Below are 57,276 nucleotides of genomic sequence, written 5' to 3' on the forward strand. Positions count from 1 at the left end.
TGCTTCAAGACCGCTCAGGCGGGCCTGTACAGCTTCGATGGATTCGCGTTCGATACGGGCATAATGCTCGAATTCATTAAGAACTTTGGCGCCAAGGTCTTCCTCGAAACGCTTCTGGTTCGGGCTTTCCACAAAATCCTGCGCGTCGTCGTCGCCCAGATTGGACTGGAAGATACCAGCGGCACTGACCGGCAGGAAGTCTTCATAGATGATCGGATCGAACTGGACTGCGCCGCCTTCGATCAGAGTTTCAATATCGGTATCAGGCTTGAATGCTGCAAGACGTGCGGCATCCTTGACCGAATAGGCGAAATAGCCAAGCGCTTCTTCACGCACGCCAGCCCATGTGTCAGGGAAAGCAGCAAAGGTGTCGCTCAGTGCCTGCACATATTCAGCCGAGTTTGAACCATCTGGCGCTGGGCGCGCAACTGCGCGGGTGTCGTTGAGCAGCTTGTCGTAAAGCGCGCGACCCTTTGGCGTTAATGCTACGCCACGCTGTTCGATTTCACCGAAACGGGCAGTGTGGGAGCCTGGTGTCCAGGTGCCGTCTGCGCTGACAAACGAAACTTCTTCTTCCAGTGCCTTGAACGAGGTCTGGCGCAGAAGGATCGGGCATTTGCGGGTTGGCGGACCTTCGACAACTGCCTTCGGGTTGATGCCGCGATCTGGCATCTGAACCTGCACGGCGTCAATGTCGAGCGTGCGTGGTGTCAGGTGGTTGATGTGCGGACCCTTGAAGGAAACAACGTCGGCGATCAGGCGATGCGCATCGTGGAGGCGATGGTAAAGCTCGGCGCTGACATTGGCATGATCGTGCCAGCGGAACGTTTCGAGCACTTCTGCAACGAAAACTTTTGCATCAGCGTCATCAAGGCCACCATTGGCTTCTGCCTTTTCGACAAGCGCAATCGCACCCGGCGTGAAGATTTGGCGCTTCGCAAGCACTTCTTCCGATTCTGCGCGCAGCTTTTCGTCTGAAATCAGATCAAGACGCAGCAACGAGGTGAAAACACGGAACGGATTGTGCTTGAGTGCTGCATCGTCGATCGGGCGGAAGGCAGTGGAATGCACTGGCACGCCAGCAGCGCTCAAATCGTAGTAGCCAACCGGGAACATGCCCATGACCGAGAAGGCGCGACGCATCATCGACAGCTCAGCGGCAGTGCCCAAACGAATTGCACCGTGACGTTCTTCGGAAATGCGTTCGAGCGAATCTGTTTCCGTCAGACGCTCATGCAGATGTGTGTCGTCTGCCAGAACCTTTGCGTTCACATCGGAGACGAGTTCCATCAATGTGCCATAAGCAGGCACTTCTTCCTTATACATGGCCGACATGGCTGCCGAAAAGGCGGAGCGAATGGCGTCCGGTGAAACGAATTTCTGCGCGTTCATTGCAAGAGCTTCCGTAGAAGTTGGATCGTCTGCTTGGGAGGTATGTTAGAAAATAAAAAACATACCGCGATTATGATGAAAATGTATCATATCAGCCGTTTTGCCGTTATGATCGCGACGAACGCAACTATGTTAATGCGAGATTGGAATGAAGCTTAGCAGGAGACTGATCCCCGACATTGCCACGCTGCAAGCGTTTGAATGTGCGGCCCGACATGGCAGTTTCACGCAGGCCGCCAACGAATTGAACCTCACGCAGAGTGCTGTCAGCCGTCAGATCAAGGATCTGGAAAGCCAGCTCGGTGTATTGCTGTTTGAGCGCATCCGCCAGCGTATTCTTTTGTCTGATGCAGGGCGCAAGTTCCTGCCGGAAGTGCGGCGTCTGCTCAATCAGACCGAGGACACGATGCTGCGCGCCATGGCGTCGGCGCAGTCGACCTCTTCATTCAGTGTAGCAACGCTGCCGACTTTTGGCACGCGCTGGCTGATGCCGCGTATTCCGGATTTCGTTGAAAAACATCCCGGCATTGCAATCAATGTAGCTTCGCGTTCCGGCGTTTTCGACTTTGAAGAACAGCCCTTCGATCTTGCCATTCATTATGGCCAGCCGGTCTGGGCACATGCGACCTGCACCTTCCTGTGTTCAGAGGTGATTGTGCCTGTTGCAAGTCCGAGCCTTCTTAAAGCGCGCCATCCGGCAACCCCGGAAGAGCTGGAAAACGAGCCGCTGCTGCATCTCGCGACACGGCCTAAAATGTGGGCGCAATGGTTTGAAAGCTGTGGCGTTGAAGGCAAGTCCGCTTATCGTGGTCACCGTTTCGACCAGTTTTCGATGGTGATCGGGGCGGCACTTGCGGGCCTTGGCTTCGCACTGTTGCCGCTTTATCTGATTGAACAGGAATTGCGTAACGGCGAACTGGTCATGCTTTTCGAGCAGCCGATGCGAACCGAGAATGACTATTATCTGGTGGTTCCGGAAGGCAAGCTTGAGAACCCGCTGACACAGGTCTTCTGTCAGTGGATCGCAGGACAGGTGGGGAACGTCGTTCTTTAGTATAGTATGGCGAACCCGAAATTCGTATCACTTTGAAGCAGTTCTCGGAGCGAATTTCGGGTTCTAAGCCATACGAGTTAAATTTTGAATCTAGTGTGGTTTACGGATTTGAAGTTCCTAAACGTGAATGCAACACAAATGATAGGAACTTCAAATCCACCACACTAGGTCATTCCCAACCGGCATGAAATGTTGCAGAAATATTGCTGTCCTTGCGACTTCCACAGCGTGAAATAGCGTGAGCGGTAAAAGCCGCCTGTTTTTCATTATACGAAATGGTAGCTTTCAATGTTGAACGATCCTCGCTCGCATGGTCTTTGGGAGAAGACCGCTCCAGCCGCACCGAAGACCACATCGCTGAAAGGCGATCTGTCTGCCGATGTGGTGATTGTGGGCGGCGGATTTACCGGCCTTTCGACGGCTTTGCATCTGGCTGAAAAAGGTACCAGTGCCATTGTGCTGGAAGGCATTGAAATCGGCTATGGCGGTTCGGGCCGCAATGTGGGCCTCGTCAATGCGGGCATGTGGGTCATGCCGGATGATCTGCCGGGCGTGCTTGGGAACCAATATGGCGACCGTCTGCTTGATGTGCTTGGCAATGCGCCGAAGCTGGTGTTTGAAATCATCGAGAAACACAAGATTGCCTGCGAAGTTGAAAAACAGGGCACGCTGCATTGCGCTGTTGGCAAGAAGGGTCTCAAGGAACTTGAAGACCGCTATGAACAGTGGGCGCGACGCGGTGCCAATGTGAAGCTGCTCAACGCGCAGGAAACCGAAGCTAAGGTCGGCACCAAGGCCTATTCCGGGTCTCTGCTTGATCTGCGCGCCGGTACAATTCAGCCGCTTGCCTATGTGCGTGGACTTGCACATGCAGCCGTTGCTGCGGGCGCTCAGATTTTTACGGGAAGCCCTGTGACCGGTGCCAGCGAACAAAACGGCAAATGGGTGGTCAAGACTGCTTCCGGCACGGTTACGGCTGACTGGATCGTGGTTGCAACCAACGCCTATACTAATGTGCCATGGCCGGAAGTGCGCGCCGAGCTTGTGCACCTTCCATATTTCAACATGGCCACTAAGCCTCTCTCGGACAATATTAAGCGTTCCATTTTGCCGGAGCGTCAGGGCGCATGGGACACCAAGGAAGTTTTGTCGTCTTTCCGCTTTGACCAGCAGGGCCGTCTTGTGTTTGGCAGCGTCGGTGCGCTGCGCAATACGGGTGCGAGTGTGCACAAGGCTTGGGCGAAGAAGTCGCTCAAGCGTCTATTCCCGCAGATTGGTGAAGTGGAATTTGAATCGGAATGGTATGGCAAGATTGGTATGACCAATGACAGCCTGCCGAAGTTCCATCGCCTCGCACGCAATGTTGTGGGCTTCTCCGGTTATAATGGTCGTGGCATTGCGCCGGGAACCGTTTTTGGCAAGCATCTTGCGAAGCTGGTTTCAGGCGAGATCGGGGAGGCTGATCTGCCGCTGCCGGTTAGCGATCCGAAGGAGCAGAGTTTCCGCGGCCTGCGCGAAGCTTATTATGAAGCAGGCGCTCAGGTAGCACACGCGGCTGAGATAATTATCTGAAGCAAAGCATGTCTCCCAAAAGTGGGAACCGCCTTCACAGGGAAATCAGTCCACTGGACTGATTTCTGATCCTGCTGCGATGGGATAAAGACATGCGTTAATGCCTAAAGCTGTCATATAATTGAAGTCTAAGTCCTTTATGGCATCCGCATCGCTTCCGGAGTGGAAGAGATGCGGAAGGTAAAATGATCATTGGATCAATGCCCTTCTGCGGATCAAAATCTGCCGGAGGGCATTTTGCTTTCTGAAATCAGTTCCGATTTTCTGGCAGATGTTTTAGAGATTTGTTTGACAGGTGAGTCATGAACAGGAATGATCGCGCTTCTCGATATGACAGTATCTGCGCCATTTCAGCTCGTATGCAGCGTAATCACGCTGGAGCAGCGGCACATGCTGCTGAAAACCACACAGAAATTCGAGGAAAGAACGCCATGACCAAGATGCTGAAGCGCGCTACGGCAATTCCTGCTCTTCTTGCTCTGTCTATTGTTGTTGCGCAGGCTGATACATTGACGCTTTATACGTCACAGCCAGAAGCTGATGCGACCAAGACGGTCGAAGCTTTCCGCAAAGCCAATCCGGACACGGATGTGCAGATTTTCCGTTCGGGAACGAGCGAACTCCTCACCAAGCTTGCTGCCGAATTTTCGGCTGGCGCGCCTCAGCCTGACGTTCTGCTGATCGCCGATGCCGTGACGATGGAAGGTCTCAAGAAGGACAAGCGCCTTCTTCCTTACACCGACGCCAAGGTCGATGGCTTTTCTGCTGATAGCTACGACGCTGACAAGACTTATTTCGGCTCCAAGCTGATCACCACCGGCATTGCGTACAATACTGGCGCTGCGCAAAAGCCTGAACATTGGGCCGATCTCGCAAAGGCCGACTATAAGGGCCAGGTTGTTATGCCAAGCCCGCTTTATTCGGGTGCTGCGGCCTATCTCCTGAGCGGTTTCACGCTCGATAAGGATCTTGGCTGGGATTATTTCAACAACCTCAAGACCAATGAACTTGCAAGCGTCAAGGGCAATGGCGCGGTTCTGAAATCGGTTGCCAGCGGTGAAAAGCCATATGGCATTCTCGTGGACTTCATGGCGCTCAATGCCAAGGCCAAGGGCTCGCCGATTGAGTTCGTCTTCCCGTCGGAAGGTGTTCCAGCCGTAACTGAGCCAGTTGCGATCATGGCAACTGCCAAGAACGTCGATGGTGCCAAGAAGTTTGTTGATTTCATTCTGTCGGATGATGGTCAGAAGCTGGCGCTTGAGCAGGGCTATTTGCCTGCTAAGGAAAGCGTTGGCCGTCCTGCATGGTTGCCGGAAGGCACCAAGATCAACATCATGACGATTGATACCCAGAAGGTTCTCAATCAGACCGATGCCGACAAGAAGCAGTTCTCCGAGCTGTTTGGCGGATAATTAGCTAATATGCGCATGTTTCGAGATCTTCAGGGCCGTGATGCGGCCCTGATTGTTGGTGTAACGCTGATTGTTGCGGTGCTGTCGCTTTTGCCGTTGGCGCGTCTGGTCGTCGAACTTGTTGCACCACAGGGACAATTTTCGACATCGGTACTCACTGAAACGCTCAGCAGCCGCTCGACATGGATTGCCACTTGGCATTCGCTGCAGATCGGGATTGGCGGCACGCTGCTGGCGTTGGTGTTTGGCATTGTTGCGGCGTTGCTCGTCGGCCTCACAGACATGCGCGGGCGCAATGTCTTTGTGCTATTTTATGTGACCCCGCTGCTGATCGCCCCGCAGGTAACAGCTCTGGCGTGGCTCCAGCTTTTCGGGCCTTCCAGCCAGTTCCTCAAGATCATTGGCATGGCGCCACCGCTTGGCAGCCGCAATCCGCTGTATTCGGTCTGGGGCATTATCTTTTTGCTGGGCGTGCAATATGGACCGCTGGTCTTTCTGATTGTGCGCGCTGGTCTGCGCAAGCTTCCACGCGAGCTGGTGGAAGCGGGTCTGAGTGCCGGTGCGAGCAAATGGACTGTTTTGCGCACCATCATTCTGCCGCTGATGACACCATCGATCATTGGTGCTACGGCGCTGGCGTTTGTGTCGTGTGTTGGCAATTTCGGCATCCCGGCGTTTCTGGGGATTCCGTCGAATTACCTCGTTTTGCCAACACTGATTTATCAGCGCCTTGCGGGTGGTGGGCCAGCGGTGCTCTCCAGCGTCGCGGTGCTTTCTGTGCTGATCGGTCTGATCGCCATGGCAGGGATCGCAGCACAGGATTATGCCTCGCGCCGTCGTGATTTCCGCATTGTTTCAACGTCGCTTCCAGCTGCACCTTTTGCGCTTGGCGTATGGCGTATTTGGGCGGAACTGGCTGCGTGGCTGTTGATCGTGATCGTGCTGTTTCTGCCGCTGATTGGTTTGACGCTTTCAGCACTGGTTCCGGCCTATGGCGTGCCGCTTACATTTGCGACAGCAACGCTTGAAAATTTCCGCTTTGTCATGCTCGAACACAGCGGTTCAGCCCGGGCTTTTGGCAATAGCCTGATGCTGTCCTTTGCGGCGGCGGTGTTCGCGGTGCTGGTCGCGGTTCCGCTTGCTTATATGTTGGCATGGCGCAAACGGCGCTGGACGCCGATCCTTAATTTTGCAGCCGAGATGCCCTATGCGTTACCGGGTGTCGTGCTGGCTATTGCTTGCCTGCTGATGTTCTTAAAGCCGCTGCCGGTGGTGGGTGTCAGCCTTTACAACACGCTCTGGATCATCCTGTTTGCCTATCTTGCGCGCTTCTTCGTGCTGGCGCTGCGGCCAACGGTTGCTGGCCTTCACCAGATTGACCGTGCGCTGGAAGAAGCCGCGCGAATTGCAGGCGCCGGTCTTTTCTATCGCCTCAGGACCATTATATTTCCTCTTGTCGCACCAGCGACGCTTGCAGGCGGTGTGCTCATTTTCATGACCGCTTTCTGTGAGCTGACGGTTTCAGCGCTTCTCTGGGCGTCGGGATCGGAAACGCTGGGCGTGGTGATGTTTTCTTTTGAACAGGCGGGCGATTCCGCCTATGCGGCTGCCATATCCATTTTGGCCGTTGCGGTGACATTCATGCTGATGCTTGCAACAAATCTGTTTGCGCGGCGTCTTCCAAACGGGGTGCTGCCATGGCGCGACTGAAAATCGCTTCTGTTTCCAAGGCCTTCAACGAGTTTCAGGCCCTGTCTGAAGTGTCGCTCGATGTGAAGGACGGCGAGTTCGTTGCCATTCTCGGACCATCGGGCTGCGGTAAGACCACGCTTCTGCGGATGATTGCTGGTTTTGAAGAGGTTGACGGCGGCGAAATCCATATTGGAGACAGCCGCGTTTCCCATGTTGACGGTAACGTGCCACCGGAAAAGCGGCAGGTTGGCATCGTCTTCCAGAATTATGCGCTTTGGCCGCACATGACGGTCGCTGAGAATGTCGGCTATAGTCTGCGAGTGGCAAAGGTTGCCAAAGCCGAGCGCGAGGACCGCGTTCGCCAAGCGCTGGCGTTGGTCGATCTGGACGGGTTTGGTGATCGCCGCCCGGCCAATCTTTCGGGTGGTCAGCGGCAGCGTGTGGCTTTGGCGCGGTGTCTCGTGGCAGCACCTTCGCTGGTGCTGTTTGACGAACCACTTGCCAATCTCGATGTACATTTGCGTGCTTCGATGGAAGACGAGTTTGCGGCTTTCCACAAGCGCACCGGTACGACGATTATTTACATCACGCATGACCAGGCTGAAGCCATGGCGCTTGCTGACCGGATTGCGGTGCTTGATCATGGCAAGCTTCAGCAGTTCGATACACCACGTAAGCTTTACGAAGAACCGGCCAGCGAAATGGTCGCGTCCTTCATCGCGCATGGCATGGTTCTGCCTGCGGAGGTCGTGTCCTTTGCGCAAGCGGGACATTGCGAGGCGCTGGTGCTGGGAAGCCGTGCTGAGGTGCGTTGTTCCGGCATTGAAATGCCGCGTGCCAATGCGCAGCTCTGCGTTCGCGCAGAAGATCTGGCATTGACCGAAACCGGCGGCATCCCTGTGCGGGTCAAACGTTCAGTCTATCGCGGTGGCGGTTCGCGCATCGAGGCGCATCCGCTCACCAAGCCAGATATTCACCTGCATTTTGAAGTACGCGATCCGGTGAGACTGGAAGAAGGCGATGAGGTTCGCATCGCTATTCGCGGTGGCTGGATTATTCCCACCGATGAAATGCCGGTGAGAAAAGTCTCAACCGGCTTTCCAATCGGCAACAAGATCTGAATGTGAAAAGGGCGGCTTTTGTAGCCGCCCTTTTTCTTATTTTTTCTTCATCGCTTCCAGAAGGGCTGCACCGAAACCGCCGGTTGACGGCTGTTCCTGTTTGCGCGGGGTGAAGTTTTGCTTCTGTGCAGGTTTCGTGTCGCGCTGCGCATTGTTGCGTGGGGCAGGGGCTTGGCCACCGTCTTTGCGCCCGGTGGCTTCGCCACCATCTTTACGCATTGTGAGGCCAATGCGTTTGCGTGGCACATCCACTTCCGTCACGCGCACCTTCACCACATCGCCAGCCTTGACCACTTCATGCGGGTCTTTGACAAACTTATCAGCGAGCTGCGAAACATGGACAAGTCCGTCCTGATGCACACCGATATCGACAAAGGCACCAAAGGCCGCAACGTTTGTGACGGTGCCTTCCAGCATCATGCCGGGTTTCAGGTCCTTAATGTCATCGATGCCATCGGCAAAGGTCGCGGTTTTGAATTCAGGACGGGGATCGCGGCCCGGCTTATCAAGCTCGGCGATAATGTCACGCACGGTTGGCAGACCAAAACGCTCATCGACAAAGACGCGCGGATCGAGGCTTTTAAGTGCTGCGCTATCACCCATGAGGCTGCGCACATCGCGGCCGCAGGCGGAAACGATCTTTTTGGCAACGCCATAGGCTTCCGGGTGAACGGAGGACGCATCAAGCGGCTCGGTGCCGTTGGCGATACGCAGGAAGCCTGCGCATTGTTCAAAAGCGCGGTTGCCGAGGCGGGCGACTTTCAGAAGTTCCTTGCGGTTCTTGAAGGCGCCGGCGTCATCGCGATGCGCAACAATTGCTTCGGCGAGCGACTTTCCCAGACCCGATACACGCGCCAGCAGTGAGGCAGATGCCGTGTTGAGATCAACGCCGACAGCGTTCACCGCATCTTCGACCACTGCATCGAGCGAACGCGCCAGACGGGACTGATCGACATCATGTTGATATTGGCCAACACCGATGGATTTTGGCTCGATCTTGACGAGCTCCGCCAGTGGGTCTTGCAGGCGGCGGGCGATGGAAACGGCACCACGCAGCGATACGTCGAGCTGCGGAAATTCGTTCGCTGCTGCCTCTGACGCCGAATAGACTGATGCACCTGCTTCCGACACGATGACTTTGAGCGGTTTTGGCGCTGGCAGGTCGTTGAGCATATCCACGACAAGACGTTCGGTTTCGCGACTGCCTGTGCCGTTGCCAATCGCAATCAGCTCGATCTTGTGTTTGCGGATCAGGCTTGCAAGCTCGGCTTGTGCGCCGCGCACATCGTTCTTTGGCGGAAACGGATAGACCGTGGTTGTGTCGAGCAGTTTGCCAGTGCCATCGACGATTGCGACTTTGACGCCGGTGCGGATACCCGGATCAAGGCCCATGGTGGCACGCGAACCGGCAGGGGCTGCGAGCAGCAGGTCTTTGAGGTTGCGGGCGAAAACGTTGATGGCTTCTTCCTCGGCGCGTTCACGCAGGTCGCGCATGAGGTCGAGTGACAAGGAGAGCGAGAGCTTGACGCGCCATGCCCAGCCTGCAACTTCCATCAGCCAGCGGTCGCCGGGCAGGGTTGCGCCGATATTATAGGCGGCTGCAATTTTGCGTTCGACCGGCTTTACGGGCGAGGTGTCGTCGGCGTCGATTTCAATGTCGAGCGACAGAAAATCCTCGTTGCGACCGCGCAGCATCGCCAGAGCGCGGTGGCCTGCAACATTTGCCCAGCGTTCAAAATGATCGAAATAATCGGAGAACTTAGCGCCTGCGTCCTGTTTTCCATCCACAACGCGGGAGCGCAGAACAGCGCGTTCTTTGAGATAATTACGCAGATTGCCGATCAGTTCAGCATTCTCGGTGAAGCCTTCAGCGATGATGTCGCGCGCGCCTTCAAGGGCTGCTTTGACATCGGCAACGTCGCCCGTAACATACTGCGCGGCAATATCCGCTGGAACCAGCCTGCGGTCACTCAGAACAGCTTCGGCAAGCGGGCCAAGACCACGTTCGCGGGCGATTTCCGCTTTGGTGCGACGCTTCGGCTTATAGGGAAGATACAGGTCTTCTAGCTCGGCCTTGGTCTGGACGCCTGCGATTTTCAGCTCCAGTTCCGGCGTCAGCTTTTCCTGCCCGCGGATCGATTCCAGAATGGAAGTGCGCCGTGCTTCAAGCTCACGCAGATAAGAAAGTCGCTCATCCAGCGTGCGCAATTGCGTGTCGTCAAGTCCGCCGGTGACTTCCTTGCGGTAACGGGCGACGAACGGCACAGTCGAGCCTTCATCGAGAAGACCAATGGCTGCTATGGCCTGTTCGGGCTTTGCGTTGATCTCCGCTGCAATGATTGCGGCAATGCGCTTAATATCGTTGGCCATATTCATTCCAATCTCAAATCTTTACGCGAACATAGTCGGATAGGTTTTTGACGCAATCACGACCGCCATAATGGTCCACAGGAAAGCATGTATATTCTTTGTTCACGCGCCTGTGAACGCGTAGGGTCTTTTAAAATCGGAATTGAGCGATACATATATCGTGAAATGACGATATGAATGAAGATCAGCGAGGTGACCATGATGTCGGACATTCAATCTGTAGCAACGGCTATGCCGTTGGACGAGATACTCAAGGCACTTGGCCATCCAGTTCGTCTCGACATTTTAAGCTGGCTTAAGCAGCCCGAGAAGCACTTCTCCGCTCAGCACATGTCTTTGGAGATGGGCGTGTGCGCCGGTCAGTTTGAACGGTGTGGCCTGTCGCAATCCACCGTTTCTGCTCATTTGTCCGTGCTGACGAAAGCGGGGCTGATTACGCCCCACCGCGTTGGCCAATGGACCTTCTACAAACGCGATGAGGAGGCGATTGCCGCCTTGCTCAAATCACTGTCCGATCTTTAATCCCATTTGCCCAATCGTTCCCACTTGAAGGAAATGTATCTATGGCCACATTGTTCGATCCCGTTACCGTCGGCGATCTCAAACTTGCCAACCGTATCGTTATGGCACCGCTGACGCGCAATCGCTCGCCCCGCGCTGTGCCAAACGACCTCAACGTCACCTATTATGAACAGCGCGCAAGTGCTGGTCTCATCATCACCGAGGCAACGCCGATCAGCCATCAGGGGCAGGGCTATGCGGATGTGCCGGGCCTTTATTCGGACGAGCAGCTTGCAGGCTGGAAGCGCGTCACGGACGCTGTTCACAGCGCAGGCGGCAAGATCGTCGTGCAGATGTGGCATGTGGGTCGTATTTCGCACGACAGCCTGCAGCCAAATGGCGGCAAGCCGGTAGCGCCTTCGGCCATCACGGCCAAGTCGAAGACCTATCTCGTGCATCCTGACGGCACTGGCGAATTTGCACCAACCTCAGAGCCACGCGCGCTTGAAAAGAGCGAGCTTCCAGAAATCGTTGCGACCTATGCCAAGGCTGCAAAGGATGCGGTTGAAGTGGCTGGTTTTGACGGTGTCGAAATCCACGCTGCAAACGGCTATCTGATCGACCAGTTCCTGCGTTCGGACAGCAATCACCGTACCGACGAATATGGCGGCTCCATCGAAAACCGCGCACGCTTCCTGTTTGAAGTGGTCGACGCAATCACCAAGTCGGTTGCGCCGGGCAAGGTTGGCATTCGTCTTTCGCCAGTAACGCCTGCCAATGACGCATCGGATTCCGATCCACAGCCGCTGTTTGACTATGTGCTCGAAAAGCTTGCCTCTTACGGTCTTGCCTATATTCACATCATCGAAGGTGCGACCGGCGGTCCACGCGATTTCCAGCAGGGTCCGCAACCATTCGATTATGCGCGCCTTAAGCAGGTTTATCGCGATGCCGGTGGTGAAGCTGCCTGGATGGTCAATAATGGCTATGATCGCGAACTGGCTGAACAGGAAATCGAAAGCGGTCGCGCTGATGTGGTTGCCTTTGGCAAGCCGTTCATCTCGAACCCTGATCTTGTGCGCCGCTTAAAGGACAATGCTCCGCTCAATGAGCTGGATCAGCAGAATATGTATGGCGGTGGTGCTAAGGGATATACGGATTATCCAGTCCTCGCCTAATAGAAGTGAAAAAAGCCGCCATGCCGGTCTGCAAATGGCAATTTGTCTGCGTTCCGATGCTCATGTACTAAAAGTACACTCCGCTTCGGTACTCGAAGATCACTATTTTCGCCACGGTCTGCCGCTTTTTAACTCAGACATTTATTCATAAAATAAAAAGCCCGGCGAATTGCCGGGCTTTTTATTTTCAAAGTCTCGCGCGCGTCGAGCGCGGTGTCGCCAACAAAAGATTGGTTTCGCTGGCCTTGATCCCCGGCACCAGCCGGATACGACGCAAAACGGCATCGAAATCCGCCAACGTTGCAGCGCCCAATTCCACAACCAGATCAAAACGACCATTGGTGGTGTGGATGGCGGAAATTTCCGAGAAGCCACCAAGTGATTTCACCACGCGGTCGGCCACATGGCCTTCGATTTCGATCATCATGATACCGCGAACGGGAAGATCAACAGCGTCGGAGCGCAGGATCACCGTATAGCCGATAATGTCACCAGACTGCTCCAGCTTTTCCATTCGCGCGCGAACCGTGGCGCGTGAAACGCCCAGATCAATAGCGACATCGGAAATGCTGCGGCGGCCATTATGACGTAAAAGCGTGATGAGCTTTTCATCCAGATCGTCCATGTTTTCTCCATTTTGAAAAGCCAATCCGACATTCTGATAAACCAAACCGTTAAAATTGCCAATCCGGTTGCTTCACATCGCCAAGCTTAAATGGTGAATTTCAGATAGAAAAAAGAAGGATTCCTACTTTATGCATTGCAAGATATTGGGATTGCCTGTTCAGGAAGGCACTGGACGGTTGGGCTGCAACATGGGCCCCGACGGTTATCGCGCTGCCGGTATTGCGAAAGCCATTGAAGAACTCGGCCACGAATACACGGATCTCGGCAATCTGGTCCCAGCAGAACAGCGCGCGTTCGATCATCCGAACAAGGCGCTCAAAGCGCTCCCACATGCAGTTGCATGGATAGAAGCGATCAGCGAAGCTGCTTATCGCGAAAGCGAAGAAGGTTTTCCGATTTTCCTCGGCGGCGATCATTTGCTTGCAGCAGGAACTGTTCCGGGTATCGCGCGCCGTGCTGCCGAAAAAGGCCGTACGCAATTTGTGCTTTGGCTTGATGCGCATACGGATTTCCATACGCTGGAAACCACCACGAGCGGAAACCTGCATGGCACGCCGGTTGCGTATTATACTGGCCAGAAAGGATTTGAAGGTTACTTCCCTGATCTTGCCGCCGCCGTTGATCCCAAGAATGTTTGCATGATGGGTATTCGTAGTGTTGATCCTGCAGAACGCGAAGCCATTCAGAAGACCAAGGTTTCGGTTTTCGATATGCGTTTGATCGACGAGCATGGCGTTGCGGCACTTCTTCGCCGTTTCCTTGATCGCGTGAAAAGCGAAAACGGTCTGCTGCATGTCAGCCTTGATGTTGATTTCCTTGATCCGGCGATTGCACCTGCTGTTGGCACGACTGTGCCGGGTGGCGCGACGTTCCGCGAAGCGCATCTCATTATGGAAATGCTGCATGATAGTGGGTTGGTGACAAGTCTGGATCTGGTTGAACTCAACCCGTTCCTCGATGAGCGCGGACGCACAGCAACCGTCATGGTTGACCTGATGGCGAGCCTTCTGGGTCGCAGTGTCATGGACCGCCCAACCATCAATTATTGATTTCAGAAACCGCATTCGTGGCTGGCGAGCCAATAGAGTTTGCCGCCGAATGGTAAGGAGCTAGAATGACCCAACCGAACCTCAATATCGTGCCTTTCGTCAGTGTTGATCACATGATGAAGCTGGTTTTGTCTGTCGGCGTAGAGACCTTTCTCAAGGAACTTGCTGATTATGTTGAAGAAGATTTCCGTCGTTGGGAAAGCTTTGACAAGACGCCACGCGTTGCATCACACTCCGATGAAGGCGTGATTGAACTGATGCCGACAAGCGACGGCACACTTTACGGCTTCAAATATGTGAACGGTCACCCGAAGAACACGCGTGATGGTTTGCAGACCGTGACGGCTTTTGGCGTTTTGTCAGATGTCGGCAATGGCTATCCGATGCTGTTGACTGAAATGACCATCCTGACAGCGCTTCGCACGGCAGCAACTTCGGCCGTTGCAGCCAAGCATCTTGCACCAAAGAATGCACGCACCATGGCGATCATTGGTAATGGCGCGCAGAGCGAGTTTCAGGCCTTAGCGTTCAAGGCAATTCTCGGTATCGATAAGCTGCGTCTTTTCGATATTGACCGCAGCGCTTCCGAAAAATGCGCGCGTAATCTTGCAGGTTCAGGCATTGAAATTGTGATCTGCAAAGACGTTGAGGAAGTGGTTGAGGGTGCAGATATCATCACGACCGTTACCGCTGATAAGCTCAACGCAACAATCCTGACCGACAACATGGTTGGCGCGGGCGTGCATATCAACGCAGTTGGTGGTGACTGCCCCGGCAAGACCGAGCTCCATGGTGATATTCTGCGTCGCTCGGATATTTTTGTCGAATATCCACCGCAGACGCGCATTGAAGGCGAAATCCAGCAATTGCCAGAGGATTATCCGGTCAAGGAACTCTGGGAAGTGATTACTGGCGAAATTGAAGGCCGCACCGATGCGCGCCAGATCACGCTGTTCGATTCAGTTGGCTTTGCGACGGAAGATTTTTCGGCGCTGCGTTATGTTCGCGACAAGCTGAAAGACACGGGTTTCTACGTACAGCTTGATCTTTTGGCGGATCCAGATGAGCCACGTGATCTGTTCGGTATGTTGCTTCGCCATGAGAAGCAGCTTTTGGCAGAAAAGACCAAGCCTGCCGCATAAAATTAAAACGCCCGCCGCTCAAACAAAGCGGCGGGCATTTTTTATAATGGCTTGCGTGAATGGCGAGGCGTTGCAAACGTTCCGCCATGTGTGGCTATCGCCATCTCGAAACTATCAGCGATCCGCCGCGCACGGTCGATGAAAATGACGGCTCCCTCAGGCGGGAAGACTTCACGCGCTGTTTGCTCAAACAGCGCCAGCCAGCGGTCAAAATGATCGCCTTGCAAACCCAACCGCAAATGTGGCGGCATGGGGCGTCCTTCATAAGTGCCAGTCTTAAGAATGACAGATGACCAGAACTCCGCGATTTGTGCGAGATGATGATCCCAGTCAGCGACGGCTTTTGCGAAGATTGGGCCGAGCAATTCATCCTCGCGCGCACGACCATAAAATGTGTCGACCAGCTGTTTAATGGAAGCTTTATCGATGGATGGGTGAGGCTGGTTAATCAAAGAGGTCATAGCAATTAATCATCTGTAGTCGCAAAGTATCACCTGTGACGTTTGTTATTCAACGCATGGCGTGCAACGAGATAAATAAGAACAATGAACGCCACGACAGCGAAGATGCTGGACGTGTAGAGCATTACGATTGCGTCGCCGATGCGTTCGTTTGCCATCAACCAGCTTGCCAGTGACAGGCCACACGCGACGCCGAAAATCCATGTGATGAGTAGGATCAATGATTTCATTTTTGCCCCGCTATGTTGATTTGTCTGCGAAGACGAGCTTGGCATATCTGAGCGGCAATTTATAGCGACATAAGATTCTGAACGATGTTTAGGACGTAGACTGCGGCCTGCGCTAAAGCAGCAATAGCAGCAGCAGTTGCTGCGGCTTTATTATACTGCGTTGCCTTTACCCAGCCCTTGTGATGCGAATCGAGGTTTGACGCGACTTGGTTGACCCACTCGCCAGACAATGAGCCATCATCTTTGCGCAGTTTTTTCGACGGTTTAATCGCAGGAACATCAACGCCTGCGGACCGCATCCAGAGGATGCCTGCAGCTACGCCGGTCACAACCGAAACCAGATGAAGCACCAGAAAAGCGAGATCTAGAAATATCATACCACCAACTCTTAATGCGTGTCGCAACTTATTCGTATTCAATCGATACGCATTATCTATGTGTTTTTACGCATGTCTTTATCCCAAAACCGGTTCCCACTTTTGGGCGACATGCTCTAGTTTTCGCTGAGGGTTATAATAGTTCTATTGTTTTGTTGAGAGGAAATTTTGCCCGAAGCGGCAAGAGTTCGTTGGGAGGGGTGTTGGTAGCGAAGGACGGATTCGAACCGCCGACACAAGGATTATGATTCCTCTGCTCTAACCTACTGAGCTACTCCGCCATACCATTTGCAAAACACATTCTACACCGTTTCCAGCGTCTCAAGCGAATGTTTTCACAAGGAATGGCGGCGGTATATGTGGGTAATGGGACCCTGTCAAGCACTCTTAGCATAGCTTTCGTCTTGTTTTCCACGTTTTGCGTAGATAAGTAACTATCGGAAAGCAAAGGCATAGTTATATGGCACCTCGTATTGCGGTTTTGGGTTGTGGCTATTGGGGCGGCAATCATATTCGTACCTTGAAGGGGCTCGGTGTCCTTCATGGTGTTTCTGATGCGAACCCACAGAATGCGGAACGATTCGCTTCTGAATTTGGTGTTCCGAATATTCCGGTTGATGAACTCTTTACCCATCCCGATATTGACGGCATCGTCATGGCGTTGCCTGCGCAGTTTCATGCGCGATATGCGATAGAAGCGGTCAAGAACGGCAAAGACGTTCTGGTTGAAAAGCCAATTGCGCTTGAAGTCGCCGATGCCGAGGCAGAAGTCGCTGCTGCGCGCGAAAACAATCGCGTGTTCATGGTTGGGCATATTCTGCGTTTCCATCCAGCTTTTGAGAAGCTGCTGGACATGGTGAAAGACGGCGACATCGGCGATGTCCGCTATGTACATTCGCACCGTGTCGGTTTCGGTAAGTTCCATGACAAATTTGATGCGCTGTGGGATCTTGCTCCGCACGATCTGTCGATGATTCTCGCGATCACTGGCGAAGAGCCTTCAGCTGTTCGTGGTGAAGGTACTGCGGTTATCGACAAGATCAGCGACTTTGCGCATGTGCATCTCGAATTCCCAAGCGGTATTCGCGGGCACCTATTTGCATCGCGTTTGAACTCCTACCGTGAGCGTCGTTTGAGCGTGACCGGAACCAAGGGCATGTTGGTCTTTGACGATGCTGAGCCTTGGGATCGCAAGCTTGCATTCTACAAGCATGAAGTATGGCGCGAGAATGATCAGTGGGCTTTCAAATCGGTCGAGCCAGAATATGTGGCTGTCGAAGAAGGCATGCCTCTGACACGCGAATTGCAGCATTTCCTGCATTGCATCGAAACGCGCGAAACGCCGCGTACCGATGGGCAGGAAGCAATTAATGTCTTGCGTATTCTGACCGAAGGTTCGGTCAATCATTCCAGATAACCAGCTTTTGACAGAAATTTCTGTCAACTGGTGTTACGAAATTCGCAAAACTTTGAACGCTCCCCCCATGGCAGGGAGGGGCGTGAAGGAATAAGAGAATTGTCGCGGATTCGCTTCTGATGGGGCGGACCAGATAAATTGGAGCCAACATGCAGTTCATTGATCTTGGAGCGCAACGCGCGCGTATCGAAGACCGTCTCAATGCCGCCGTTACCAAGGTTGTTGCGGAAGGTCGTTATATTCTCGGTCCTGAAGTTGCGGAGTTCGAAAAAAAGCTCGGTGAATATCTGGGCGTTGAGCATGTGATTGCCTGTGCCAACGGTACTGATGCTTTGCAGATGCCTTTGATGGCGCGCGGCATTGGTCCGGGCCATGCGGTATTCGTGCCGTCGTTCACCTTTGCTGCGACAGCTGAAGTTGTTGCGCTTGTTGGTGCAGAGCCAGTGTTCGTTGATGTCGATGCCGACAGCTACAACATGAATGTTGAGCAGCTTGAAGCGGCGATTGCGGCTATCCGCAAGGAAGGTCGCCTTGAGCCAAAGGCGATTATCCCTGTCGACCTGTTCGGGCTTGCTGCTGACTACAACCGCATCACTGCGATTGCGGAGCGCGAAGGTCTGTTCATCATTGAAGATGCGGCGCAGTCGGTTGGTGGCAAGCGTGACAATGTCATGTGTGGCGCTTTCGGCCATGTTGGTGCGACAAGTTTCTATCCGGCCAAGCCGCTTGGCTGCTATGGCGATGGCGGTGCAATGTTCACCAATGATGCTGAACTTGCTGACACGCTACGCTCTGTGCTTTTCCACGGCAAGGGCGAAACGCAGTATGACAATGTTCGCATTGGTCTTAACTCGCGTCTCGATACTATTCAGGCGGCTATTCTTCTGGAGAAGCTGGCGATCCTTGAAGACGAAATGGAAGCGCGTGACCGTATTGCCAAGCGCTACAATGAATTGCTCAAGGATGTGGTCAAGGTTCCGGGTTTGCCTGCTGGCAATCGTTCGGCCTGGGCGCAGTATTCGATCGAAAGCGAAAACCGCGATGGTCTGAAGGCACATCTTCAGGCGGCTGGTGTTCCATCGGTTATCTACTACGTGAAGCCTTTGCATCAGCAGACGGCTTACAAGCATTATCCGATTGCGCCGGGTGGTTTGCCTGTTTCGGAAGCGTTGCCTGCACGCATTCTGAGCCTGCCAATGCATCCGTATCTTTCGGAAGAAGATCAGGACAAGATTATCGGCGCGATCCGTGGTTTCCACGGCAAATAAGCCTGATAATCATTGATTGAGAAAAGCCCGGCGAAAGCCGGGTTTTTTATTGTTGCCGTTTCGCGATACGTGAGGCGACGAAACGGGCGATTGCCGGACCAGCGAGCAGCACGATGAAAAAGCGGCTCGTTTGCATCGCGATGATGAATGGCAGATCGACATGGCTTGATGCTGCGATAATCGCCACCGTGTCGGCGCCGCCGGGACTTGTGGCGAGATAAGCGGTGAGGGGATCAAGACCGAGCACATGGCCGAGCGCCATGCCAAATAATCCGCAGACGGCAATCAGAATGAGCGTTGATCCAAGCACTGCCGGAAAGGCGCGGGCCGCATGTGCAATGATGCCACGCGTAAAGCCAAGACCAATGCGCCAGCCGATGAAAATATAGCTGCCTGCCAGCAACCATGGCGGCAGATCGATGGTCATCAGACCAATATCTTGCAGCAATGCGCCCAAAGCGAGCGGCACAAGCATGGCGCCTGTTGGAATGCGTGATAATTGGCCGAGATAAGCACCGCAGACGATCAAAGCGAGTGTTGGGCCAAGTGTGTGCCAGTTTATCGCTGGAAACCATTCTATGGCCGCTGGAGCAGCTATTTGAATGTCTGTGGTAAACATCACGACGAGCGAGGCAGCGGTCGCAACGAGAACAACACGCAGATATTGCATGAAGGCGATCAGTCGAGCGTCTGCACCGAAAGATTCGGCCATCAGGACGATTGCCGTGGCCGCTCCCGGTGAGACGCCCCAGACGGCAGTTGTTCCCGGTAAAACGCGAAACCTTGCGAGAAGATAGCCGACCGTCGTGCTGGCGAGTAGCGTGAAGCCGGTCGACAGCAGGATGATCGGCAGATGCTGCCCCATATTGCTGAAAAATTCCTGCGTCATGGCACGCGCGATAAGCAAGCCAACGATTGCCTGTGCGAGCAGTGAGAAATGGGTGTGAACCTTAATCGCGCTTTCGCGTGATGCCAGAACAATCGCGCCGAGCATCGCTCCCAAGAGGAATGCGGCTGGTAGCCCAAGTCGCTCGCCGATATAGATGAAAATCGCAGACGCGACCAACAGCAAGCCCCATTGGACTGGCTTTGGTTTGTGGCTGATCGTGAATCTATCGCGGGCCTTTTCTTGCCCGGGGAGGACGGGTTTCTGCATCGCGCGCAATTCCTACTACTAGCTGTAGCAGGAATGCAAACGTGAATTAGCATATGCCGCGAGATAAGCGCATCACGCGGCATGATCGGGTCAGAGGATCGTGCCGAACTCCATGCTGATTGGCTCAATCAGTGCCAGAAATGCGTCACAGTCTGAGTTGCCTTGCCAGCTTGCGCAGATTTCGGTGGCGGTTGTTTCGTTCTCGGCAAAGGCAAGATCAACGAAAGTGCCGTCTGCAAGTTTAACCAGATGCTGTCTTTGCCAGCCCGGCTGATGCGAGAGGTGCTTACTTATCATCGCGGCATAGGCTTCGCGCATGGCTTGTTCGCTTGCGCCAGATTTCAAGCGAAAGCGGCCAATCTCGATGCCCTTGCCTGATGTGGCAGGAAGTTGTGGCTTTGCCGGTGCTGTGTAATGGCCTATCGATACCATTTGTTTCAGGGTTGCCTTGAAAGTTGCAAATTCGGGCGCTGTGCCAACGCGCTTTGCTGCGTCGAGTGCATGATCTAGTGAGGCCCATGCAACAAGATCGGCACGATCCTCAGCATCATTGGCTCCGGTGAATGGAACCCATGAGAGAAAACCGGGCAGTGCGCTGATGAGTTTAACTGCGCTGTCGCGTTCTTTGTCGGCACTTAGGGCATCGTTGATTTTGTAAACGACGATTTCGTAGTAAGGGATAGACATGAGGTACTCCTTTTCATCTGGAGTGTCGCAAATACATCTTCCCCCTGACAGTTTTTGTCAGGGATGTGGTATAGACCTTTCCTATGAAAACTCTGCGACTTTTTTCTTTGCTTGATAGGCTTCGTTCCGCGTCCGGGCCTGTTTCGGCGGAGGTGCTTGCGGAGATCATGGAGGTTTCGCCTCGCACGATTTATCGCGATATGGTGACTTTGCAGGCTATGGGTGCGCCGATCAGAGGCGAGTCGGGCTTAGGGTATCAGCTCGAAAAAGGGTATTTTCTGCCGCCGCTGCATTTCGATGCCGATGAGCTTGAAGCGATTATGCTTGGTGTCAGGCTGGTGGTGGCAAGGGGTGATGAAGAATTATCCGCCGCAGCGCAGCGTGTATCGGGGAAGCTCAGCGCTACGATGCAGTCGGGTGCAGGGGATCGATATAAAAATCTTCCGCTCAGAGCTGTGTCAAAAATGACTGAGGAACACAGCAAGGCCAATCTGCATCTATCATTTCTGAGGCGGGCAGTGCGAGATCGCGTCATCGTAAAAATCGAATATCTGGATCTCCGAGACAAAGTCACCGAACGCAGCGTTAGGCCGCTTGGGCTGACAATGTTTGATGCCGTGTGGCTACTGACCGGCTGGTGTGAAAATCGCAATGATTTCCGCAACTTCCGACTTGATCGCATCACCAACATTGTGAGCGATGGACAAGTATTCCGTCATCAGAAAGGCCAGCGTTTCGAGGACTATCTGCTGACGCTTTAAAAATAGAAAAGGCCCGGCGTCCTCTCGGATACCGTGCCTTTTTCAATAAAAATCGACTGTTTTAGCCGATCATCGCGCGACGCTGGTTGAGCGGGCGCTCAACGATTTCGCGCGGTGCTTTGACGCCGTCGCGCTCTTCCAGCGCTTCTGCTTTCGCAAGATCCGCTTCGGCGACAACGAGTTCAGCTTCGGCGGCTTCTTTCTGCTGCATCAGATCGCGAATCGAACCAAACAGATTGTCGCGACGCTGGCGTGCAGCTTTCGCAAAGGTCGGATAAGCGAAATGATTGATGTCAGTGATGCCTGCCTTCTTCTCTTCCGATAGAATCTGGGCGTCGAGTTCTCCGGCCATCCGTTCGAACTCACCCATCATCAGGTCCAGTTGACCCAGCTGACGGCGCTTTTCCTTCACCTGGAACAATTTCAGCCTGACGAGGCTTTCACGTGGCTTCATACGCAATACTCCTTGAACACCAACCAGCTTTCTACACGTTGGGGCGTTCCCCCCGACTTTATTAACAGGCATATAAGGGAGCCGTTTTCCCGCAATATGCCGCCTAAACCATTGCAAAGCTTTGCTTTTCAGGGCTTTCGCTAAGCGGACAGTGTTAAGAGTGGTTAATTTTAGCGAAACGAAAAGTTAATATTCCGCCCTTTTGGTAACCATTTCTTTACCTGCAACGTTAATCATACGCGTTAGGAATTAAGGCTCGGTAAATACGGTGTGCTTTTTGAGTAACAGGTGAAAGCTAGAGTCAATTGAATCACTTAAGAGATTTTCTTAATGTGGTTTATGAGTATCGAGTGGACGAGAAAATTGCTTATGATTCAGGTGGATGCGCTTTTTTTCTAATAGTTAAAGAAATAGGCTTGCCAACCAGAATCATATTTTGTTAACCATTTGCAGGCACCTTCATACTAAGGCAACGACATTTCCGTCAGCTGCCGTGAGGGAAAACTGGTCAGCGGCGGAAAGGGGATAAGTATGCGCGTCCTTTTGATTGAAGACGACAGTGCTATCGCACAAAGCATTGAACTGATGCTTAAGTCCGAGAGCTTCAATGTTTACACCACCGATCTGGGTGAAGAAGGCATCGATCTCGGCAAGCTTTATGATTATGACATCATTCTGCTCGACCTGAACTTGCCGGACATGTCCGGTTATGAAGTTCTGCGTACTCTGCGCCTTTCGAAGGTTAAGACGCCAATCCTCATCCTCTCCGGCATGGCTGGCATTGAGGACAAGGTTCGTGGTCTCGGCTTCGGTGCAGACGATTACATGACGAAGCCGTTCCATAAGGACGAGCTGATTGCCCGTATTCATGCGATTGTTCGTCGTTCCAAGGGCCATGCCCAGTCGGTCATCACCACTGGCGATCTGATTGTTAACCTCGACGCAAAGACCGTCGAAGTTGGTGGTCAGCGCGTTCATCTGACCGGCAAAGAATATCAGATGCTCGAGCTGCTCTCGCTCCGTAAGGGCACGACGCTCACTAAGGAAATGTTCCTCAACCACCTTTATGGCGGTATGGACGAGCCTGAGCTGAAGATCATCGACGTATTTATCTGCAAGCTGCGTAAGAAGCTGGATGCCGTTTCCGGTAGCCAGAGCTTCATCGAAACCGTCTGGGGCCGTGGCTATGTGCTGCGCGAGCCAGATGGCACAGAGCTGCGCGAAATCGCATAAGCGCTTTATCAAGGCTGAAATGAATAAGGCCCCGCTTTAGCGGGGCCTTTTCTTTTAGCTGCATTAAACAAAAAAGCGCAGGTTTGACCCTGCGCTTTTCATAAACAGTTGCCATTTATTCGGCAGAGAAAACGATATCTTCTGCTGTGGCGTGAATAGATATCGTCATGCCTGCTTCTTCAGCGAGCAACAGCGTATAATATGGCTGAACCGAATGCGCATCGATTGGCTCTTCCGGTTCTCCACCCGAATGAAGTTCAAGGAACTTTGGCGGAACGCGCAGCATACGGCCCTTTACCGTAATGACGAAACGCGGGTCGGTATCACCGTTTTCAAGACGCACTGCCAGCGAGCCACCACGCGGAATAGCTGCGTTTCCGATCAGCAGCATGTTGAGCAGCAGCTTGACCTTGTTTTTTGGCAGCAGGACGCGTGCGCCTTCCCATGTCAGTTCCGGCTTTTCATTCGCGAAATATTGTGTGGCGACATGCTGCGCATCGCCGGTGTCGATTTGTACGCCTGCGGAACCGGCAGCACCAAATGCGATGCGGGCGAACTGAAGTCGGGCAGAGGCATTGCGCGCGCTCGACTTAATGAGCGCCATCGCGTCTTCATCCGCGCCGCCTTCTTCCAGCAGTTCAAGACCATTGTTGATCGCGCCTACCGGCGAAATGATGTCATGACAGATACGGCTGCACAAAAGCGCACCAAGATCGAGTGCGGACAGGGTAACAGGCAATGGCATGGTGGTTTCTCCAGGCGCGGACCGTCTCTGATGATCGACTTTTAGTCCGATGTCAGGCGGCAATCAGTTGATGAGCATAAATCCCGACGAATCATCATCGGGAACCTTAAGAATCTGGATACACGCCACATTGGGTTGCCGCAAGAAAGCTGTTTTTTCTGCCATTCTAAAGCCAATTTCAGCGCATAAAGATTTAGACAAGAATTTAGCGGTTAGAATAAGCGCGATTCGGCGAAAGCGTTCATAAGAGACGTATGCCAAGGCTTTTAACAGGGCGTCAGACAGAGAAGCTGGTAGGCAAAAGGAATTTATAAATGGCCATACCGTCCCTGTCGCAGATCAGGTTCCGCAACGCGGCGTATAGTTTAGCGTTTATTGCGGCTTTCATGATCTCCATCATCGCGGTGCCGCACAATGCGCTGGCACAGAGCAGCAACACATATTCGTCTCAGGAAATTGTTGATTCCGGACACAGATTTTTTGGTTCTACATCGGGCGGCATTGCCAGCGCCGTTGAAAAAGCCTTCCAGAGCTTTGGCCTGCCCAATGGCTACATTCTAGGTGAAGAAGGCTCCGGCGCTTTCATTGGCGGCCTGACCTATGGAGAAGGCACGCTTTACACAAAGAATGCGGGCGATCACCGCACATTCTGGCAGGGCCCGTCGCTCGGCTGGGATTTCGGCGGACAAGGCTCGCGCGTTATGATGCTCGTCTATAACCTCGACGACATCCAGAGCCTGTACGGTCGTTATGCCGGTGTCGCTGGTTCAGCTTATGTTATCGCAGGCGTTGGTTTCAACGTACTCAAGCGTCAGAACATCATGCTGGTGCCGATCCGCACAGGCGTTGGTGCGCGGTTGGGTGTCAATATTGGTTATCTGAAATTGTCGGGTGCGCCGACATGGAATCCCTTCTGATTCTTATCATGAACAGCCGCCAGTTATCCATATGGCTGGCGGCTCCTGTCTTTTAAACGCGTATCCCGAAAACCGTTTCACAATTTCGAGATGCGCCCTGATGTGAAAAGCCGTGATCCAGTCAGCGCTTATTTTCATACTTGGCGTTCTTGTGGCGGTTTTCGTCGTGGTTCTGCTTGGACCCTCCGTCTGGCGTCGCGCATTCTTTTTGGCACGACGGCAAATTCATGCTGAACTCCCAGTCACTCTTGCAGAAATTCGCGCGGACCGTGATGGCTTACGTGCAGAACATGCGGTTATCGCCAGCAAGCTGGAGCAGCAGCTTAAGCTGGAACGCGAAAAATCAGCCCAACAACTTATTCAGGTCGGTCAGCAACACGATGAACTCAAGCGTTTTGCGGCGCTTGAATCTGACATGGTTGAGCTTCGCGAAACGCTTATCGCGCGCGAAAAGCAAATAGCAGAGATCACCATTGAACGTGATAATGCGGCTGAAGAAGCAGAAATTGTTGAAGCCGAAGTGCAGCGACTGCAAAAACACCTTTCATCTCTTGAAGAACTAACCGATACGCTGCGTATAGAGGTTAGCGCCAAAGAGGCCGATTATGGTCGTTTGGCAAATGAGATGAGCGAAATGCGTCGGGAACGAAAAGATGCATCTGCACGCTATAACGAGGTTTCGACGCAATTGACTGCCGCACAGACTGAACTGAAAAGCGAAAAACGCCGCAATACAGAATTGCAGCAGAAGCTCGATAAACTGATTGCTGATTTTTCTGATGCGCAGGAGCGGCTTGAACGTCATGCGCGTAATGGAGCATCAGCGACAGCCGCACCGGCAGATATTCTGAAAGAGAATGCCGCATTGCGCGAAGAAATGGCCGTTCTGGCAGCAAAAATGGTCGCCGCTACAGCCGACAAAGAAGGTGCTGCTTCGCCAATCAACAATCTGCTTGAAGCTGAAAAAGCAGAGAACAGCACCTCTCGCCCCAAAAGCCTTGCAAGCCGCATCCGCGACCTGCGCTAAGTGTTAGAGCGCGTTTGTTCCAAGAATCGTTTCACACTTTTCGGGGTGCGCTCTAGCCTTCCGCAACAACATCGGCCCAATCCGTATGGCGCTTCACTTGCGCCTGCATGAAGCTGCATATTGGAATGATCTTCCAGCCCGTTTTGCGCGCGTCTTCAACAGCGTGGAGTGCAAGCGCCTGCGCAACGCCTTTGCCGCGCATCGAATCGGGCACGAATGTGTGATCGATTGAAATGAGCGTCGGACTTCGTTTCGTATAGGTCATCTCCGCTTCATCGCCATCAATGTTGACGACATAGCGACCGCTATTAGCGGCGTCGCTCTTTTTGATCTCTATATTCCCAGCCATGAACCTACCCTTCGAGAGCATATATCTTTCAAGCTCATATAGTCGCGTCGACCAAAAGAAAAACCCCGGCCAGTGAACCGGCCGAGGTTTGATTTTGATCTTCCCGTTTCAAAGAAACAGCAAGAGCTTAGTGTCGATATTGCTGGATGCGGGTCGTCCTGAGACCGGCGAGACCATGCTCGTCGATTGAGGATTGCCAGCCCAGAAATTCCTCCACCGTCAATGTATAACGCTGGCATGCCTCCTCAAGGCTGAGAAGCCCACCGCGAACAGCGGCGACGACTTCAGCCTTACGGCGGATGACCCAGCGCCTTGTCGAGGCGGGGGGGAGGTCAGCGATGGTCAGCGGACTGCCATCGGGACCGATAACATACTTTATACGCGGTCTTGTCAGATCGGCCATTGTACTCTCTACACAACACTCAAGGACCTAATCGAGACTGAGACTACCCCTATAGCTTTTAATATTTACCTAAACTGCCGGTAACTATCTGGTAACACTTGCAAAAAAATGCCTTATTTGGCGAGAAAGTCATAAAAAAACCCGGATCGCGGGTAATTTTTCTTAAAGTCTCACGCGAAATTGTGGCGTAATTGCTGCAAAATAAGCGATGTTTTTGCTGCGACATCTTGGCAAATGCCCATCATGTGACCTATATAGGGCGCAAATCTAAACTTTGAGAAGCAGGGCCTATGCCCGGAAGCTGGATTCAATCATGAGCCTGAACAGCCTCGATCTGCCGGGAAAGCCGGAAGACACGCGCGTTGTCGTCGCCATGTCGGGTGGCGTCGATTCTTCTGTTGTGGCCGGCATCCTCAAACGTGAAGGCTATGATGTTGTTGGCGTAACGCTACAGCTTTATGATCATGGCGCGGCTGTGCATCGCGCTGGTTCATGCTGTGCCGGTCAGGACATTGAAGATGCCCGTCGCGTTTCGGAAAGTCTCGGCATTCCTCATTACGTTCTCGATTATGAAGCGCGTTTCCGCGAAGCTGTGATCGATACGTTTGCAAATTCCTATGTCAGCGGTGAAACACCGATTCCTTGCGTGTCGTGTAACCAGACGGTCAAGTTTGCCGATCTTTTGCAGACCGCGCGTGAGCTTGGTGCGGATGCGTTGGCAACGGGCCATTATATCCGCAGCGGTTTGAATGGCGAACACCGTGCGATGTTCCGTCCGGAAGATTCTGATCGCGATCAGAGCTACTTTCTGTTCGCAACCACGCAGGATCAGGTTGATTATCTGCGCTTCCCTCTTGGCCATCTGCCAAAGGCCCGTGTGCGTGAGATTGCTGAAGAAATGGGTCTGACTGTTGCGAAGAAGCAGGACAGTCAGGACATCTGTTTTGTTCCGCAGGGTAAATATACCGACATCATTTCCAAGCTGAAGCCAGAAGCGGCAACACCGGGCGATATTGTTCATATCGATGGTCGTGTGCTTGGACGTCATGACGGCATTGTACACTATACCGTTGGTCAGCGCCGCGGCATCGGTGTTGCTACGGGTGACCCGCTTTATGTGGTGCATCTTGATGCTGCCAGTACGCGGGTCATTGTTGGTCCACGCGAAGCGCTCGAAACACACAAGGTGTTTCTGCGTGACGTGAACTGGCTCGGCGACCAAGCACTTGATGCGCTGCCAGAAGGCGGCATGGAAGTGTTCGCCAAGGTCCGCTCGACACGTCCACCACGCCCTGCTGTTCTGCATCATGCAGATGGCAAGACATGGGTAGAACTGGTTGACGGTGAAAGCGGCATTGCACCCGGACAGGCTTGCGTACTTTATTCGGACGATAGCAATACCGCACGGGTATTTGGTGGTGGGTTCATCGCGCGTTCGGAGCGTGAACCACGCGCCGAGGAAATGCTTCGTCGCCTTGTTACTGGTGCTGCCAGCGCTTCTGCAGCCTAAGAGCAATTTTTAAAACAGCATAAAAAAGCCTCCGGCACTTGCGGGAGGCTTTTTTATGCTCAGTTAAATTTGCTGAAGCGGGAGAGGGCAATTCCTGAAGCCGTCGCCACGTTAAGGCTGTCAAATTGTGATGACATGGGAATGCGCGCGCCCGTGAGCTGCCGCAAAAGATGCGATGGAAGCCCTTCGCCTTCAGTGCCTAATAACAGCGCCTGACGATTGTTGCTTGGTGCCTGATAGATATTCAACGCTGATGAAGGGCTGAGCGCCAATATATTGAATTTGGCGTCCTGTAGCGTCGCCACAATCATTTCGATGTTAGTGCCGTGAAAATATGGAACCTTCAATGTCGCGCCAACCGAAACGCGTATGGCTTTTCGGTATAGGGGATCGCAGCAGGTCTCGTCCATTAAAACGCAATCGGCTTCAAAAGCAGCTGCATTGCGGAAGATCGATCCGACATTATCGTGGTTGGAAATGCCGCACAAAACGACGACGAGCGCAGTTTCGGGCAACTGACTGACCATATCCTTCAGTTCGGGTTGTGGCTTACGACGCCCGACTGCAAGAATGCCGCGATGGACATGAAATCCTGCCACCTCGTCAATGACGGCTTGCGGTACGGAATAGACCTCTACGCCCGCTGGCAGTTGTGCAAGCTGATCCTGTAGGCCATTCAGACGGTTTTCGAGAATAAGAAGGGATTCTGTGTCAAAGCGCGCAGATTCTGAAAAGAGAACATTGAGTACGACCTTACCTTCAGCGATAAAACGCTGTTGGCGACCGACCAGATCTTTTTCCCGGATGTTTTTATAGGCTGCGAGCCTTGCATCATCGACGTCAGTTATCTCGACGACAAAGTCGTGCGATCCGGCTTGTGTTTCCTTCATCGCACGACTTATGCCTCATGAGATTGTAATTATTGATGTAGCACAGCTGCCATTTCGCGTCGGCGCGGAGATGGACTCATATAGAGACTCGATAGCGTCGACAACATCAGTTCGATATGCGGTGACGAAACGATGTAATAAATCGTTTGTGCATCGCGGCGCGTCGATACGAGATTGAGAGCACGTAACTTCGCGAGGTGCTGAGAAAGCGCTGACTGACTGAGGTCAATAGCTTTTGCCAGAGCGCCTACCGACATTTCATTATGTAATAGTTTGCATAAAATTAGCAGCCTCTTATTATTAGCTAGTGCTGATAAGAAATCAGCGACCTGGTCTGCATTGTCTACTAAATCAATAAATTTATTATCTATGGTCATTCGCGGTCATACCCCCGTAAGACTGCATATGGTTAACAAAGTTGCCAGCAATTTTATATGGCTGACGTTCCGAAAATAATACTATATGACGAAATTGAAAAGCCGTTGCTTATATTAATAGACAAAAAAATTATAGAGATTTGTCCCAAAATTATAAGCGTTCTATCTCATGTTCTGCCTCGTAGCTGGGGTGATAATCCGTTCGAGAATAGTGCAAAAAAAGCCGTAAACTCGTAAAATGTGCACCTTGGACCGGGTGAAATGGATAAAATCGGACCCGATGGAGCCCATTTTGAACAGTTTTAGATTTATAGCACTGTCGAAAAACCTTAATTTAAAAGCTCTAATATTTGAATATAATTTATTATTAAATTTATTGAGCACTTATGTCTCATCTCATCCTATATTGGCAGACCCCGGTAGATTGCTAATCAAATTATCGTGGTTTGGCTCTGGGGGTATCCGCCCGCATCCAGATGGCCCTCTTCGTTATGTTTCGCGGTAAGGAAATTTAGGCGCTAATTGACTTGTGGAAATTCTGGTCTGTTGGTGGCAAACTTATGTGATGCTGTTGGCGTTTGTGTGTTCACAAATCACGCCTCCCACGAGGCGAATAAATATTATAAATCAGCTCCGCTTAGCGCAATTTTCTAAAAAGCGGTATGCTTAAGAAATATGAATCTAATTTATTTGGCTAAAATCGGTTGAGAATGCGACAAGATTCTAAAATTATCGCTTGCATTGTGGGGTTGTACACGTTTCGATAAGCGCCACTTGCGTGCTTAGGGTGCGCGCAATAATATTTCCGTGGAGGCGGGCACTAAATGAAATTTTATAAAACACTTCTGGCGGCAACGGCAGTTGTCGCTCTGATGAGCGGCGCAGCATCGGCAAAGACCTTTGTCTATTGCTCGCCAGCTTCGCCTGAAGGCTTCGATCCTGCTGCCTACACTGGTGGTGACACGTTTGATGCGTCGGCGCATCCGGTCTATAACCGCCTTGCAGAGTTTGAAAATGGCACAACTGAAGTTGTTCCAGGCCTGGCAGAAAGCTGGACTGTTTCGGACGATGGTAAGGAATATACCTTTAAGCTTCGCGAAGGCGTCAAGTTCCACTCGAGCGACAATTTCACGCCAACCCGCAATTTCAACGCTGATGACGTGATCTTCTCGTTCGACCGTATGGGCAACAAGGAAAATCCTTGGCACGAATATACGTCCGGCGTTTCGTACGAATATTTCGATTCCATGGAAATGGGTTCGCTGATCAAGGAAATTCAGAAGATTGACGACAACACCGTCAAGTTCATTCTGACCCGTCCGGAAGCTGCTTTCCTCGCAAATATCTCGATGCCTTTTGCGTCGATTATTTCGAAGGAATACACAGATAAGCTCGCAGCCGATGGCAAGCAGAGCGATCTCAACCAGTTCCCCGTTGGCACTGGTCCTTTCCAGTTTGTCGCTTATCAGAAAGACGCAGTCGTTCGCTTCAAGGCTAACCCGGATTACTGGGGTGCAAAGCCGAAGATCGACGATCTCGTTTTCGCAATCACCACTGACCCTGCTGTTCGTGCACAGAAGCTCAAGGCCGGCGAATGCCACCTGATGTCTTATCCGGCACCAGCCGACATTAAGGGTCTTCAGGGCGATTCGAACCTTAAGGTTGATGAGCAGGCTGGCCTGAACGTCGCTTACTTCGCTTACAACACCACTGTTGCTCCATTTGATAAGCCAGAAGTGCGTAAGGCACTCAATCAGGCTGTCAACAAGCAGGCAATCGTTGATGGTGTTTATGAAGGTCAGGGGCAGGTTGCCAAGAACCCAATTCCACCGACAATGTGGAGCTACAACGACAAGATCGAAGACGACAAGTACGATCCGGAAGCCGCTAAGAAGGCTCTCGAAGCTGCTGGCGTCAAGGATCTGAAGATGAAGCTGTGGGCAATGCCTGTCAGCCGTCCTTACATGCCAAACGCACGTCGTACTGCTGAACTGATGCAGGCCGATTTTGCCAAGGTTGGCGTTGATGCGGAAATCGTTTCGATGGAATGGGGTGAATACCTCAAGAAGTCCGGCGAAAAAGACCGTGATGGCGCTGTTATCCTCGGCTGGACCGGTGACAATGGTGATCCGGACAACTTCCTCGGCACGCTTCTGGGCTGCGCAGGCGTTGGCTCGAACAACCGCGCTCAGTGGTGCTACCAGCCGTTCGAAGACCTGATCCAGAAGGCCAAGGTTTCGACAAGTCACGATGAACGCGTGAAGCTTTATGAAGACGCTCAGGTGATCTTCAAGGAGCAGGCCCCTTGGAACACAATCGCGCATTCGACTGTATTCGTGCCGATGTCAGCCAAGGTTACCGGCTTTAAGCAGAGCCCGCTTGGTGATTATCGCTTCGAAGAAGTCGATATCACAGAGTAAAATCCTGACAACACCAGCGGCCGGGTGTGGAGGTTTCCTCCGCACCCGGTCGGAGTTTTTGTATGTTTCGTTTCATATTTAACAAACTTCTATATCTGATACCGACTTTCATCGGCATCACGATTGTTGCTTTCGCTTTCGTACGTGTGCTGCCGGGAGATCCAGTTCTTCTGATGGCGGGCGAGCGCGGCGTCAGTCCTGAGCGTCATGCGCAATTGCTGGCTCAGCTCGGATTTGACCGGCCATTGTGGGAGCAGTATCTCCATTATGTCGGTAATCTCCTGCATGGTGATTTCGGTCAGTCGCTGGTGACGAAAAAGCCAGTTATCGATGAATTTTTTGCGCTGTTCCCGGCAACGGTCGAACTGGCATTCTGTGCAATCATTCTGGCTATTCTTGTCGGCATCCCGGCAGGTGTCATCGCTGCTGTAAAGCGCGGTTCGTGGTTTGATCAGGGATTGATGGGCATTTCACTGGTCGGCTATTCAATGCCGATTTTCTGGTGGGCTTTGCTGCTGATCATTCTCTTCTCGGGTGTTTTACAGCTGACGCCTGTTTCAGGCCGTATCTCGCTGCTTTACTACTTCCCGCCGGTAACAGGTTTCATGCTGATTGACAGTCTTCTGTCTGGTCAAAAAGGTGCGTTCACGTCTGCCGTATCGCATTTGATCCTGCCGACGATCGTTCTTGCGACGATTCCGCTTGCGGTTATTGCGCGTCAGACACGTTCGGCGATGCTGGAAGTGCTTGGTGAGGATTATGTCCGCACGGCACGCGCCAAGGGCCTGCCACTTCGTCGCGTCATTGGTCTTCATGCGCTGCGCAATGCGATGATCCCTGTCATCACAACAATCGGCCTTCAGGTCGGTGTGTTGATGGCCGGTGCGATCCTGACCGAGACCATCTTCTCGTGGCCGGGCATTGGTAAGTGGATGCTCGATTCGATTTCGCGACGCGACTATCCGGTCGTCCAGAGCGGATTGCTGATCATTGCGTTCATTATCATGGTCGTTAATCTGATCGTTGATCTGCTTTACGGGCTGATCAATCCGCGTATCCGGCACAAGTGAGGGTATCATGACACACCCAACAAATCAGCCGGCAGCTATTCAGCCGGAGGCGACAAAAGAAGTCGGGAAACTCCGGGCTTTGAAAGATTTCTGGTTCTATTTCAGCGTCAATCGTGGCGCTGTGATCGGTCTTTTTGTATTTCTCGCAATCATTCTGGTGGCAGTTTTTGCACCGTTGATTGCGCCGCATAATCCGGTCGAACAATATCGTGAGTTCGTGAAGGTGCCTCCGTTCTGGGAGCAGGGCGGCAGCACACAGTTCCTTCTGGGAACGGATGCGGTTGGCCGTGATATTCTGTCCCGTCTGATCTATGGCGCGCAATACTCGCTGCTCGTGGGCTTTGTCATCGTTATTATCTCGATGTGCCTTGGCATCACGATCGGCGTTGTTTCGGGCTATTTTGGTGGCGGCATTGATACGGTTTTCATGCGTATCATGGACGTTATTCTGGCTTTCCCTTCGCTGCTGCTGGCTCTGGTTCTGGTGGCTATTCTCGGACCCGGCCTGATCAACGCGGTGCTTGCGATTACGCTGGTTCTGCTTCCGCACTTTTCGCGTCTGACGCGTGCGGCAGTTATGGCAGAAAAAGAGCGTGAATATGTAACGGCCTCAAGGCTCGCAGGTGCGAGCAAGTTCCGTTTGATGTTCAAGACAATTCTGCCAAACTGCCTTGCGCCGCTGGTTGTTCAGGCGACGATGTCGTTTTCGAACGCTATTCTCGACGTTGCGGCACTTGGCTTCCTTGGTATGGGTGCACAACCGCCGACACCGGAATGGGGCACGATGCTCGCGGAAGCACGTGAGTTCATTCTGAGCGCGTGGTGGATTGTTACTTTCCCTGGCCTTGCTATCCTGATTACTGTTCTTGCGATCAATCTGGTCGGCGATGGTCTGCGCGATGCGCTTGATCCGAAACTGAAGAGGAGCTGATCGATGGCTTTGCTTGAAATCAAGAACCTTACGGTTTCGTTTGATACCTCGACTGGCCCATTCAAGGCGGTCGATGGTATTGATATTTCGGTCGATAAGGGCGAAGTGCTGGCGATTGTTGGCGAGTCCGGTTCTGGTAAATCGGTTGGTATGCTTGCGGTTATGGGTCTTCTGCCTAAAACTGCGACGGTGACTGCCGACAGCATGACGTTTGAAGGCCGCGACCTCAAAGGCATGTCGGACAAGGAACGCCGCAAGATTATCGGACGTGATATTTCGATGATCTTTCAGGAGCCTGTTGCAAGCCTCAATCCGTGTTTCACGGTTGGTTATCAGCTTGAGGAAGTGCTAAAGCGCCATCTGGGGCTTAAGGGGTCTGCAAGCCGTGCACGCGCCATTGAGCTGCTTGAACTGGTGGGTATTCGTGATGCAGCTGAACGCTTGTCGAGCTTCCCGCATCAGATGTCGGGTGGTCAGTGCCAGCGCGTGATGATCGCGATTGCGATTGCGTGTAATCCAAAGCTGTTGATTGCCGATGAGCCGACAACGGCGCTTGATGTGACGATCCAGAAGCAGATTCTTGATCTGCTGATGCGTCTTCAGGTCGAACACGGCATGGGCCTCATCATGATCACTCATGATATGGGCGTTGTTGCTGAAACTGCGGATCGTGTGATCGTGCAGTATAAGGGGCATAAGATGGAAGACTCCGACGTGTTGTCGTTGTTCACCGAGCCTAAGCATCCTTATACGCGCGCGCTGCTTTCGGCTCTGCCGGAAAATGCGACGGGTGATCGTCTGCCGACGGTTTCCGATTTTGTATTTAACACCAATGCCGCAGGAGAAGCGTGATGAGCGAGATTGTTCTCGAAGCGCGCGACATCAAGCGCGATTACCATGTTGGTGGCGGTCTTTTTGGCAAGCCGAAGGTTGTTCATGCTGTTAAAGGCGTGAGCTTCAAGCTTGAAAAGGGCAAGACGCTGGCAATCGTCGGTGAATCAGGCTGCGGCAAGTCTACACTTGCCCGTATCCTGACCATGATCGACCCACAAACATCTGGCGATCTGATGATCGGCGGCAAGGATGTGAACATTGCCCGTGACGGCCTGACACCTGAAATGCGCCAGAAGGTGCAGATTGTGTTTCAGAACCCCTATGGCTCGCTCAATCCGCGCCAGAAGATCGGTGATGTGCTGGCTGAGCCTTTGCTGCTCAACACCAATATGTCGGCTGCCGAACGTCGTGAAAAATCGATGGAAATGCTGCAAAAGGTTGGCCTTGGCAAAGAGCATTTCAATCGTTACCCGCACATGTTTTCGGGTGGTCAGCGTCAGCGTATCGCCATTGCACGTGCATTGATGCTCAATCCGAAGCTGCTCATTCTGGATGAGCCAGTTTCGGCACTCGATCTTTCTGTGCAGGCACAGGTGCTTAATATTCTTGCTGATCTTCAGGAAGAGTTTGGCCTGACTTACGTGTTCATCAGCCATGATCTGTCGGTGGTTCGTTACATTGCGGACGATGTGATGGTGATGTATTTCGGTGAAGTTGTCGAATACGGTTCGCGTGACGATGTGTTCAACAACCCGCAGCATGACTACACCAAGAAGCTGTTCGCGGCGACGCCACGTGCGGATGTTGATGCAATCCGTGCTCGCGTTGAAGCGCGTACGGCTGCACGTCAGGCCGCACAAGCGTAAAGCTCTTTAAATTGAAAATGAAAACGCCGCCTTTTTAAGGCGGCGTTTTTGTTTTGAAAACGGGCTCTAATGCTGTCCGCGTTGCTGATGCCAGGAGAGCGCCCGAACAATGTCATCGGCGTTGATTTTGCCGATAATAGCGCCGTTCTCCACAATGCCGACATCGCCGCTGCTATCAGCAACTGATTTCATCAGTTCACGAACGAGAGTTTCTTTTCGTGTGGTTGCTGCAAATGGGCGAGGGGCTGCATTGCGGTCAAAAGGGGTCATGATGTCGCCCGCTTGCAGGACGCCAAGCGGGTTCATATGGGCAACAAAGTCTGCAACATATCGATCAGCTGGGTTGAGCAAAATGTCTTGCGGTGTCCCGCATTGCACAATACGCCCGCCTTCCATGATCGCGATGCGATTGCCGATCTTCATAGCTTCATCGAGATCGTGGCTAACGAACACAATCGTTTTCTTAAGCCGTGATTGGAAAGCCAGAAGTTCATCCTGCAAGCGTGTGCGGATCAGTGGATCAAGTGCCGAGAACGGCTCATCCATCAGCAAAATTGGTGCGCCGGTGGCAAATGCACGGGCAAGGCCAACGCGTTGCTGCATGCCGCCGGAAAGTTCGCCAACCTTGCGTTTGGCCCAGTCTTGCAGGCCAACCAGTTCTAGCTGGTCGCGTGCGTGGTTGAGCCGCTCTTGCTTGCTCATGCCGGAAATTTCGAGGCCGAAGGCAACGTTTTCTTCAACCGTGCGCCATGGCAACAGACCGAATTGCTGAAACACCATCGAGACGAGTTCGGTCCTCAGGTGCCGCAGTGTTTTGCGGTCGGCATTGCCGACATCAATCGTGCGTTCGCCATCGCGTATTAGAACGCGACCACGCGAAATCGGATTGAGCCGATTAATAGCGCGCAACAGCGTCGATTTGCCAGAACCGGACAGCCCCATCAGGACAAGAATCTCGCCTTCCTGAATATTGAGCGAGCAGTCGTGCACGCCGAGAACCAGATCGGTTTCGGCCTGAATTTCCGAGCGCGAAGCGCCACGATCTGCCAGTTCCAGCGCGCTATCGGCATTCTTGCCGAATATGATGCTGACGTCTTCTACAGAAATGATCGTCATAACCGGCTCTCCTATTTGTCCCGTGCAGCCCGGAAGATGCGATCAAGCACGATGGCGACCACGACGATAACGAAGCCCGACTCAAAGCCCAGCGATGTATTGACCGAGTTGAGCGCACGAACCACCGGCACGCCAAGGCCGTCTGCACCGACAAGGGCTGCAATCACCACCATCGATAGTGACAGCATGATAGTCTGTGTCAGGCCTGCCAGAATCTGCGGCATAGCGTAGGGCAGTTCGATTTTCCAGAGAAGTTGACGGCGGGATGCGCCGAAAGCTTCACCTGCTTCGATCAGTGATGACGGCGTTGATGAGATACCAAGATGCGTCAGCCGCACGGGGGCAGGTAGCACGAAGATCGCCGTAGCAAGGAGCCCCGGCACCATGCCGATACCGAAAAAGACAATTGCCGGGATCAGATAGACGAAGGTTGGCAGCGTCTGCATCAGGTCGAGAATGGGGCGCATGACAGCATAGAGCTTTGGGCGATGCGCCGCAGCAATGCCGAGCGGAACGCCGATAGCCATGCAGAGAAAGCAGGCTGAAAGCACGAGTGTCAGCGTCTTGAGCGTTGCATCCCAATAGCCCTGATTGATGATGAACAAAAAGCCGATAATCGTGAGGATTACAACGGAAATGCGGCGCTGTATGAACCATGCGATAACAGCAAAAATCGCGATGAGGATCAACGGATGGGGAAGCTGCAATAGAAACAGCAAGCCATCGATAAGCCACTGCATCACAGCCGCCAACGCATCGAAAAAGCCGCTCATATTATCGGTAAGCCAGTCGACCACTGATTTTGCGGTCGGTCCAACTGGGATTTTATAGTCCGTCAGCCAGTTCAACGATTCTGTCTCCTGCTGCGTGCTTTTTCGTTTTCATGTTTGCAAAGGTACAGGCCGCGGTTGACCGCGGCCCTGAATATGAAGATTACAAGCCGAGTTCTGCCTTGACAGCTGGCAGACCTTCCTTGCCGTCGAACGTGGTAACGCCGTCAAGCCACTTGTCGAGCACGGCAGGATTTGCCTTGAGCCAAGCGGTTGCAGCTTTTGCTGGTTCTTCGCCGTCATCCAAGATCTTGCCCATGATCTCGTTTTCCATTTCAAGCTGGAATTCAAGATTGGTCAGGAACTTGCCGACATTTGGGCATTCCTGCGTATAGCCAGCGCGGATATTCGTTTCGACTGTCGCACCACCGAGGTTCGGGCCAAAGAAATCATCGCCGCCGGTGAGATAAGCGATTTCAAAGCGCTTGTTCATCGGATGCGGCTCCCATGCGAGGAACACAACCGGATCTTTGCTCTTAATGCTGCGCGCGACCTGCGCCAGCATGCCCTGTTCCGACGATTCAGCCAGTTCAAAAGATTTGAGGCCAAAGGCATCCTTGGTGATCATGTCGAGGATCAGGCGGTTGCCGTCGTTGCCCGGCTCAATGCCGTAAATCTTGCCGCCCAGCTTATCTTTGAAAGCTGCAATGTCTTTGAAGTCTTTGAGGCCTTCATCATAGGCATATTTTGGCACGGCGAGCGTGTATTTCGCGCCTGTTAGATTGGTGCGCAGCGTTTCAACGCTCTTATCATCCAGATAAGGCTTGAGATCGGCACTCATCGACGGGTTCCAGTAGCCAAGGAAAACATCAATGTCTTTCTTACTCAGCGACGCGTAAGTCACGGGCACAGAGAGAACCTTGATGTCGGTCTTATAGCCAAGGCCCTTGAGAACCTCAGTTGCTACAGCCGTGGTCGAGGTGATGTCGGTCCAGCCCACATCGGAGAAGCGAACGGTCGAGCAGCTTTCCGCCTCGGCAGCGCTGGCGGCTGCTGGAATGGCAAAGATGGCTGTGGTAACCGCCAGCATATTCAATACGCGTTTCATTGAAGGCGTTGATGTGGACTTCATTTCTCTCTCCATTAACCGGGCCGTTTTAACGGTTGCTTGTTTTTCCGGTTCCAGCTTTTAGCAAACACCAAAGATTTCGCCGATCAAGTACCATTGCGGCGAAAATATTTCTGATTGCGACTTTCGGGGGTGTTGTACTCGTTTTTCTGGACCGTCAGGCAAAAAGTTCGGCACATAAAGCAGTCTGGCCGAAGCAGGGCGAAGTGCCGCCATGTTACCCAGCGCTTGTTTCGTTTCAACCCTTGCTACAGGAAAAGCTTCGATAATTGCTATGAGGGGCTGCTCGATGGTTGTCGAAAAGCCAGCCACACTCTATTTGAAGATCAGGACAAGAGTTCGTGTTTACTGGCTGGTCATATGTTGCATTTGATATGCGATGTTGCTGGTTGGATAAAAGTGCCAGAGAGCCTGCAATTGCGGGTAAAAGGAAGGATTTTATACAGTGTGGAATGCAGTTCGGGGCGTTTTCTCCTTCCTTGGCCGGTTTATCGCAGCACTGGCACGTGTGATTGCCGTGCCGCTTGGCGCGTTGTGGGGGCTTTTTCTGAGGCTCGGAAATTTGTGGAAAGTCGCTGTTGCGGTTTTCGTTATCGGATTTGGCGGCCTGTATGTCTATTTTATCTGGCAAACGCAGGTCTGGACGAACTTTGATCCCGACTATCCGGCCAAATATAGCTACCAAACGGCTGTGACGCCGGGTGAAGAGTTGCAAACCACGCCCGCACCACTCGTATCAACGCCCGCACCTTCGACAAGCACGCCAAGTGGCACCGATACCACGCCGACCACTGGCGATAGCGAGACGACAACCGAAACTGAAACGAAATCTGAAAATCCGGTCGACACGCAGCCGATGCAAGCAGCGCAGATTCCATCGACTGCGCGCAAGTGTTCGCCATCCGCCATTGCCGAAGTGGCCGCTGATCTCACTGATTTCAATGTGAATCAGAATGCGTGGATTTCCTCCATGCTGCTTTACAAGCTTGGTTTCTTTGGCATTGACTGGGACCGCACACCATTCCTTGATAATAAGGCTTCATTCCAGCGTGGCATCAATGCTGCGGTGCGTCGTACGGCTATTGAGCTCGTGGACAATATTGGTCGTCTGCGTGGCACCTCGCAAATTGATAGCGATCTGCAGAAGGCACGTGGAAATCTGCAGTTTGCCGAAGATTCCTGGTATTTTGGCTTGAGCCCATTTGGCCCTAAGACACCAACACCAAGCTATTACCGTTCTGCGATTAAGGATCTGCGTTCATTCAACACGCGTTTGCAAACCTGTCAGGTTACATTTGATGCACGCGCCGACAATCTCATCCAGCTTGTCGACCGTATTGCGAGTGATCTGGGCTCGACCTCGGCAATCCTTAAGGATCGCGCCGAAAATTATCATGCTGGTTGGTTTGATACGCGGGCCGATGATCGCTTCTGGTTCGCCTATGGCCAGCTCTATGCTTATTACGGCATCCTGCGTGCAGCACATTCGGATTTCCGTGGCGTATTGGCTGAAAAGCATCTCGATGGTGTGTGGGACGAAATGGAGCGGCAGTTGCGCTCGGCACTCGATATGCAGCCATTCATTGTTTCCAACGGCAGCCCGGATGCATGGTTTACGCCATCGCATCTGACGACTATGGGCTTTTATATTCTGCGTGTGCGTTCCAATCTGGTCGACGTGAAGCAGGTTCTGGAGCGCTAAACCTTAATGGAACTACCATCACTCTTGCGACAGGCCGTAGATGCTGCGCTCGAAGGTGTGGCTCTGGCCGACCTTAAGCGTGCATCTGATGTGCTGTCGCGGCGCTATCGTGCGGAAACGCGCGATGGGCGTTTGCATATTTCTGATGATCTGGCGGCCAAGGCCTATCTGGCTGCACGCCTCCCTGCGACTTATGCCGCGGTGCGTGCAAGCTTAGAGAGCGTTGCGGAAGTCTGCCCCGATTTTGTTCCGCAGACGATGCTTGATGTGGGCTGTGGGCCGGGAACGGCCCTTTGGGCTGCACGTGATTGCTGGCCTGATTTGCAGTCTGCTACGATGATCGAAGCAAGCCCGGCAATCCGCGCTGTGGGAAGCAAGCTTGCGACAGATATCGGGCTTCAGACCGAATGGCGGGCGGCAGATCTGATTAAAGAAAAGCTGGATTTGCCGCAGGCTGATCTGGTGACAATTGCTTATGTGCTGGATGAATTGGCACCGCTTGACCGCAAGGCACTGGTTGAAAAGCTCTGGGCTTCTGCGCAACATTTGTTTGTGATTGTGGAACCGGGAACACCGGCTGGCTGGCAGCGTATTCTCGATGCACGTGCGGTGCTGTTAGAACAGGGCGCGCATATTGCAGCCCCTTGCACCCATCAGCTGGATTGTCCGATAGCGGCACCGGATTGGTGTCATTTTTCGCGTCGTGTTGCGCGGTCGCGGATTCATCGTTTGACTAAGGATGCCGAAGTTCCGTGGGAAGATGAGAAATTCATCTATCTGGCAGCGACACGTGATCCATCGCTTGCGGCGTCAGCGCGGGTTATCGCGCCAACACGTGTTGGAGGCGGCAAGGTGACCATCAAGCTTTGCAAGGATGATGGCTCTGCGGAAGAGGGGCTTTTGACCAAGCGGGATGGCGAGCTTTTCCGTTGGGCGCGTCGTGCTGATTGGGGTGATGCGTTGTTGCGCGATTAAGCGCAGGGATGGCGAAGATGAAAATCAGTCTGGTTCAATTGCGTTTGTTGGAAGCAGTGGCCGAAACTGGCAGCGTGGGTGCTGCCGGTCGTCGGTTGCGGTTAACGCAATCAGGAGCCAGTCAGGCGATCGCAACGCTAGAAAAGATACTCGGAATTGCCGTGCTGGCGCGCAAGCGCGATGGCGCGGTTTTGACGGCCTTTGGACAATCTATCCTCGATGATGCACGCGCAGCACTTTCCGCTGTTGAGCGTATCGAAAGTCAGGCGCGGAGCAAGACAAGTGGCGGACAAGAGCGCTTGCGCATAGCGGCCATTCCAAGTCAGCTTGAGCATGTGTTGCCGGAGTTGCGCAAAGCATTTTCCCGGCTTTATCCCTCGGTCGAGTTCAGTGCCTTTGAAGGCGGACATGATGACGTGAGCCAATGGGTCAAAGACGGCATTGCTGATCTTGGCATCACATCATTACCGATTGAAGAATTGCAGGCGCAAGCCATTGGTGAAGAAGAGCTTGTTGTCATAGGGCGGCGTGATGATCCTCTTATGCAGCAGGCAACCCTCGCCCCGGCCCAGCTTCGTGACAGAAAATTACTCGCCGCTGCGGGATGCGAGTTGATTATCGACCGCGTTATTCATGAGAATAGTGGCGCGCGCAGTGAGCAGGTTAAAACGCGTGACATTGCGACTGTTCTTGAAATGGTGCGGCATGGCATTGGTTTGACATTGATTTCAGAGATCAGTTTGCCGGGCGCTGATCTGCATGATCTGCGCATTTGTCGTTTTGATCCACCAGCTTTTCGCACGGTTTCTATCGTGTCGCGGGCGGATAGTCCCGTTCGCTTACTGATTGACAGCTTTTGCGATCTCGCGCTCAAGCGAAGGCAAAAGGCGGCATAAGAAAAACTAATATCTCATATCTGATTTATCCGTGGTGCTGACACGGCTGTTTTCTGCAATGGTCGTCATACAGTTTATGAATCAGAGTTCAACGCACATGGTCGCCACAAGCGAAACGATAAATTCAGCAGCTAAGTCCGATACAATCAGAGGGCTGATCTGGGGGCTTTCGGGCGTCCTCGTCTGGTCCGGTTCGTTTGTCTTAACGCGCTTTGGGTTTCAAACAGCGTTGTTGCCGTCGGATATTATTGCATTGCGGTTTGGTGTTGCGGGGCTTGTTCTTCTGCCGGTTGTGCTGGCGAAAGGTTTTGGCTTTCGGCAATTGGGCGCGCTGGGCTTTGTGCTTTTGGTTGCAGGCGCTGGCTTTCCCTATGCGTTGTTGACGGCCTTTGGGCTGCAATATGCGCCAGCGTCCCATGCGGCAGCGCTTATTCCGGGATTGATGACTGCAATGGTTGCGATCTTCGGCGTGTTTCTACTTCACGAACGACTGGTGCCTGTGCGCTGGGCAGGCGTTGGCTTGATCCTGGTGGGCAGTGCATTGATTGCAGGCTTCTCGCAATTTGGTGGCGCGGAGATGATGGGGCATCTCGCGTTTTTTGCCGCTGCTCTCGTCTGGTCGCTTTATGTGATGGTGTTTCGCAAAAAGAACATGGATGGCCTGCATGCGGCTGCGATTTCTTCGGTCGCATCAGCGATTGTATTTTTGCCGATCTACGTGCTTTTTCTGCAAAAGGGGATTGGTGAAACCTCGTGGAACGACATTGTTCTGCAAGGTTTTTATCAGGGCGTTTTGACGTCGGCCTTTGGCATCTTTGCCTTCAACCGCGCCGTGGTTCTATTGGGCACGGCTGCGGGTGCTGCACTGTCGGCCCTTATTCCGGTCGTTACACTGGTGCTTGGGCTTTTGTTGTTGGGCGAAGTGCCCGGTCTGACTGATACTCTTGCGGCCCTTCTGATCAGCGTCGGTGTTCTGGCACTGAACAAAAAGGGCCGCAAGGCAACATCATGATGCTTGAAACGCTGCCTGTAACTTTGGACGATTGATCAGGAACACCATTGCAGCGGCTGCAAAACACATGGCTCCCGCCAAAATAAGCGCAGGTGTGTAGCTGTCGTAGTCTGTGCGAACAAAACCTGCAAAGGCTGCTGCGGCTGCAGCTCCCACCTGATGGCCGGTGAAGACCCAGCCAAACACCATGCCGGCTTTTTCGGGGCCGAATTTCTCTGCTGCAAGTTTCACTGTTGGAGGAACGGTTGCAACCCAATCAAGACCATAGAAGACGGCGAAAAGCGCCAGTTCATAGATCGAGAAATCGGTGAAGGTCAGATAGATGAGTGACAAGCCGCGTAGCGCGTAGAACCAGAATAGGAGCCAGCGATTGTCGTAGCGGTCGGTAAGCCAGCCAGACGCAATCGTGCCGATCAGATCAAATGCGCCGATCACGGCGAGAATCCCAGCTGCGCCCACAGGTACAATGCCGTAGTCGCCACAAAGCGCAATCCAGTGTGTCTGGATCAGGCCGTTGGTGGAAAAGCCACAGACGAAGAATGTGAGAAACAAGACCCAGAACGTGGTTGTCGAGGATGCTTCACGCAATGTTACCAGAGGCGACAGCATCATGTCGCCAAACTGCTTCTTTGGTTCTGGTGCGGGCATTGGGGCTGTGCGGCCATAGGGCTTGAGGCCGATGTCTGAAGGCTTGTCGCGCATCAACATCAGCACCAGCAAAAGTGCCGCCAGCAGGAATGAGATGACAATGACCAGTGATGAACGCCAGCCGATATTCTGGCTGACACTTGCCAGAATTGGCATGAATATCAGCTGACCTGTTGCATTGCTGGCAGTCATCATGCCGACGACCAGACCGCGACGCTTCTCAAACCAGCGCGCAGCAACCGTAGCGCCAAGGACAAGTGCAGTCATGCCCGTGCCGAGGCCGATTATGACACCCCAGAGCCCTACCATTTGCCATTGCTCAGTCATGAAGATTGAGCCCACAAGCCCAAATGAGATCATGATGAGCGCTGCCATGACCACACGGCGCAGGCCAAACTGGTTCATGAAAGCGGCAGCAAATGGTCCCATCAATCCAAACAGCACAAGCCGCAATGCCATTGCGAAAGAGATATTCGCATTGGTCCAGCCAAACTCACTTTGGAGCGGTTCGATCAATATGCCAGCCGAGCCCATGGCGGCGGCAGTCGCCAGCATGGTCAGAAAGGTGACACCAGCGACAACCCATCCATAATGGATGTTTCGTTGCGCTAGAAAACTGGCTAGGCGAGCTGAGATCATCTTCGGAACTCTCTGTTTCGGCTGGATTTCGACCAGCCACATATTGGAGGACGAAGCCGCCGGTTATTTAAAATCCGTGCGGGCTTCAGTCATTGTTTTCAGTCAAACCGCATTCACTCGTTCAACGCGCATCTTGTTCCGAAAATCGTTTCACACTTTTCGGTATGCGCTAGATCCGCTACAAAGCACCTAGAAGCGCCAGCAATTGCTCGACACCCTTGTGACCTAGTCGCGCTTCGATTTCATTTTGGGCCTGATCCCACAATGGTCCGCCCAACTCGACCAGTCTGTGTCCTTCGCTGGTGAGAGCGACGCTCGTTTCGCGATGGTCATTGCTGGAGGCGGGTTCGATCAACCCCATTTTCTGCAGCACTTTTGCATTCCGCCCCATGGTCGAACGGTCCAGTTCGGCAATGCGTGCCAGTTCGGTGAGTGAGATCGCAGACGCGCGTGAGATTTTTCGCAGCAGGCTGAACTGCGCCACGCTGATGCCAAGCGGAGCCAATGCTTCATCATAAATGGCTGAAGTCTTTCGGGCTGCCAGACGCAGATCTATGCAAATACAGGAATGAGACATAATGCGGGTATATACCCGCATTATGTCTTTGGCAATATGTCGAAATGAATTTTAAATATTGTGGCTCGTGTTCAGCAAAAAGAAGATGGAATTAAACTGCGATATGCGATGTTTCCTTGACCTCTTCCATCACAGCATAGGTGTGGGATTCACGCACGCCGGGAAGGGAAAGCAGGGCTTCTGACAAAAAGCGCCGGTAGTGGTCCATATCCGTGACACGGGCTTTGATCAGATAATCGAAGCCGCCTGCAACCATATGGCATTCCAGAATGTCGGGATTACTGCGTGTGAATGTGGAGAAGGTTTCAAACACTTCCGGCGTGGTACGGTCGAGTTTGATTTCAATGAAAACCAGCATCGAGCGATCAAGCATTTTTGGCGATAGATGCGCCGAGTAGCCCAGAATATAGCCTTCGCGGGTCAAGCGTTTGACGCGCTCAGCTGTCGCTGTTTGCGAAAGATTGATACGATCAGAAAGTTCAGTGTTGGTCAGTCGGCCGTTTTCCTGAAGCGCAGACAGAATGCTTCTGTCCATCACATCGAGATTCTTCATTGATGTCCCCATTTGACCGCCTGCAAGAACGGTTCTTTTTGTTTGTTTGCAAATGATCTGCGAACGAAATGAATCCGAAATCGGCGACGGGCGCAAGACGAAAATGCTTAATCGTTCATACAAAATTCCTGATACATCATACTTTTGCATATCTCTGGTTGAGCACTGATAAGGCTGGCAGCTTGAGATATGGGTGAGTAGTGTCTCATATGAATCTATTGATTAACCAAAAGTACACTTTATAGTTGTAATTATTATTCAACCTGTGGTAATTGTTCCGCATACTAAAAGTCATATTATACTTATACATTTGGCATTTTGGGCGGTGCCCGTTTAGGCTTGGTGGAAGGAGCCTGCTAACTTCCATCATAGTTGTCCTTATTAAGGGCAAAGGGAAAATCCGGATCGCTTCACTGGGTCCGGATTTTCTTTGTGCATTACGTCGTACGCTTGGTGTTAAGAGAGCGACCAAGGTATGAATTTTCCAGTTGCAAGCGATGCAAGGGAAGGCTAACAGTATCGCCATGAACATTTCGCGCATTGAAACAAAAATCTGGTGGTGGGCTCGCTAAAAGCGGCCACGCAGGCGTTTGTGCATTTGCGTTTAGAAACAGGCCGCTGGGATTATCCGGGCGGCCTTTTTGTTTGGCTGTTTGAATAAGACCGGGTCTTGGAAGTGCTCGATAACGAATAACACTTGGGAATTGCCAGTCATGAATGCGAAGATTGCGGATAGCGAGATATTCACGCACGAAACAGCGGGCGGCATTGTTGTCGAACGTGTGCGCCATCTGACTGCTTATAAGGGAGCCATCGAGACTTATATCGATGCTCTCAATGAGCGGCGTGGTGCGGTGTTTTCTTCCAATTACGAATATCCAGGCCGCTATACGCGATGGGACACGGCAATTGTTGATCCGCCGGTGGTGATCACGTCCCGCGCGCGTCAGATGCGCATTGAAGCGCTGAATAAGCGCGGTGTTATCCTGCTGCGTCCGATCTTAAAGACGGTGCAGTCACTTGCCGAAGTGAAGGTCGATAAGGCCGATGAAGATTGTATCGAGCTGACGATTGCTGAACCCACTGGGACATTCACCGAGGAAGAGCGTTCGCGTATACCTTCGGTTTTCACCGTATTGCGGGCGATTGTGGGCCTTTTCTTCTCCGAAGAAGATGCAAATCTCGGTCTTTACGGTGCGTTTGGCTATGATCTCGCATTCCAGTTTGACGCGATCCAGTACAAGTTGAAGCGCCCGGATGATCAGCGTGATCTGGTGTTGTTCATTCCTGATGAAATATTTGTGGCGGATCACTACTCCGCACGCGCATGGGTGGATCGCTATGAGTTCAGCTGTGGCGGTTCATCCACGCATGACCTTGCACGCGCGACGCCGGTACAGGCTTTCAAACCTGCCGAACGTGATCTGCCGCGTGGCGATCATAATCCGGGCGAATATGCCAAGCTGGTTGAACGCGCCAAGGATAGCTTCAAGCGTGGCGATCTTTTTGAAGTCGTGCCGGGGCAGACTTTCTATGAGCGTTGCCACACAGCTCCTTCGGAAATCTTCCGTCGCCTGAAGTCGATTAATCCATCGCCTTACTCGTTCTTCATCAATCTGGGTGAAAACGAGTATCTGGTGGGCGCTTCGCCGGAAATGTTTGTGCGCGTCAATGGTCGCCGCATTGAGACCTGCCCGATTTCCGGCACCATTAAGCGCGGTGAAGACGCGATTTCGGATTCAGAGCAAATTCTGAAGCTGCTCAATTCGAAGAAAGATGAGTCCGAGCTGACCATGTGTTCGGACGTGGATCGCAACGATAAAAGCCGTGTTTGCGAACCGGGCTCGGTACGCGTGATCGGGCGTCGTCAGATTGAAATGTATTCGCGTCTGATCCATACGGTTGACCATATTGAAGGCCGATTGCGTGACGGTATGGATGCGTTTGACGGCTTCCTCAGCCATGCATGGGCTGTGACTGTGACCGGTGCGCCAAAGCTTTGGGCCATGCGTTTCCTTGAAGAAAACGAGCGTAGCCCGCGTGCATGGTATGGCGGTGCTGTCGGTATGATGCATTTCAACGGTGATATGAATACCGGCCTCACGTTGCGCACAATCCGCATCAAGGAAGGTGTGGCCGAGATTCGTGCCGGTGCAACGCTGCTGTTTGATTCCAATCCAGAAGAGGAAGAAGCGGAAACCGAACTGAAAGCTTCGGCAATGATTGCTGCTGTGCGTGAAGCGCAGAAGAGCAATCAGGTTGCGGAAGAACGCGTGGCGGCAAAGGTTGGCGAGGGGATTTCGATCTTGCTGGTCGATCACGAAGATTCCTTCGTGCACACGCTCGCCAATTATTTCCGCCAGACGGGTGCCACGGTTTCGACGGTACGCTCGCCGGTAGCCGAGGAAGTGTTCGACCGCATCAATCCTGATCTTGTCGTGCTTTCGCCTGGACCAGGAACACCGCAGGACTTCGATTGCAAAGCGACTATTGAAAAGGCGCGTAAGCGTGAGCTGCCGATCTTCGGCGTCTGTCTTGGGCTTCAGGCACTCGCAGAAGCCTATGGTGGCACGCTGCGTCAGCTTCGCATTCCGATGCATGGCAAGCCATCGCGCATCCGGATTTCGAAGCCAGAGCGTATTTTCTCAGGACTGCCAAAGGAAATAACGGTTGGTCGTTACCATTCGATCTTTGCTGATCCTGAACGTCTCTCCGATGATTTTCTGGTTACGGCAGAAACCGAAGACGGTGTCATCATGGCCTTTGAACATAAGAAAGAGCCAGTGGCGGCAGTGCAGTTCCACCCCGAATCCATCATGACATTGGGTCATAATGCGGGGATGCGCATGATCGAAAATATCGTTGTGCATTTTGCAGCGAAGCATAAAGCGCGCCGCAGCAACTATTAAACTCGATTTCACGTGACAATCAAACGACCGGCCGTGGTGAAAACTGCGGCCGGTTTTTTCGTTTATGGTCTTATAAAATCATGATTTTTCAGAGCTGCTTTAGCGAACCATTTGCAACTGTAATGCATTGCATTCGCAAGAGAAAATTAAGTTGCTGAAGTAAAAATGAGGGGTTCGATTATCGGAATTTCTGGGCTATAGAACGCCTATCGAAATGCGGCTGACTGGCTTGGCCAGAGTGAATGCGCAGTGAGCTTAAATTTAAGCTCAAACCCGCTTGTCGGGATAAGAATTTAAAGAATTAGGGTTTGTGATGGACGCGAGTGTGAAAGTTCGGCGCCTTGCCGCTTGGTCGATTCCTGTTGCGCTGGGCGTAATGGGTTTGAAATATTTGGCCTATGCACTGACTGGCTCCGTTGCACTCTATTCGGATGCTCTGGAATCCATCGTCAATGTGATCGCGGCTTTCGGCGCCTGGTGGGCAATTAGCGTTAGCTACAAGCCAGCCGATGAAAACCATCCGTTTGGGCATCATAAGGCAGAGTACATTTCGGCGGTTGTCGAAGGGGTGCTGATTACCATTGCGGCGCTTCTGATTGCCAAAGAAGCTTGGTCGGCACTTCAGACGCCGCACCAGATGGAAGAGCCTTGGCTGGGTCTTGCAATCAATACCGTCGCGGCAGCAATCAATTGTTTCTGGGCATTACTGCTCATTCGCACGGGCCGCAGCGCGCGTTCGCCAGCACTGGAAGCCGATGGTCAGCACATCATGACTGATGTGTTTACGTCTGTGGGTGTTCTGTTTGGTCTCGTTGGCGCGGTTGTTACCGGATGGGCGATCCTCGATCCGCTGCTCGCTATTCTGGTTGCGATCAACATTCTCTGGCAGGGCTGGGGTGTTATCAATAAATCCGTACAGGGCTTGATGGATATTGGTGTTGAACCTTCCGAGGAAATGCGCATTCGCGATGTGATTTCGGCCAATGCCGGTGGCGCGATTGAGGTTCATGATCTCAAGACGCGCATTGCAGGCCGTGTAACTTTCATCGAGTTTCATCTGGTTGTGGCTGCGGAAATGAGCGTGGGCGACGCGCATATCATCTGTGACCGAATCGAAGATGCCTTGAAAGCGCAGATCGAAAGTGCGCGCGTCGTGATCCATGTCGAGCCGGAAGATGAGGCAAAACTGCCGATTGGCACGAGTTCCGTACCATTCGCCTAGAGCGCATTTCGATCTGATTTTATCAGATCAGCACTCTAGTCCTCATATTTGACGCGCATCTTATCTGAAAACCGCTACACACTTTTCGGGATGCGCGTGATACAAATACCGTCTTGCGCGTTTGAAACCCCGCGTGTAAAAGCATCGACATGGTTATGAAGAACGCAACATCTTTGGAACATTCTGCCGCCGCTTCCAGCGCGCGCGTGAACGTTTGCGTTCTAAACTCGCTTCTTACCCTCGGCCTTAGCGGCGATCGCCGGGCTCGTTGAAAGGAGCGTCCGGCGGTCGATGACAGTCCCGCTGACGCATGCTCCTTTCTCAAAATCCGAATTAGAATTTTAAGACGAGATATCCGTGTCGTTACGACAGTGCAGAACTGATCAGTACGCCGGGAGGATGAGATAACCATGAATGAGAACGTAAACACGCCAGATTCCGCCGCCAAGCATAAAGGTATGCCAGACGCGGCTGTGAAATATACGCCATTCCCGTTCCCGAAGCTCGATGATCGCACATGGCCTGCAAAGCGCATCGAAAAAGCACCGATCTGGTGTTCGGTTGATTTGCGCGATGGCAATCAGGCACTGATCGATCCAATGGGCCACGACCGCAAGGAACGCATGTTCCGCTTGCTGGTTGATATGGGTTTCCCGGAAATCGAAATTGGCTTTCCTTCGGCGTCACAGACCGATTTTGACTTCTGCCGCTGGGCAATTGAGCAGGGCGATACGCCTGACGAAGTCGATTTGCAGGTGCTGGTGCAGTGCCGCCCGGAATTGATTACGCGTACGTTTGAAGCGCTGGAAGGTGCAAAGACGCCAATCATCCACTTCTACAATTCGACCAGTGAATTGCAGCGCCGTGTGGTGTTCAACAAAGACGTTAAAGGCATCAAGCAGATTGCGACCGATGCCGCCAAGATGATCATGGATATGGCTGCGAAAGCAGGCGGCGGTTATCGCTTCCAGTATTCGCCAGAAAGCTTCACTGGCACTGAGCTGGATGTGGCACTGGAAATCTGCAATGCGGTGACGGAAATCGTCAAGCCGACTGCCGAAAACAAGCTGATTTTGAACTTGCCATCGACTGTCGAAATGAACACGCCAAATGTTTATGCAGACCAGATTGAATGGATGTGCCGTAACCTCGATAATCGTGAAAACCTGATCATTTCGCTGCATCCGCACAATGACCGCGGAACGGGCATCGCTGCGACCGAGCTGGGCTTGATGGCTGGCGCTGATCGCGTTGAAGGCACTTTGTTTGGCAATGGCGAACGCACCGGCAATGTCGATGTCGTGACGCTGGCGCTCAACATGTACACGCAAGGCATCGACCCTGAGCTGGATTGCCGTGACATCAATCGTATGAAGGATGTCTATGAATACTCAAACCAGCTGAAGATTGCAGAGCGTCATCCTTACGTGGGCGAGCTGGTCTACACCGCTTTCTCCGGTTCGCATCAGGATGCGATCAACAAGGGTATGAAGGTTCGCAAGACGGCCAATTCGCCTGTTTGGGAAGTGCCTTATCTGCCAATCGATCCGCAGGACGTTGGCCGTTCTTACGAGGCGATTATCCGCATCAATTCGCAGTCGGGTAAGGGTGGTATCGCCTATATCCTGCAGGCGGATTATGGCTTGAACCTGCCCCGCAATTTACAGGTTGAGTTCCGCGAAATCATCCAGAACATCACGGATGATGAAGGCAAGGAACTGCCATCCAAGCGCATTCATGAAGAGTTCCAGAAGCTATATGTGGAACAGGCAGAAGGCCGCATCAAGTTCGTGGATCACCACACCTATCCTGATCCTGATCAGAAGGGTCGTCGTATTCTGACCGCTGAAATCACCGATAACGGCGTGACCAAGAATATTGAAGGCAAAGGTACTGGCCCGATTGATGGCTTCATCGATGCGCTGTCGAAATATCTCGGCGTGAAGATGTCGGTTATCGATTACTCCGAGCATTCGCTCAAGCAAGGTTCGGACGCTGCGGCAATTTCCTATGTTGAAGTCGCTTATCCAGACGGCAAATTGTTCGGGGCTGGTATCAACGACAACATCGTGAGCGCCTCGCTCGAAGCAATTGTTTCGGCGGCCAACCGGGTGGTTGCAAAGTAATAAAACAAAAAAGGCGGCAGAGATGCCGCCTTTTGCATTTATAGTATTAGAGCGACATTTTGTGGCCCCGATTAGGCCCACAGCGCTCTAATAAAGCTTCTGCTCTGAAATTTTGATGATGCGTTCGCTCTCATCTTCAATGCCGTGTTGTTCCCAGTTGCACGACCAACCGCCTTCTGGCTTCCGGTCAATATCAAAGACGTTATAACGTGCAGGTGGCTTATGCCCGCCAAAGTTCTGACTGGCCGACGGCACACAGATGACCGGCACTTTGCCGTTTAGCCCATCAATGTCGTAGCGCGTTGCAAGATGCGTGTGGCCATGGATGACCAGTTCGGCACCATGCTTGTGAATGACTTTCTGAAAGCGTCTGATGCCATAGAGCCGTTTGTGCGCAGGTGTTGCACCGTGGATTGGCGGATGATGGATCATCACAACGCGGAACAACCCGCGTGCGCCCGCTTCATCCAGTGCAAGGGCCAGACGTTTCGCCTGTGCCGAGCGAAAATCGCCGCTCGCCATGAAAGGTGCGGTCGCGCGCGCGGATGACACACCGATCATCGCCACGGGTCCGCGTTCACGCATATAGGGAAACAGAGGTCGCTGGCCGTGGTTATCCACGCCATCGCCACGCATCCATGGTTCCCATTTGCGGCAGGATTTATCCAGCGCACCGGGTACATAGGCATCATGATTGCCGGGGACGACCGAAACATTGTTTGGGTCTCCGAGTTTCAGCAGCCAGTCATGTGCAATATCAATTTCGAGATTGAGTGCCAGATTGACCAGATCGCCGGTTACGGCAATATGGTCAGGGTTCTGGGCCAACATATCGGCAATCAAAGTGTCCAGCACTGTCCCACGCATCGCGCCTTTGCGATTTCGCATCCAGTTGATGTAGCCGGTGATGCGCTTTGACGCCAGCTCGCGATAGCGAATGCGGGGCAGCGGCGACAGGTGGATGTCTGAAATATGGGTGAGGCGAAACATAGTTTCGGTGTACTGTATTATTTTTTAAATCGAAACCGTATTTAGCGACTTTTTGTTGATGTCTTTGTAGCAATGATGCGTGCAGGACATTTGCTCAGGATTGACGGTATGCGCTTCCGCCATTTTATATTTCATACTTATTTTCTGCTGCGGCGCCCAATGACGCTTGGTGTCAGGGCAATTGTCTTTGATGAAAAGAAAAATTCCGTTTTTCTAGTGAAGCATACTTATGTTCCGGGCTGGCAATTACCTGGCGGCGGTGTTGATAGCGGTGAAACATTCGGGCAGGCGCTGGAGAAAGAACTGCGTGAGGAGGGCAATATTCGCCTGACCGGACGTCCTGAGCTTTTCGCGCTTTACAAGAATGCGCATGCGTCAAAACGGGATCATGTGGCGCTTTATGTCTGCCGGGCTTTCGAGCAGACTGAACCAAAGCAGCGTGACAGGGAAATAGCCGAAGCTGGCTTCTTCCCGCTTGATAACCTGCCGGAAGGAACGACGCCTTCCACCAAACGCCGCTTGCAAGAGGCGCTGCATGATCTGGAGCCACTTGCGAACTGGTAAAGAAAAGGGCGCTTTCGCGCCCTTATCGATGATTAGAAGCGGTAGGTGATACCTGTACCGATCAGCCAGGGGTTGAGCTTAGCCTTGCCGCTAACCTGCGTGCCGCCAGCCAGTGTTGCGTCGAACTTTGGTTCAAGGAACAGCTTCTTCACGTCGAAGTTGATACCCCAATGCTCATCGAGCATATAGTCAAAGCCGACCTGAAGCGCGCCGCCAAAGGTGTTCTTCACTTTCAGATAATCGACGCCTGCTGCATCCTGATTATAGAAAATCGTATAGTTCACGCCTGCGCCAACATAAGGCTTGAAAGCGCCGAAGTTGGTGAAGTGGTACTGCATGGTCAGCGTTGGCGGCAGCATCCAGACTTTACCGACTTTGCCGAGGCCTTCGATTGAGCCGGTGCCATTGATATTGGCATAGGTGGTGCCGAGGATGAGTTCAGCAGCTAGATTGTCGGTGAAGTAGTAGGTGATGTCGAGTTCGGGCGTGATCGACTTCGAGTAATCGAGACCGGAACCATCAACGCCGTTCACGTAGCCCTTGTTTTCAGCGACGACGCCGAGTGCGCGCACGCGGATCTGCCATGGTGACAGCGCCTGCGGAGCGGCAACGATTTCGGTCGCGGGCTGGGCGACAATCGCGTCAGCAGCGTAAGCTGCGGGTGCTGCAAATGTCAGTGCTGTTGCGGCGAGAAGCCCTTTTGCAAAACGGTTCATCAGTCTCTCCTAAAATTCTTAGTCCGTAAGTCTTGATCCCGGTAGTCTGGGGTAGTGATGCGCGCACTCTGAACCGCACAGCAAAGCACCCCATTGATCAGGATCAAAGAGGCGCTCAAGATTTTAGAAAACAAAGATGTTCTGAAAGGACTGTTGCAGAAAAGGCTCAGTTAGCGAACCTGTCCCGGTCATGCGGTGCTGCAAAGTCAATCTCAGGCCCGAGCGGAACCACACCTGTCGGGTTGATCGTCTTATGGCTGCGGTAATAATGGCCCTTGATGTGCTCCATATTCACGGTCTCAGCTACACCAGGAACCTGATACAGTTCTCGCGTGTAGTTCGAGAGATTTGGATAATCGGCGATCCGCCGCAAATTGCATTTGAAATGCCCGACATAGACGGGATCAAAGCGAACAAGTGTTGTGAATAGACGCCAATCGGCCTCGGTAAGCTTTGAGCCTGTCAGAAATCGCTTCTTTGACAGCGTCTCTTCCAATGTGTCCAGCGCGCTGAATACCTGCCCGAAGGCTTCCTCATAAGCGTCCTGTGCAGTGGCGAAACCTGCGCGATAAACACCATTGTTGATGTTTGGATAGATGAAGTCGTTGAGGGCATCGATTTCGCTGTGCAGATATTCCGGATAGAAATCGAGCGATGCATCGCCGAATTGGTCAAAAGCACTGTTCAACATGCGAATGATTTCAGACGACTCATTTGAAACGATGGTTTCTTGCTGCTTGTCCCAAAGAACAGGAACTGTCACGCGACCCGAATAATGTGGATCAGCTTTCGTGTAAATTTCGTGCAGGCGTTTCGCGCCGAAAAGCGCATCGCCTGTGCTGCCGGTGGTGCCATAGAAGGTCCAGCCTTCTTCAACCATCAGTGCATCGACCACTGAGACCGAAATGACCTCTTCAAGCTTTTTCAAAGCGCGGAAAATCAGGGTTCTGTGCGCCCATGGGCAGGCATAGGAGACGTAAAGATGGTAGCGCCCAGCTTCGGCTTTAAAGCCGCCTTCGCCGCTTGGGCCTGTGCTTCCATCGGCTGTGACCCAGTTTCTGAACTGCGATTTCGAACGTTCGAAACGGCCTTTGGTGGCTTTCGTGTCATACCAGACATCCTGCCATTTGCCGTCAACCAGAAGTCCCATGTGATTTCTCCTTTTGATAAGGAAAATAGCCTTAAAACTGCCGTTTGACAGCCTATCAAGGCGTGAACAGTGCGTAACGGTGCCAAAAAGCTAAATTTAAACCGCCATTTTGAAAGATTTCGTTTTACCTCTGATCAATTTGGTGTTAGTCAACTGTCAAATTGCGGTATCGTCCAATCACGCCGCACTGGAGAGAACAATGACCGGAATGCGCTTCATCCGACGATGAAAGTTAGAACTGCGCTCAAACTGCGCAGATTGCATTCCATTGGGCTTTTATGGCCGCCAGCTCTCTTTTCAGGCAAATCCACAATGCAGCAACTTGAACTGACCTACGCACAGGAAAACCCGGCGCACGACATTGAGATCGAAGCGATCAATGCCGAGGCTTTTGGTCCAGCACGTTTTACCAAAGCGGCACATTTCATTCGTGAAGGTGGCCCACATGACCTCGACATGTCATTTGTCGCGCTGATGGGCGGTATCGTTGTTGGGTCCGTTCGTCAGACGCCAGTTGTGGTTGGCAAGACACCAGCCTTGCTGCTTGGACCACTCGCTGTGCGGCCTGAGTGGAAGAAGCGGGGCATTGGCGGTAAGCTGATGCGCATGTCGATTGAGGCGGCCGAAAAAGCCGGTTACAAGTTGATCGTTCTGGTGGGTGACGAGCCTTATTATGCACCGTTTGGCTTTAAAATGGTGCAGCCGGGTTCGATGATTATGCCAGCGCCCGTTGATCCGCGGCGGATGCTTGCCTGCGAGATTGTGCCAAATGCGCTTAATGGCGCAAGTGGTGTTGTTCAGCATGCAAATAGAGCTTGAGAATTAAAAAGAGGGGAAAGCGAGGGATCGGTTTACCGTCCCTCGCGATACCACATTCCGCCAAAGATAAAGAGCAGGGCGGCCATCGCAAACAATCCTGAAAATAGTGGCAGACGATTGACGCTTTTAAGCTGTGTGTCCGATGTTTCGCGCAATCCAATCCAGCCGCTGCCGCTTGCCGCGCGGCCTGCCGCAACAGCTGTGATCGCTGGCACCCGAACGGAACTTTCCGCACTGTCATGTACGCGATGGACCGAGCCGCCGGTGGCATCAGCCAGTGGTTGCAGGCGTTCAGTGGTCGATATGCTGTCTGAAAATTCAGGCGCATCGACTGGTCCCACATGGGCAAGTGTTTCCAGATCGCCATTCTTCACGCGGAAAATGCCGATCTCATCGGTCTGCAAGGTGCCATCGAACAGGCCGGGTTTGCCCTGTGTGAGAGGAACCTGCAATTGCTTGCCGGATGGTGTGGTGACAGTGGCCTCACCGGGATTATCGCCCATGGTCTGACGGTGGATTGCGAGCGTGCGGCCATTGCCGCCAGCGGTCAGCGCTTCTTCTTCCAGTTCTGGTTCCTGCATCAGCCAGTGTGCGATGCGGCGATAAAGCGAGGCATAGGGACCACCGCCTTCGAAGCCACGTGCCCAGAGCCAGCCCTGATCAGACAGGAACATGCCAACGCGGCCTTTGCCGACGCGGTCGAGCACCAGAAGCGGCTTACCGTCCGCGCCGTTCATGACGGTTTCGCCACGCGGTTGGTCAATATCGATGGTGCGGAACCAGCGGCTCCAATGCGGTGGTTCCTGATCGCTGCCATCAAGGCCGCGTGTGACCGGGTGACGTTTGCCGAGATCGGTCAGGCGCGGATAGAAAGCCTTTTCCGTTATAGTTCCGGTCGGCATGGCGGGCAGGGCGCTGTAAAGCGGGGTGCGGGCGATTGACATATCACTCGCATATTCCGGTCCAGCTGCTACCAGCAGCGCGCCGCCATTTTCAACATATTGCGCGATGTAATCATAATAGAGCAGCGGCAGCACATCGCGGTGCTGGTAGCGGTCCAGAATGATCAGATCGAACTCATTGACCTTATCGACGAAAAGCTCGCGTGTTGGGAAAGCAATCAGCGACAATTCGTTGATCGGTGTGCCGTCTTGCTTTTCAGGTGGGCGCAAAATCGTGAAGTGGACAAGGTCCACAGCGGCATCGGATTTCAGCAGATTGCGCCATGTGCGCTCGCCATTATGCGGCTCGCCCGAAACCAGCAGCACGC

At 52.8% G+C, this 57,276-nt stretch carries 53 protein-coding genes, 1 tRNA gene and 2 pseudogenes (2 of these 56 cut by a window edge); 31 read left to right on the plus strand and 25 right to left on the minus strand.

The features are described from left to right. Nucleotides 1-1,392: the 5' portion of a 2-oxoadipate dioxygenase/decarboxylase HglS gene (hglS, locus tag J2782_RS00545; protein WP_310009674.1), read on the minus strand. The gene continues 9 nt to the left of window position 1, outside the view; 1,392 of the gene's 1,401 nt are visible here — the first part of the coding sequence; it begins with the start codon at nt 1,390-1,392; the stop codon falls past the left edge of the window. A 148-nt stretch (nt 1,393-1,540) separates the two neighbouring features. Between hglS and J2782_RS00550 the strand changes: the two genes are divergently transcribed. The 5 genes from J2782_RS00550 to J2782_RS00570 all read left to right on the plus strand — a co-directional run bounded on the left by J2782_RS00550 (nt 1,541) and on the right by J2782_RS00570 (nt 8,243). After that, the gene (locus J2782_RS00550) at nt 1,541-2,446 is read left to right on the plus strand and encodes a LysR family transcriptional regulator (RefSeq protein ID WP_007876178.1); all 906 of its coding nucleotides are present in this window, start codon (nt 1,541-1,543) and stop codon (nt 2,444-2,446) included. A 288-nt stretch (nt 2,447-2,734) separates the two neighbouring features. Continuing rightward, the gene (locus J2782_RS00555) at nt 2,735-4,018 is read left to right on the plus strand and encodes an NAD(P)/FAD-dependent oxidoreductase (protein ID WP_310009675.1); all 1,284 of its coding nucleotides are present in this window, start codon (nt 2,735-2,737) and stop codon (nt 4,016-4,018) included. A gap of 431 nt (nt 4,019-4,449) precedes the next feature. Beyond that, a complete protein-coding gene (locus J2782_RS00560; protein WP_310011019.1) occupies nt 4,450-5,430 on the plus strand; it encodes an ABC transporter substrate-binding protein in 981 nt (326 codons plus the stop codon). Between the two features lie 9 nt (nt 5,431-5,439). Continuing rightward, on the plus strand, nt 5,440-7,140 hold the full coding sequence (locus tag J2782_RS00565; RefSeq protein WP_310009677.1) for an ABC transporter permease: 1,701 nt from the start codon (nt 5,440-5,442) through the stop codon (nt 7,138-7,140). Continuing rightward, nucleotides 7,128-8,243: an ABC transporter ATP-binding protein gene (locus tag J2782_RS00570; protein ID WP_310009678.1), complete on the plus strand. Its 1,116-nt coding sequence runs from the start codon at nt 7,128-7,130 to the stop codon at nt 8,241-8,243. Before J2782_RS00565 ends, J2782_RS00570 begins: the two co-directional genes overlap by 13 nt. 36 nt (nt 8,244-8,279) lie before the next feature. Here J2782_RS00570 and J2782_RS00575 read toward each other — a convergent pair whose 3' ends face one another. Beyond that, on the minus strand, nt 8,280-10,613 hold the full coding sequence (locus J2782_RS00575) for a Tex family protein (protein ID WP_310009679.1): 2,334 nt from the start codon (nt 10,611-10,613) through the stop codon (nt 8,280-8,282). Between the two features lie 231 nt (nt 10,614-10,844). Between J2782_RS00575 and J2782_RS00580 the strand changes: the two genes are divergently transcribed. Next, complete coding sequence (locus tag J2782_RS00580) at nt 10,845-11,135, plus strand: ArsR/SmtB family transcription factor (protein WP_404989600.1); 291 nt, start codon at nt 10,845-10,847, stop codon at nt 11,133-11,135. 41 nt (nt 11,136-11,176) lie between these two features. After that, nucleotides 11,177-12,292 carry an alkene reductase gene (locus J2782_RS00585; RefSeq protein ID WP_310009681.1) on the plus strand — a complete coding sequence of 372 codons (1,116 nt, stop codon included), beginning with the start codon at nt 11,177-11,179 and terminating at the stop codon, nt 12,290-12,292. Nucleotides 12,293-12,479: 187 nt separating this feature from the next. Here J2782_RS00585 and J2782_RS00590 read toward each other — a convergent pair whose 3' ends face one another. Then, a complete protein-coding gene (locus tag J2782_RS00590; protein ID WP_250038707.1) occupies nt 12,480-12,917 on the minus strand; it encodes an Lrp/AsnC family transcriptional regulator in 438 nt (145 codons plus the stop codon). Between the two features lie 130 nt (nt 12,918-13,047). On the opposite strand from J2782_RS00590, the gene rocF reads away from it, so the two are divergent. Together rocF and J2782_RS00600 are read left to right on the plus strand one after the other, a co-directional pair. Further along, on the plus strand, nt 13,048-13,968 hold the full coding sequence (rocF, locus tag J2782_RS00595; RefSeq protein ID WP_310009682.1) for an arginase: 921 nt from the start codon (nt 13,048-13,050) through the stop codon (nt 13,966-13,968). 65 nt (nt 13,969-14,033) lie between these two features. Further along, nucleotides 14,034-15,110 carry an ornithine cyclodeaminase gene (locus tag J2782_RS00600; RefSeq protein WP_310009683.1) on the plus strand — a complete coding sequence of 359 codons (1,077 nt, stop codon included), beginning with the start codon at nt 14,034-14,036 and terminating at the stop codon, nt 15,108-15,110. A 41-nt stretch (nt 15,111-15,151) separates the two neighbouring features. Here J2782_RS00600 and J2782_RS00605 read toward each other — a convergent pair whose 3' ends face one another. From J2782_RS00605 to J2782_RS00620, 4 genes are all read right to left on the minus strand, one after another. Further along, complete coding sequence (locus J2782_RS00605; protein ID WP_310009684.1) at nt 15,152-15,571, minus strand: group III truncated hemoglobin; 420 nt, start codon at nt 15,569-15,571, stop codon at nt 15,152-15,154. 29 nt (nt 15,572-15,600) lie between these two features. After that, the gene (locus J2782_RS00610) at nt 15,601-15,801 is read right to left on the minus strand and encodes a hypothetical protein (RefSeq protein ID WP_310009685.1); all 201 of its coding nucleotides are present in this window, start codon (nt 15,799-15,801) and stop codon (nt 15,601-15,603) included. Nucleotides 15,802-15,860: 59 nt separating this feature from the next. Then, entirely contained in the window at nt 15,861-16,178 is a 318-nt protein-coding gene (locus tag J2782_RS00615) for a hypothetical protein (protein WP_310009686.1), read from the minus strand. A 204-nt stretch (nt 16,179-16,382) separates the two neighbouring features. Then, a tRNA-Met gene (locus tag J2782_RS00620) sits at nt 16,383-16,459 on the minus strand. A 179-nt stretch (nt 16,460-16,638) separates the two neighbouring features. Between J2782_RS00620 and J2782_RS00625 the strand changes: the two genes are divergently transcribed. Beyond that, nucleotides 16,639-17,595 carry a Gfo/Idh/MocA family protein gene (locus J2782_RS00625; protein WP_310009687.1) on the plus strand — a complete coding sequence of 319 codons (957 nt, stop codon included), beginning with the start codon at nt 16,639-16,641 and terminating at the stop codon, nt 17,593-17,595. Between the two features lie 149 nt (nt 17,596-17,744). Then, on the plus strand, nt 17,745-18,863 hold the full coding sequence (locus J2782_RS00630) for a DegT/DnrJ/EryC1/StrS family aminotransferase (RefSeq protein ID WP_310009689.1): 1,119 nt from the start codon (nt 17,745-17,747) through the stop codon (nt 18,861-18,863). A 46-nt stretch (nt 18,864-18,909) separates the two neighbouring features. On the opposite strand, the gene J2782_RS00635 is transcribed toward J2782_RS00630, so the two are convergent. Continuing rightward, a complete protein-coding gene (locus tag J2782_RS00635) occupies nt 18,910-20,019 on the minus strand; it encodes an AbrB family transcriptional regulator (RefSeq protein ID WP_310009690.1) in 1,110 nt (369 codons plus the stop codon). Nucleotides 20,020-20,109: 90 nt separating this feature from the next. Further along, entirely contained in the window at nt 20,110-20,706 is a 597-nt protein-coding gene (locus J2782_RS00640) for a hypothetical protein (protein ID WP_310009692.1), read from the minus strand. A gap of 83 nt (nt 20,707-20,789) precedes the next feature. Here J2782_RS00640 and J2782_RS00645 point away from each other — a divergent pair, with 83 nt between their 5' ends. Then, complete coding sequence (locus J2782_RS00645) at nt 20,790-21,467, plus strand: helix-turn-helix transcriptional regulator (RefSeq protein ID WP_310009693.1); 678 nt, start codon at nt 20,790-20,792, stop codon at nt 21,465-21,467. A 61-nt stretch (nt 21,468-21,528) separates the two neighbouring features. On the opposite strand, the gene J2782_RS00650 is transcribed toward J2782_RS00645, so the two are convergent. Continuing rightward, the gene (locus tag J2782_RS00650; RefSeq protein WP_250038718.1) at nt 21,529-21,921 is read right to left on the minus strand and encodes a flagellar export protein FliJ; all 393 of its coding nucleotides are present in this window, start codon (nt 21,919-21,921) and stop codon (nt 21,529-21,531) included. A 531-nt stretch (nt 21,922-22,452) separates the two neighbouring features. Between J2782_RS00650 and ctrA the strand changes: the two genes are divergently transcribed. Then, nucleotides 22,453-23,154, plus strand: coding sequence for a response regulator transcription factor CtrA (gene ctrA, locus J2782_RS00655; RefSeq protein ID WP_250038719.1), 702 nt, complete (start codon nt 22,453-22,455; stop codon nt 23,152-23,154). 115 nt (nt 23,155-23,269) lie between these two features. Here the strand turns inward: ctrA and chpT are convergent, their stop codons facing one another. Then, nucleotides 23,270-23,899 (minus strand): histidine phosphotransferase ChpT, encoded by a 630-nt coding sequence (gene chpT / locus J2782_RS00660; RefSeq protein ID WP_310009694.1) that lies wholly within the window; start codon nt 23,897-23,899, stop codon nt 23,270-23,272. Nucleotides 23,900-24,213: 314 nt separating this feature from the next. On the opposite strand from chpT, the gene J2782_RS00665 reads away from it, so the two are divergent. Continuing rightward, nucleotides 24,214-24,816 carry a DUF1134 domain-containing protein gene (locus J2782_RS00665; RefSeq protein WP_310009695.1) on the plus strand — a complete coding sequence of 201 codons (603 nt, stop codon included), beginning with the start codon at nt 24,214-24,216 and terminating at the stop codon, nt 24,814-24,816. A 136-nt stretch (nt 24,817-24,952) separates the two neighbouring features. Further along, complete coding sequence (locus tag J2782_RS00670) at nt 24,953-25,843, plus strand: coiled-coil domain-containing protein (protein ID WP_310011021.1); 891 nt, start codon at nt 24,953-24,955, stop codon at nt 25,841-25,843. A 52-nt stretch (nt 25,844-25,895) separates the two neighbouring features. On the opposite strand, the gene J2782_RS00675 is transcribed toward J2782_RS00670, so the two are convergent. Both J2782_RS00675 and sciP read right to left on the minus strand, forming a co-directional pair. Then, complete coding sequence (locus J2782_RS00675; protein ID WP_310009696.1) at nt 25,896-26,192, minus strand: GNAT family N-acetyltransferase; 297 nt, start codon at nt 26,190-26,192, stop codon at nt 25,896-25,898. A 127-nt stretch (nt 26,193-26,319) separates the two neighbouring features. Then, nucleotides 26,320-26,595 (minus strand): CtrA inhibitor SciP, encoded by a 276-nt coding sequence (gene sciP / locus J2782_RS00680; RefSeq protein WP_250038723.1) that lies wholly within the window; start codon nt 26,593-26,595, stop codon nt 26,320-26,322. A gap of 313 nt (nt 26,596-26,908) precedes the next feature. Between sciP and mnmA the strand changes: the two genes are divergently transcribed. Then, entirely contained in the window at nt 26,909-28,105 is a 1,197-nt protein-coding gene (gene mnmA, locus J2782_RS00685; RefSeq protein ID WP_310009697.1) for a tRNA 2-thiouridine(34) synthase MnmA, read from the plus strand. A 59-nt stretch (nt 28,106-28,164) separates the two neighbouring features. Here mnmA and J2782_RS00690 read toward each other — a convergent pair whose 3' ends face one another. Further along, complete coding sequence (locus J2782_RS00690; protein ID WP_310009698.1) at nt 28,165-28,995, minus strand: TrmH family RNA methyltransferase; 831 nt, start codon at nt 28,993-28,995, stop codon at nt 28,165-28,167. A 29-nt stretch (nt 28,996-29,024) separates the two neighbouring features. Continuing rightward, nucleotides 29,025-29,372 (minus strand): ArsR/SmtB family transcription factor, encoded by a 348-nt coding sequence (locus J2782_RS00695; protein ID WP_310009699.1) that lies wholly within the window; start codon nt 29,370-29,372, stop codon nt 29,025-29,027. A gap of 824 nt (nt 29,373-30,196) precedes the next feature. On the opposite strand from J2782_RS00695, the gene J2782_RS00700 reads away from it, so the two are divergent. From J2782_RS00700 to J2782_RS00720, 5 genes are all read left to right on the plus strand, one after another. Next, nucleotides 30,197-31,792, plus strand: coding sequence for an ABC transporter substrate-binding protein (locus J2782_RS00700; protein WP_310009700.1), 1,596 nt, complete (start codon nt 30,197-30,199; stop codon nt 31,790-31,792). A gap of 62 nt (nt 31,793-31,854) precedes the next feature. Further along, nucleotides 31,855-32,862 carry an ABC transporter permease subunit gene (locus J2782_RS00705; RefSeq protein ID WP_310009701.1) on the plus strand — a complete coding sequence of 336 codons (1,008 nt, stop codon included), beginning with the start codon at nt 31,855-31,857 and terminating at the stop codon, nt 32,860-32,862. A gap of 7 nt (nt 32,863-32,869) precedes the next feature. Further along, entirely contained in the window at nt 32,870-33,793 is a 924-nt protein-coding gene (locus J2782_RS00710) for an ABC transporter permease subunit (RefSeq protein ID WP_310009702.1), read from the plus strand. A gap of 3 nt (nt 33,794-33,796) precedes the next feature. Beyond that, nucleotides 33,797-34,645 carry an ABC transporter ATP-binding protein gene (locus tag J2782_RS00715; RefSeq protein ID WP_310009703.1) on the plus strand — a complete coding sequence of 283 codons (849 nt, stop codon included), beginning with the start codon at nt 33,797-33,799 and terminating at the stop codon, nt 34,643-34,645. Continuing rightward, the gene (locus J2782_RS00720) at nt 34,645-35,493 is read left to right on the plus strand and encodes a dipeptide ABC transporter ATP-binding protein (RefSeq protein WP_310009704.1); all 849 of its coding nucleotides are present in this window, start codon (nt 34,645-34,647) and stop codon (nt 35,491-35,493) included. Before J2782_RS00715 ends, J2782_RS00720 begins: the two co-directional genes overlap by 1 nt. Nucleotides 35,494-35,559: 66 nt before the next feature. Here J2782_RS00720 and choV read toward each other — a convergent pair whose 3' ends face one another. The 3 genes from choV to J2782_RS00735 form a co-directional block, all read right to left on the minus strand. Further along, a complete protein-coding gene (choV, locus tag J2782_RS00725) occupies nt 35,560-36,609 on the minus strand; it encodes a choline ABC transporter ATP-binding protein (protein WP_310009705.1) in 1,050 nt (349 codons plus the stop codon). Between the two features lie 11 nt (nt 36,610-36,620). Further along, nucleotides 36,621-37,457, minus strand: coding sequence for a choline ABC transporter permease subunit (gene choW, locus J2782_RS00730; protein ID WP_310009706.1), 837 nt, complete (start codon nt 37,455-37,457; stop codon nt 36,621-36,623). Between the two features lie 85 nt (nt 37,458-37,542). Continuing rightward, complete coding sequence (locus J2782_RS00735) at nt 37,543-38,511, minus strand: choline ABC transporter substrate-binding protein (RefSeq protein WP_404989582.1); 969 nt, start codon at nt 38,509-38,511, stop codon at nt 37,543-37,545. Between the two features lie 442 nt (nt 38,512-38,953). Between J2782_RS00735 and J2782_RS22820 the strand changes: the two are divergent. The 5 genes and pseudogenes from J2782_RS22820 to J2782_RS00755 all read left to right on the plus strand — a co-directional run. Further along, a pseudogene (locus J2782_RS22820) lies at nt 38,954-39,262 on the plus strand (DUF2333 family protein); the annotation flags it as partial. 96 nt (nt 39,263-39,358) lie between these two features. Then, nucleotides 39,359-40,210, plus strand: a pseudogene (locus J2782_RS00740) (DUF2333 family protein); the annotation flags it as partial. A 6-nt stretch (nt 40,211-40,216) separates the two neighbouring features. Continuing rightward, nucleotides 40,217-41,185 (plus strand): small ribosomal subunit Rsm22 family protein, encoded by a 969-nt coding sequence (locus J2782_RS00745; RefSeq protein WP_310009709.1) that lies wholly within the window; start codon nt 40,217-40,219, stop codon nt 41,183-41,185. A 17-nt stretch (nt 41,186-41,202) separates the two neighbouring features. Then, complete coding sequence (locus J2782_RS00750) at nt 41,203-42,081, plus strand: LysR family transcriptional regulator (RefSeq protein ID WP_310009710.1); 879 nt, start codon at nt 41,203-41,205, stop codon at nt 42,079-42,081. A 97-nt stretch (nt 42,082-42,178) separates the two neighbouring features. Then, nucleotides 42,179-43,093, plus strand: coding sequence for a DMT family transporter (locus J2782_RS00755; RefSeq protein ID WP_310009711.1), 915 nt, complete (start codon nt 42,179-42,181; stop codon nt 43,091-43,093). Here J2782_RS00755 and J2782_RS00760 read toward each other — a convergent pair. The 3 genes from J2782_RS00760 to J2782_RS00770 all read right to left on the minus strand — a co-directional run bounded on the left by J2782_RS00760 (nt 43,088) and on the right by J2782_RS00770 (nt 45,510). Beyond that, the gene (locus J2782_RS00760; RefSeq protein WP_310009712.1) at nt 43,088-44,380 is read right to left on the minus strand and encodes an MFS transporter; all 1,293 of its coding nucleotides are present in this window, start codon (nt 44,378-44,380) and stop codon (nt 43,088-43,090) included. The genes J2782_RS00755 and J2782_RS00760 overlap by 6 nt on opposite strands. Before the next feature lie 178 nt (nt 44,381-44,558). Beyond that, the gene (locus J2782_RS00765; protein ID WP_250038739.1) at nt 44,559-44,957 is read right to left on the minus strand and encodes a MarR family winged helix-turn-helix transcriptional regulator; all 399 of its coding nucleotides are present in this window, start codon (nt 44,955-44,957) and stop codon (nt 44,559-44,561) included. 91 nt (nt 44,958-45,048) lie between these two features. Beyond that, nucleotides 45,049-45,510 (minus strand): Lrp/AsnC ligand binding domain-containing protein, encoded by a 462-nt coding sequence (locus tag J2782_RS00770; protein ID WP_250038740.1) that lies wholly within the window; start codon nt 45,508-45,510, stop codon nt 45,049-45,051. A 713-nt stretch (nt 45,511-46,223) separates the two neighbouring features. Between J2782_RS00770 and J2782_RS00775 the strand changes: the two genes are divergently transcribed. From J2782_RS00775 to leuA, 3 genes are all read left to right on the plus strand, one after another. Continuing rightward, nucleotides 46,224-48,419, plus strand: coding sequence for an anthranilate synthase component I (locus J2782_RS00775; protein ID WP_310009713.1), 2,196 nt, complete (start codon nt 46,224-46,226; stop codon nt 48,417-48,419). Nucleotides 48,420-48,732: 313 nt separating this feature from the next. Next, the gene (locus tag J2782_RS00780) at nt 48,733-49,641 is read left to right on the plus strand and encodes a cation diffusion facilitator family transporter (RefSeq protein WP_310009714.1); all 909 of its coding nucleotides are present in this window, start codon (nt 48,733-48,735) and stop codon (nt 49,639-49,641) included. Nucleotides 49,642-50,051: 410 nt separating this feature from the next. Next, the gene (gene leuA / locus J2782_RS00785; RefSeq protein ID WP_310009715.1) at nt 50,052-51,767 is read left to right on the plus strand and encodes a 2-isopropylmalate synthase; all 1,716 of its coding nucleotides are present in this window, start codon (nt 50,052-50,054) and stop codon (nt 51,765-51,767) included. Nucleotides 51,768-51,854: 87 nt separating this feature from the next. Here leuA and J2782_RS00790 read toward each other — a convergent pair whose 3' ends face one another. After that, entirely contained in the window at nt 51,855-52,757 is a 903-nt protein-coding gene (locus tag J2782_RS00790) for a metallophosphoesterase family protein (RefSeq protein ID WP_310009716.1), read from the minus strand. A 108-nt stretch (nt 52,758-52,865) separates the two neighbouring features. Here J2782_RS00790 and J2782_RS00795 point away from each other — a divergent pair, with 108 nt between their 5' ends. Continuing rightward, nucleotides 52,866-53,321 (plus strand): NUDIX domain-containing protein, encoded by a 456-nt coding sequence (locus J2782_RS00795; protein ID WP_310009717.1) that lies wholly within the window; start codon nt 52,866-52,868, stop codon nt 53,319-53,321. 32 nt (nt 53,322-53,353) lie between these two features. Here the strand turns inward: J2782_RS00795 and J2782_RS00800 are convergent, their stop codons facing one another. Next, nucleotides 53,354-54,037 carry an OmpW/AlkL family protein gene (locus J2782_RS00800; protein ID WP_310009718.1) on the minus strand — a complete coding sequence of 228 codons (684 nt, stop codon included), beginning with the start codon at nt 54,035-54,037 and terminating at the stop codon, nt 53,354-53,356. 166 nt (nt 54,038-54,203) lie between these two features. Next, a complete protein-coding gene (locus J2782_RS00805; protein ID WP_310009719.1) occupies nt 54,204-55,187 on the minus strand; it encodes a glutathione S-transferase family protein in 984 nt (327 codons plus the stop codon). 312 nt (nt 55,188-55,499) lie between these two features. Between J2782_RS00805 and J2782_RS00810 the strand changes: the two genes are divergently transcribed. Next, nucleotides 55,500-56,006 carry a GNAT family N-acetyltransferase gene (locus J2782_RS00810; protein ID WP_310009720.1) on the plus strand — a complete coding sequence of 169 codons (507 nt, stop codon included), beginning with the start codon at nt 55,500-55,502 and terminating at the stop codon, nt 56,004-56,006. A 32-nt stretch (nt 56,007-56,038) separates the two neighbouring features. Here J2782_RS00810 and J2782_RS00815 read toward each other — a convergent pair whose 3' ends face one another. After that, on the minus strand, nt 56,039-57,276 hold the 3' portion of the coding sequence (locus J2782_RS00815) for a hypothetical protein (RefSeq protein WP_310009721.1). 838 nt of this gene lie beyond the right edge of the window; 1,238 of the gene's 2,076 nt are visible here — the last part of the coding sequence; the start codon falls outside the window, past its right edge — the gene reads right to left on this strand; its stop codon occupies nt 56,039-56,041.

Origin of the sequence: Brucella pseudogrignonensis (assembly GCF_031454375.1) — a bacterium.
Taxonomy (GTDB): domain Bacteria; phylum Pseudomonadota; class Alphaproteobacteria; order Rhizobiales; family Rhizobiaceae; genus Brucella; species Brucella pseudogrignonensis_A.

Coding starts and splice junctions, on each gene's coding strand:
- J2782_RS00550 (WP_007876178.1), top strand. CDS start 1,541: ATGAAGCTTAGCAGGAGACTGATCCCCGACATTGCCACGCTGCAAGCG.
- J2782_RS00555 (WP_310009675.1), top strand. CDS start 2,735: ATGTTGAACGATCCTCGCTCGCATGGTCTTTGGGAGAAGACCGCTCCA.
- J2782_RS00560 (WP_310011019.1), top strand. CDS start 4,450: ATGACCAAGATGCTGAAGCGCGCTACGGCAATTCCTGCTCTTCTTGCT.
- J2782_RS00565 (WP_310009677.1), top strand. CDS start 5,440: ATGCGCATGTTTCGAGATCTTCAGGGCCGTGATGCGGCCCTGATTGTT.
- J2782_RS00570 (WP_310009678.1), top strand. CDS start 7,128: ATGGCGCGACTGAAAATCGCTTCTGTTTCCAAGGCCTTCAACGAGTTT.
- J2782_RS00575 (WP_310009679.1), bottom strand. CDS start 10,613: ATGGCCAACGATATTAAGCGCATTGCCGCAATCATTGCAGCGGAGATC.
- J2782_RS00580 (WP_404989600.1), top strand. CDS start 10,845: ATGCCGTTGGACGAGATACTCAAGGCACTTGGCCATCCAGTTCGTCTC.
- J2782_RS00585 (WP_310009681.1), top strand. CDS start 11,177: ATGGCCACATTGTTCGATCCCGTTACCGTCGGCGATCTCAAACTTGCC.
- J2782_RS00590 (WP_250038707.1), bottom strand. CDS start 12,917: ATGGACGATCTGGATGAAAAGCTCATCACGCTTTTACGTCATAATGGC.
- rocF (WP_310009682.1), top strand. CDS start 13,048: ATGCATTGCAAGATATTGGGATTGCCTGTTCAGGAAGGCACTGGACGG.
- J2782_RS00600 (WP_310009683.1), top strand. CDS start 14,034: ATGACCCAACCGAACCTCAATATCGTGCCTTTCGTCAGTGTTGATCAC.
- J2782_RS00605 (WP_310009684.1), bottom strand. CDS start 15,571: ATGACCTCTTTGATTAACCAGCCTCACCCATCCATCGATAAAGCTTCC.
- J2782_RS00610 (WP_310009685.1), bottom strand. CDS start 15,801: ATGAAATCATTGATCCTACTCATCACATGGATTTTCGGCGTCGCGTGT.
- J2782_RS00615 (WP_310009686.1), bottom strand. CDS start 16,178: ATGATATTTCTAGATCTCGCTTTTCTGGTGCTTCATCTGGTTTCGGTT.
- J2782_RS00625 (WP_310009687.1), top strand. CDS start 16,639: ATGGCACCTCGTATTGCGGTTTTGGGTTGTGGCTATTGGGGCGGCAAT.
- J2782_RS00630 (WP_310009689.1), top strand. CDS start 17,745: ATGCAGTTCATTGATCTTGGAGCGCAACGCGCGCGTATCGAAGACCGT.
- J2782_RS00635 (WP_310009690.1), bottom strand. CDS start 20,019: ATGCAGAAACCCGTCCTCCCCGGGCAAGAAAAGGCCCGCGATAGATTC.
- J2782_RS00640 (WP_310009692.1), bottom strand. CDS start 20,706: ATGTCTATCCCTTACTACGAAATCGTCGTTTACAAAATCAACGATGCC.
- J2782_RS00645 (WP_310009693.1), top strand. CDS start 20,790: ATGAAAACTCTGCGACTTTTTTCTTTGCTTGATAGGCTTCGTTCCGCG.
- J2782_RS00650 (WP_250038718.1), bottom strand. CDS start 21,921: ATGAAGCCACGTGAAAGCCTCGTCAGGCTGAAATTGTTCCAGGTGAAG.
- ctrA (WP_250038719.1), top strand. CDS start 22,453: ATGCGCGTCCTTTTGATTGAAGACGACAGTGCTATCGCACAAAGCATT.
- chpT (WP_310009694.1), bottom strand. CDS start 23,899: ATGCCATTGCCTGTTACCCTGTCCGCACTCGATCTTGGTGCGCTTTTG.
- J2782_RS00665 (WP_310009695.1), top strand. CDS start 24,214: ATGGCCATACCGTCCCTGTCGCAGATCAGGTTCCGCAACGCGGCGTAT.
- J2782_RS00675 (WP_310009696.1), bottom strand. CDS start 26,192: ATGGCTGGGAATATAGAGATCAAAAAGAGCGACGCCGCTAATAGCGGT.
- sciP (WP_250038723.1), bottom strand. CDS start 26,595: ATGGCCGATCTGACAAGACCGCGTATAAAGTATGTTATCGGTCCCGAT.
- mnmA (WP_310009697.1), top strand. CDS start 26,909: ATGAGCCTGAACAGCCTCGATCTGCCGGGAAAGCCGGAAGACACGCGC.
- J2782_RS00690 (WP_310009698.1), bottom strand. CDS start 28,995: ATGAAGGAAACACAAGCCGGATCGCACGACTTTGTCGTCGAGATAACT.
- J2782_RS00695 (WP_310009699.1), bottom strand. CDS start 29,372: ATGACCATAGATAATAAATTTATTGATTTAGTAGACAATGCAGACCAG.
- J2782_RS00700 (WP_310009700.1), top strand. CDS start 30,197: ATGAAATTTTATAAAACACTTCTGGCGGCAACGGCAGTTGTCGCTCTG.
- J2782_RS00705 (WP_310009701.1), top strand. CDS start 31,855: ATGTTTCGTTTCATATTTAACAAACTTCTATATCTGATACCGACTTTC.
- J2782_RS00710 (WP_310009702.1), top strand. CDS start 32,870: ATGACACACCCAACAAATCAGCCGGCAGCTATTCAGCCGGAGGCGACA.
- J2782_RS00715 (WP_310009703.1), top strand. CDS start 33,797: ATGGCTTTGCTTGAAATCAAGAACCTTACGGTTTCGTTTGATACCTCG.
- J2782_RS00720 (WP_310009704.1), top strand. CDS start 34,645: ATGAGCGAGATTGTTCTCGAAGCGCGCGACATCAAGCGCGATTACCAT.
- choV (WP_310009705.1), bottom strand. CDS start 36,609: ATGACGATCATTTCTGTAGAAGACGTCAGCATCATATTCGGCAAGAAT.
- J2782_RS00735 (WP_404989582.1), bottom strand. CDS start 38,511: ATGAAGTCCACATCAACGCCTTCAATGAAACGCGTATTGAATATGCTG.
- J2782_RS00745 (WP_310009709.1), top strand. CDS start 40,217: ATGGAACTACCATCACTCTTGCGACAGGCCGTAGATGCTGCGCTCGAA.
- J2782_RS00750 (WP_310009710.1), top strand. CDS start 41,203: ATGAAAATCAGTCTGGTTCAATTGCGTTTGTTGGAAGCAGTGGCCGAA.
- J2782_RS00755 (WP_310009711.1), top strand. CDS start 42,179: ATGGTCGCCACAAGCGAAACGATAAATTCAGCAGCTAAGTCCGATACA.
- J2782_RS00760 (WP_310009712.1), bottom strand. CDS start 44,380: ATGATCTCAGCTCGCCTAGCCAGTTTTCTAGCGCAACGAAACATCCAT.
- J2782_RS00765 (WP_250038739.1), bottom strand. CDS start 44,957: ATGTCTCATTCCTGTATTTGCATAGATCTGCGTCTGGCAGCCCGAAAG.
- J2782_RS00770 (WP_250038740.1), bottom strand. CDS start 45,510: ATGAAGAATCTCGATGTGATGGACAGAAGCATTCTGTCTGCGCTTCAG.
- J2782_RS00775 (WP_310009713.1), top strand. CDS start 46,224: ATGAATGCGAAGATTGCGGATAGCGAGATATTCACGCACGAAACAGCG.
- J2782_RS00780 (WP_310009714.1), top strand. CDS start 48,733: ATGGACGCGAGTGTGAAAGTTCGGCGCCTTGCCGCTTGGTCGATTCCT.
- leuA (WP_310009715.1), top strand. CDS start 50,052: ATGAATGAGAACGTAAACACGCCAGATTCCGCCGCCAAGCATAAAGGT.
- J2782_RS00790 (WP_310009716.1), bottom strand. CDS start 52,757: ATGTTTCGCCTCACCCATATTTCAGACATCCACCTGTCGCCGCTGCCC.
- J2782_RS00795 (WP_310009717.1), top strand. CDS start 52,866: ATGCGCTTCCGCCATTTTATATTTCATACTTATTTTCTGCTGCGGCGC.
- J2782_RS00800 (WP_310009718.1), bottom strand. CDS start 54,037: ATGAACCGTTTTGCAAAAGGGCTTCTCGCCGCAACAGCACTGACATTT.
- J2782_RS00805 (WP_310009719.1), bottom strand. CDS start 55,187: ATGGGACTTCTGGTTGACGGCAAATGGCAGGATGTCTGGTATGACACG.
- J2782_RS00810 (WP_310009720.1), top strand. CDS start 55,500: ATGCAGCAACTTGAACTGACCTACGCACAGGAAAACCCGGCGCACGAC.